At 59.1% G+C, this 56061-nt stretch carries 57 protein-coding genes and 1 riboswitch (2 of these 58 running past the window's edge); of the genes, 32 read left to right on the top strand and 25 right to left on the bottom strand.

What is annotated here, in order from left to right; genetic code table 11:
- Positions 1–90, top strand: partial view of a murein transglycosylase A gene (mltA, locus tag TU76_RS21970; protein ID WP_048352503.1) — the end only. The gene continues 1053 nt to the left of window position 1, outside the view; the window shows 90 of its 1143 coding nt (coding positions 1054–1143); its start codon lies off the left edge, out of view; the stop codon is at positions 88–90.
- Positions 91–227: 137 nt separating this feature from the next.
- On the opposite strand, the gene TU76_RS21965 is transcribed toward mltA, so the two are convergent.
- Together TU76_RS21965 and TU76_RS21960 are read right to left on the bottom strand one after the other, a co-directional pair.
- Positions 228–614, bottom strand: coding sequence for an MAPEG family protein (locus TU76_RS21965; RefSeq protein WP_019827989.1), 387 nt, complete (start codon positions 612–614; stop codon positions 228–230).
- Between the two features lie 13 nt (positions 615–627).
- Positions 628–1461: a DMT family transporter gene (locus TU76_RS21960; protein WP_019827992.1), complete on the bottom strand. Its 834-nt coding sequence runs from the start codon at positions 1459–1461 to the stop codon at positions 628–630.
- A 186-nt stretch (positions 1462–1647) separates the two neighbouring features.
- Between TU76_RS21960 and TU76_RS21955 the strand changes: the two genes are divergently transcribed.
- The 3 genes from TU76_RS21955 (at position 1648) to TU76_RS21945 (ending at position 5545) form a co-directional block, all read left to right on the top strand.
- Entirely contained in the window at positions 1648–2913 is a 1266-nt protein-coding gene (locus tag TU76_RS21955; RefSeq protein ID WP_048352502.1) for a cation:proton antiporter, read from the top strand.
- Positions 2914–3182: 269 nt separating this feature from the next.
- Positions 3183–3557, top strand: a complete 375-nt coding sequence (locus TU76_RS21950) for a hypothetical protein (RefSeq protein WP_019827994.1) — start codon at positions 3183–3185, stop codon at positions 3555–3557.
- A complete protein-coding gene (locus TU76_RS21945) occupies positions 3554–5545 on the top strand; it encodes a pyrroloquinoline quinone-dependent dehydrogenase (RefSeq protein WP_019827995.1) in 1992 nt (663 codons plus the stop codon). Before TU76_RS21950 ends, TU76_RS21945 begins: the two co-directional genes overlap by 4 nt.
- An 81-nt stretch (positions 5546–5626) precedes the next feature.
- Here TU76_RS21945 and TU76_RS21940 read toward each other — a convergent pair whose 3' ends face one another.
- On the bottom strand, positions 5627–6538 hold the full coding sequence (locus TU76_RS21940) for a LysR family transcriptional regulator (RefSeq protein WP_046809472.1): 912 nt from the start codon (positions 6536–6538) through the stop codon (positions 5627–5629).
- A gap of 109 nt (positions 6539–6647) precedes the next feature.
- Between TU76_RS21940 and TU76_RS21935 the strand changes: the two genes are divergently transcribed.
- From TU76_RS21935 to TU76_RS21925, 3 genes are read left to right on the top strand one after another with little or no spacing between them, the layout of a single operon-like run.
- The gene (locus tag TU76_RS21935; protein ID WP_019827997.1) at positions 6648–7880 is read left to right on the top strand and encodes a D-amino acid dehydrogenase; all 1233 of its coding nucleotides are present in this window, start codon (positions 6648–6650) and stop codon (positions 7878–7880) included.
- Between the two features lie 30 nt (positions 7881–7910).
- Positions 7911–8261, top strand: a complete 351-nt coding sequence (locus TU76_RS21930) for a RidA family protein (RefSeq protein ID WP_019827999.1) — start codon at positions 7911–7913, stop codon at positions 8259–8261.
- A gap of 24 nt (positions 8262–8285) precedes the next feature.
- Positions 8286–9188: a transporter substrate-binding domain-containing protein gene (locus TU76_RS21925; protein WP_019828001.1), complete on the top strand. Its 903-nt coding sequence runs from the start codon at positions 8286–8288 to the stop codon at positions 9186–9188.
- Positions 9189–9400: 212 nt separating this feature from the next.
- Here TU76_RS21925 and TU76_RS21920 read toward each other — a convergent pair whose 3' ends face one another.
- Positions 9401–10120 (bottom strand): 16S rRNA (uracil(1498)-N(3))-methyltransferase, encoded by a 720-nt coding sequence (locus tag TU76_RS21920; protein ID WP_048352501.1) that lies wholly within the window; start codon positions 10118–10120, stop codon positions 9401–9403.
- 79 nt (positions 10121–10199) lie between these two features.
- Positions 10200–11606 carry an adenosylmethionine--8-amino-7-oxononanoate transaminase gene (locus tag TU76_RS21915; protein WP_019828004.1) on the bottom strand — a complete coding sequence of 469 codons (1407 nt, stop codon included), beginning with the start codon at positions 11604–11606 and terminating at the stop codon, positions 10200–10202.
- Between the two features lie 273 nt (positions 11607–11879).
- Between TU76_RS21915 and TU76_RS21910 the strand changes: the two genes are divergently transcribed.
- Both TU76_RS21910 and TU76_RS21905 read left to right on the top strand, forming a co-directional pair.
- Complete coding sequence (locus TU76_RS21910) at positions 11880–12431, top strand: cytochrome b (protein WP_019828006.1); 552 nt, start codon at positions 11880–11882, stop codon at positions 12429–12431.
- Between the two features lie 32 nt (positions 12432–12463).
- Entirely contained in the window at positions 12464–13039 is a 576-nt protein-coding gene (locus tag TU76_RS21905; RefSeq protein WP_019828007.1) for a YceI family protein, read from the top strand.
- 162 nt (positions 13040–13201) lie between these two features.
- Here the strand turns inward: TU76_RS21905 and TU76_RS21900 are convergent, their stop codons facing one another.
- The 3 genes from TU76_RS21900 to ahcY form a co-directional block, all read right to left on the bottom strand.
- Positions 13202–15055: an RNA helicase RhlE2 gene (locus TU76_RS21900; protein ID WP_019828008.1), complete on the bottom strand. Its 1854-nt coding sequence runs from the start codon at positions 15053–15055 to the stop codon at positions 13202–13204.
- 359 nt (positions 15056–15414) lie between these two features.
- Positions 15415–16260, bottom strand: coding sequence for a methylenetetrahydrofolate reductase [NAD(P)H] (gene metF / locus TU76_RS21890; RefSeq protein ID WP_046809475.1), 846 nt, complete (start codon positions 16258–16260; stop codon positions 15415–15417).
- 103 nt (positions 16261–16363) lie between these two features.
- Positions 16364–17773: an adenosylhomocysteinase gene (gene ahcY / locus TU76_RS21885; protein WP_019828011.1), complete on the bottom strand. Its 1410-nt coding sequence runs from the start codon at positions 17771–17773 to the stop codon at positions 16364–16366.
- A 22-nt stretch (positions 17774–17795) separates the two neighbouring features.
- Positions 17796–17902, bottom strand: a riboswitch (S-adenosyl-L-homocysteine riboswitch).
- Between the two features lie 183 nt (positions 17903–18085).
- On the opposite strand from ahcY, the gene TU76_RS21880 reads away from it, so the two are divergent.
- Together TU76_RS21880 and TU76_RS21875 are read left to right on the top strand one after the other, a co-directional pair.
- Positions 18086–18487, top strand: a complete 402-nt coding sequence (locus TU76_RS21880; RefSeq protein ID WP_019828012.1) for an acyl-CoA thioesterase — start codon at positions 18086–18088, stop codon at positions 18485–18487.
- 169 nt (positions 18488–18656) lie between these two features.
- Complete coding sequence (locus TU76_RS21875; RefSeq protein ID WP_037032665.1) at positions 18657–19514, top strand: formate/nitrite transporter family protein; 858 nt, start codon at positions 18657–18659, stop codon at positions 19512–19514.
- Between the two features lies 1 nt (position 19515).
- Here TU76_RS21875 and trhA read toward each other — a convergent pair whose 3' ends face one another.
- The 7 genes from trhA to pilG form a co-directional block, all read right to left on the bottom strand.
- Positions 19516–20133: a PAQR family membrane homeostasis protein TrhA gene (trhA, locus tag TU76_RS21870; RefSeq protein ID WP_019828014.1), complete on the bottom strand. Its 618-nt coding sequence runs from the start codon at positions 20131–20133 to the stop codon at positions 19516–19518.
- 430 nt (positions 20134–20563) lie between these two features.
- Positions 20564–21010, bottom strand: a complete 447-nt coding sequence (locus tag TU76_RS21865; RefSeq protein WP_048352500.1) for a chemotaxis protein CheW — start codon at positions 21008–21010, stop codon at positions 20564–20566.
- Entirely contained in the window at positions 21003–26894 is a 5892-nt protein-coding gene (locus tag TU76_RS21860) for an Hpt domain-containing protein (protein ID WP_048352499.1), read from the bottom strand. The genes TU76_RS21865 and TU76_RS21860 overlap by 8 nt, the downstream gene beginning before the upstream one ends.
- Positions 26895–26921: 27 nt before the next feature.
- Positions 26922–28979 (bottom strand): methyl-accepting chemotaxis protein, encoded by a 2058-nt coding sequence (locus TU76_RS21855; protein WP_019828020.1) that lies wholly within the window; start codon positions 28977–28979, stop codon positions 26922–26924.
- Between the two features lie 41 nt (positions 28980–29020).
- Complete coding sequence (locus tag TU76_RS21850; protein ID WP_048352498.1) at positions 29021–29560, bottom strand: chemotaxis protein CheW; 540 nt, start codon at positions 29558–29560, stop codon at positions 29021–29023.
- A gap of 10 nt (positions 29561–29570) precedes the next feature.
- Positions 29571–29948: a twitching motility response regulator PilH gene (gene pilH / locus TU76_RS21845; protein ID WP_019828023.1), complete on the bottom strand. Its 378-nt coding sequence runs from the start codon at positions 29946–29948 to the stop codon at positions 29571–29573.
- Positions 29949–29990: 42 nt separating this feature from the next.
- The gene (gene pilG, locus TU76_RS21840; RefSeq protein ID WP_019828024.1) at positions 29991–30398 is read right to left on the bottom strand and encodes a twitching motility response regulator PilG; all 408 of its coding nucleotides are present in this window, start codon (positions 30396–30398) and stop codon (positions 29991–29993) included.
- 247 nt (positions 30399–30645) lie between these two features.
- Between pilG and gshB the strand changes: the two genes are divergently transcribed.
- From gshB to TU76_RS21805, 7 genes are all read left to right on the top strand, one after another.
- Complete coding sequence (gene gshB / locus TU76_RS21835) at positions 30646–31599, top strand: glutathione synthase (protein WP_046810386.1); 954 nt, start codon at positions 30646–30648, stop codon at positions 31597–31599.
- A 77-nt stretch (positions 31600–31676) separates the two neighbouring features.
- A complete protein-coding gene (locus tag TU76_RS21830) occupies positions 31677–32576 on the top strand; it encodes an energy transducer TonB (RefSeq protein WP_048352497.1) in 900 nt (299 codons plus the stop codon).
- 162 nt (positions 32577–32738) lie between these two features.
- Complete coding sequence (locus TU76_RS21825) at positions 32739–33311, top strand: YqgE/AlgH family protein (protein ID WP_019828028.1); 573 nt, start codon at positions 32739–32741, stop codon at positions 33309–33311.
- Complete coding sequence (gene ruvX / locus TU76_RS21820; protein ID WP_019828031.1) at positions 33311–33751, top strand: Holliday junction resolvase RuvX; 441 nt, start codon at positions 33311–33313, stop codon at positions 33749–33751. Before TU76_RS21825 ends, ruvX begins: the two co-directional genes overlap by 1 nt.
- An 84-nt stretch (positions 33752–33835) precedes the next feature.
- On the top strand, positions 33836–34342 hold the full coding sequence (gene pyrR, locus TU76_RS21815) for a bifunctional pyr operon transcriptional regulator/uracil phosphoribosyltransferase PyrR (protein WP_019828032.1): 507 nt from the start codon (positions 33836–33838) through the stop codon (positions 34340–34342).
- A 12-nt stretch (positions 34343–34354) separates the two neighbouring features.
- On the top strand, positions 34355–35359 hold the full coding sequence (locus tag TU76_RS21810) for an aspartate carbamoyltransferase catalytic subunit (protein WP_019828034.1): 1005 nt from the start codon (positions 34355–34357) through the stop codon (positions 35357–35359).
- The gene (locus TU76_RS21805) at positions 35356–36627 is read left to right on the top strand and encodes a dihydroorotase (protein WP_019828035.1); all 1272 of its coding nucleotides are present in this window, start codon (positions 35356–35358) and stop codon (positions 36625–36627) included. Before TU76_RS21810 ends, TU76_RS21805 begins: the two co-directional genes overlap by 4 nt.
- Positions 36628–36719: 92 nt before the next feature.
- Here TU76_RS21805 and TU76_RS21800 read toward each other — a convergent pair whose 3' ends face one another.
- On the bottom strand, positions 36720–37136 hold the full coding sequence (locus TU76_RS21800; protein ID WP_019828036.1) for an NINE protein: 417 nt from the start codon (positions 37134–37136) through the stop codon (positions 36720–36722).
- Between the two features lie 252 nt (positions 37137–37388).
- On the opposite strand from TU76_RS21800, the gene TU76_RS21790 reads away from it, so the two are divergent.
- Positions 37389–38036 (top strand): C40 family peptidase, encoded by a 648-nt coding sequence (locus TU76_RS21790; protein WP_046810383.1) that lies wholly within the window; start codon positions 37389–37391, stop codon positions 38034–38036.
- A gap of 110 nt (positions 38037–38146) precedes the next feature.
- Here TU76_RS21790 and TU76_RS21785 read toward each other — a convergent pair whose 3' ends face one another.
- Complete coding sequence (locus TU76_RS21785) at positions 38147–39139, bottom strand: type IV pilus twitching motility protein PilT (protein ID WP_048352496.1); 993 nt, start codon at positions 39137–39139, stop codon at positions 38147–38149.
- A gap of 57 nt (positions 39140–39196) precedes the next feature.
- On the opposite strand from TU76_RS21785, the gene TU76_RS21780 reads away from it, so the two are divergent.
- The 10 genes from TU76_RS21780 (at position 39197) to TU76_RS21735 (ending at position 46213) form a co-directional block, all read left to right on the top strand.
- Positions 39197–39883 (top strand): YggS family pyridoxal phosphate-dependent enzyme, encoded by a 687-nt coding sequence (locus TU76_RS21780; RefSeq protein ID WP_019828040.1) that lies wholly within the window; start codon positions 39197–39199, stop codon positions 39881–39883.
- Positions 39884–39916: 33 nt separating this feature from the next.
- Positions 39917–40735, top strand: coding sequence for a pyrroline-5-carboxylate reductase (gene proC / locus TU76_RS21775; RefSeq protein ID WP_019828041.1), 819 nt, complete (start codon positions 39917–39919; stop codon positions 40733–40735).
- A gap of 10 nt (positions 40736–40745) precedes the next feature.
- Positions 40746–41333 (top strand): YggT family protein, encoded by a 588-nt coding sequence (locus TU76_RS21770; protein WP_019828042.1) that lies wholly within the window; start codon positions 40746–40748, stop codon positions 41331–41333.
- Positions 41333–41632: a DUF167 domain-containing protein gene (locus TU76_RS21765; protein WP_048352495.1), complete on the top strand. Its 300-nt coding sequence runs from the start codon at positions 41333–41335 to the stop codon at positions 41630–41632. The genes TU76_RS21770 and TU76_RS21765 overlap by 1 nt, the downstream gene beginning before the upstream one ends.
- A gap of 213 nt (positions 41633–41845) precedes the next feature.
- Complete coding sequence (gene metX / locus TU76_RS21760) at positions 41846–42985, top strand: homoserine O-succinyltransferase MetX (RefSeq protein ID WP_046810381.1); 1140 nt, start codon at positions 41846–41848, stop codon at positions 42983–42985.
- Positions 42986–42992: 7 nt separating this feature from the next.
- On the top strand, positions 42993–43613 hold the full coding sequence (gene metW, locus TU76_RS21755; RefSeq protein WP_019828045.1) for a methionine biosynthesis protein MetW: 621 nt from the start codon (positions 42993–42995) through the stop codon (positions 43611–43613).
- A gap of 25 nt (positions 43614–43638) precedes the next feature.
- Positions 43639–44076, top strand: a complete 438-nt coding sequence (locus TU76_RS21750; RefSeq protein WP_019828046.1) for a DUF4426 domain-containing protein — start codon at positions 43639–43641, stop codon at positions 44074–44076.
- A complete protein-coding gene (gene rdgB, locus TU76_RS21745; RefSeq protein ID WP_048352494.1) occupies positions 44073–44669 on the top strand; it encodes an RdgB/HAM1 family non-canonical purine NTP pyrophosphatase in 597 nt (198 codons plus the stop codon). The genes TU76_RS21750 and rdgB overlap by 4 nt, the downstream gene beginning before the upstream one ends.
- On the top strand, positions 44666–45880 hold the full coding sequence (hemW, locus tag TU76_RS21740; RefSeq protein ID WP_046810380.1) for a radical SAM family heme chaperone HemW: 1215 nt from the start codon (positions 44666–44668) through the stop codon (positions 45878–45880). The genes rdgB and hemW overlap by 4 nt, the downstream gene beginning before the upstream one ends.
- Before the next feature lie 9 nt (positions 45881–45889).
- Positions 45890–46213 (top strand): DUF3392 domain-containing protein, encoded by a 324-nt coding sequence (locus tag TU76_RS21735; protein ID WP_019828049.1) that lies wholly within the window; start codon positions 45890–45892, stop codon positions 46211–46213.
- 147 nt (positions 46214–46360) lie between these two features.
- Here TU76_RS21735 and trmB read toward each other — a convergent pair whose 3' ends face one another.
- From trmB to TU76_RS21715, 4 genes are all read right to left on the bottom strand, one after another.
- Complete coding sequence (trmB, locus tag TU76_RS21730; RefSeq protein WP_019828051.1) at positions 46361–47083, bottom strand: tRNA (guanosine(46)-N7)-methyltransferase TrmB; 723 nt, start codon at positions 47081–47083, stop codon at positions 46361–46363.
- 9 nt (positions 47084–47092) lie between these two features.
- A complete protein-coding gene (locus TU76_RS21725) occupies positions 47093–47887 on the bottom strand; it encodes a thiazole synthase (RefSeq protein WP_019828053.1) in 795 nt (264 codons plus the stop codon).
- A gap of 58 nt (positions 47888–47945) precedes the next feature.
- Positions 47946–48146, bottom strand: a complete 201-nt coding sequence (gene thiS, locus TU76_RS21720; protein WP_019828055.1) for a sulfur carrier protein ThiS — start codon at positions 48144–48146, stop codon at positions 47946–47948.
- Positions 48147–48226: 80 nt separating this feature from the next.
- The gene (locus TU76_RS21715; RefSeq protein ID WP_019828056.1) at positions 48227–48598 is read right to left on the bottom strand and encodes a DUF423 domain-containing protein; all 372 of its coding nucleotides are present in this window, start codon (positions 48596–48598) and stop codon (positions 48227–48229) included.
- A gap of 45 nt (positions 48599–48643) precedes the next feature.
- Here TU76_RS21715 and mtgA point away from each other — a divergent pair, with 45 nt between their 5' ends.
- On the top strand, positions 48644–49399 hold the full coding sequence (gene mtgA, locus TU76_RS21710) for a monofunctional biosynthetic peptidoglycan transglycosylase (RefSeq protein WP_048352493.1): 756 nt from the start codon (positions 48644–48646) through the stop codon (positions 49397–49399).
- A gap of 111 nt (positions 49400–49510) precedes the next feature.
- Here mtgA and rpoH read toward each other — a convergent pair whose 3' ends face one another.
- The 4 genes from rpoH to ftsY all read right to left on the bottom strand — a co-directional run bounded on the left by rpoH (position 49511) and on the right by ftsY (position 53674).
- Positions 49511–50365 carry an RNA polymerase sigma factor RpoH gene (gene rpoH, locus TU76_RS21705; RefSeq protein WP_004419731.1) on the bottom strand — a complete coding sequence of 285 codons (855 nt, stop codon included), beginning with the start codon at positions 50363–50365 and terminating at the stop codon, positions 49511–49513.
- 113 nt (positions 50366–50478) lie between these two features.
- Entirely contained in the window at positions 50479–51501 is a 1023-nt protein-coding gene (ftsX, locus tag TU76_RS21700; protein WP_019828059.1) for a permease-like cell division protein FtsX, read from the bottom strand.
- Positions 51498–52169, bottom strand: coding sequence for a cell division ATP-binding protein FtsE (gene ftsE / locus TU76_RS21695; protein ID WP_019828060.1), 672 nt, complete (start codon positions 52167–52169; stop codon positions 51498–51500). Before ftsE ends, ftsX begins: the two co-directional genes overlap by 4 nt.
- Positions 52166–53674 (bottom strand): signal recognition particle-docking protein FtsY, encoded by a 1509-nt coding sequence (gene ftsY / locus TU76_RS21690; RefSeq protein WP_048352492.1) that lies wholly within the window; start codon positions 53672–53674, stop codon positions 52166–52168. The genes ftsE and ftsY overlap by 4 nt, the downstream gene beginning before the upstream one ends.
- A 356-nt stretch (positions 53675–54030) precedes the next feature.
- Between ftsY and TU76_RS21685 the strand changes: the two genes are divergently transcribed.
- Together TU76_RS21685 and TU76_RS21680 are read left to right on the top strand one after the other, a co-directional pair.
- Positions 54031–55383 (top strand): M16 family metallopeptidase, encoded by a 1353-nt coding sequence (locus tag TU76_RS21685; RefSeq protein ID WP_019828062.1) that lies wholly within the window; start codon positions 54031–54033, stop codon positions 55381–55383.
- Positions 55376–56061: the beginning of a M16 family metallopeptidase gene (locus TU76_RS21680; RefSeq protein WP_019828063.1), read on the top strand. 805 nt of this gene lie beyond the right edge of the window; the window shows 686 of its 1491 coding nt (coding positions 1–686); the start codon lies at positions 55376–55378; the stop codon falls past the right edge of the window. The genes TU76_RS21685 and TU76_RS21680 overlap by 8 nt, the downstream gene beginning before the upstream one ends.

The following is a 56061-nucleotide window of genomic DNA, read 5'->3' as shown; positions in this document are numbered from 1 at the left end:
GGCCCTGAAGCCGGGCTGATTGCGGGCGACATGAAGCAGAAGGGCAATATCTGGCTGCTGTGGCCTAAAGGCGCGGCATTGCCGCAGTAAAACCACCTGCATGCAATGAAACCAAACCTTTGTGGGAGCGGGCTTGCTCGCGATGGCATCACCGCAGTGCATCAGGCAAACCGGATCGCCTGCATCGCGAGCAAGCCCGCTCCCACACATTCGTTATTGGCTTGCGTTTACATCGACACAAAAAAGAAGCTGACCACCAGTCCCATGCCGATGAACCACACGATGGAGCGCAGGATCGCCCAGTCGGCCAGGTAGCAAATGATGTACAGCAGGCGGCTGGTGATAAACAGCACCGCCAGCACATCAATGGTCACGGGCTGGGCGTTACCTACGATGTCGGCAATGATCACCGCGGCAGCAAAAGCCGGGGTCACTTCGAAGCTGTTTAGCTGGGCACTGTGGGCACGCTTGGCAAAACCTTGAAGATTGTCGAGATACGTACGTGGATCATGGTTTTGCTTGGGGCCGAACTTGCCATCACTGAACTTGGCAAAAGCGGTACACACATACGTCAAACAGAAGGCAATAAGCACACACCAGAAAGCAACCGTCATTGGAATTTCCTTTTTAGAGTTTCATCACGAGCATGCCGATCAGCACCAACCCACAGGCTAAGAGCCTGGGTCCGCCAAAAGGTTCTTTGAGGTAACGCATGCCAAACAACACCACCAGAATCACACTGACTTCGCGCAACGCCGCCGCCTCGGCAATAGAACCCAACTGCATGGCCCACAGCACCAGCGCATAGCTGGCCAGCACGCAAACCCCCACCGCTACCCCCAACCGCCACTGAGTACGCCAGAACAGCGTAAACGCGGCACGCTTGCGGGTCATCGCCAGCAGCGGAAACGGCCAGGCACTGAGCAGCGTGACCCACACCAGATAATCCAGAGGATGGGGCCAACGCCGGATCGCCTGACCGTCCAGAAAGGTATAGCTGCCGATACACAGACCGATCAGTGCCACCACCGGTAGCATCGACCATGGCAGACGATCACCGCCGCCACCCTGCCACAGCAGGCAGGCCATGCCGCACGGAATCAGTAAAATGCCGATAATTTGCTGACCCGTAAGCACTTCCCCTGCAAAGGTCAGGGTCAACGCCAGCACCACCAATGGCGAGAGCCCGCGCATCAGCGGATACACCAACCCCAGATCTCCCACCCGATAGGCGCGAATCAGCAGCACCCGATAAACCAGTTCGAATAACACCGAGGCCAAAATCCACGGCCAGATTTCCTGCGGTGGCCATGACGCAAAGCCCACCAGTGCTGCCACGACCACTAACGCAACTGTGTCCATACAGGCGATGACCAGCAAACGCTCACCGCTGAACTTGATCAGGGTATTCCAGATCGCGTGCAACACCGCCGCGACCAACACCAACACCGTTGCCAGCACCGCAGACTCCTTGTTGTGAGTGGCCCGAGCGCACATGCAACCTCAGTGCAACTGCGTGGTCAATGACCTCGCACGTCGCGCCCATTTGCCACACCCCGGGGATGTGCCCCTGACGCCCGCGCCTGCATCCAAACATAGCCCGAACTGATCGGGTTTCCATTCACTCTCGCCACCACAGGATCCCGGATGCTTGAGCTTGTTGCTGCGTTTATCTGCCTGACCTCACTACTGACTTACGTGAACTTCCGCTTTATCGGCCTGCCGCCGACGATTGGCGTGATGGTCACCGCCCTTATGTTTTCGTTGCTACTGCAAGGCTTGAGCTTTATCGGCTACCCGGGCCTCGAAGAACGCGTGCAGGAGCTCATCGGCCAGATCGACTTTGGCGATCTGCTGATGAACTGGATGCTGTCGTTCCTGCTGTTTGCAGGCGCCCTGCACGTCAATATCAATGATGTGCGCAGCTATCGCTGGCCGATTGGCCTGCTGGCGACCGTCGGTGTCCTGATCGCTACCACCGTGATCGGTAGCCTGGCGTACTGGATTTTCGCCCTGTTCGGCTGGCATATCAGCTTCTTGTACTGCCTGTTGTTCGGCGCACTCATCTCCCCCACCGATCCGATTGCCGTGCTGGGTGTACTGCGTACCGCCAACGCCTCCAAGCCGCTGAAAACCACCATTGTGGGCGAGTCGCTGTTCAATGACGGCACCGCTGTTGTGGTATTCACCGTGTTGCTCGGCATCGTGCAACTGGGTGAAACCCCGAGCCTGAGTGCCACGGCCATGCTGTTTGTTCACGAAGCCATCGGTGGCGTGGTGTTCGGTGGTTTGATCGGTTATCTGGTGTACCGGATGATCAAGAGCATCGAGCAATATCAGATCGAAGTGATGCTGACTCTGGCACTGGTGATAGGTGGCTCGGCCATGGCCAGTGAGCTGCATGTGTCGGCGCCGATCGCGATGGTGGTCGCCGGTCTGATCATCGGTAATCTGGGCCGCAACAAGGCCATGAACGAGATGACCCGTCGCTATATGGACGGTTTTTGGGAGTTGCTGGATGACATGCTTAATGCGCTGCTGTTCGCGCTGATAGGCATGGAACTGTTGCTTCTGCCCTTCTCGTGGCTGCATTTGCTGGCGGCCAGCGTTCTGGCCGTAGCCATTTTGCTTTCACGCCTTTTGACCGTGGCCCCGGCCATTGTCCTGCTGCGCCGCTGGCGCACCGTGCCACGCGGCACCATCCGCATCCTGACATGGGGCGGCCTGCGCGGCGGTGTTTCGGTGGCGCTGGCCCTGGCATTACCGCTGGGCCCGGAGCGTGATCTGATCCTGAGTATCACCTACATCGTGGTGCTCTCCTCGATCCTGTTCCAGGGCTTGACCATTGGCAAACTGGTCCGCCGTGTGACCAAGGATGCCCCGGTGGAGGCTGAAGGCAGCCAAGCCCATTAAAACTGTTAGCCCCAACGAAGCCGTTTGGGGCGTACAGACTCCGTAGCAGCTGCCGTAGGCTGCGTCCGGCGACGAAGTCGTCGCAAGCTCAGGTTGCACGGTCTTTCAGGTAAACCGGGCGCTCAGGTTTTACGACTGCTTCGCACTCGAACGCAGCCTTCGGCAGCTGCTACGGATCAGTGCTTAACGCAGCATCCCGGTGTTTTTCCACGCCTTGGCTACACTCACGTTCCTGAGGCCTTAAGGCATGACACGAAAAGGAGAACGGGATGAGCACTTCTGCTGCCTACGCACCACCCAGGCGCCATCTAGGCGCCAACATCATGATCATCACGGCATTGATTGCCCTGGCCATTACGGCCTGGCGATTCTTCACCCCCTTGTCCGGCGTGACCGATTCCGGGGGCGCAATGACAGCGATGCTTGCCGAGTTTGTACTGTTTATTCTGGGGGTGGTGCTGGCTCAAGCCAAGGCTGGAGGCCTGCGTAACTTCGTCCTCTTTTTAGCGTGGGTGGGTGTCATCGGGACAATTTTTGCCGCGTGCCTTCTGCACGGTTGGTGGACAGCAGCCGTTCTGGCGATCTACGCCGTGGGTGTTGTCATTGAAACCTTTGCCGGCAAGCCAACAAGGAGCGCGATATGAGCGGGATCAAAAGACAGTTTTTGACAGCACCGGCGTTGTGCTTGCTGGCGGGTGTTTCCAGCGTTCACGCGCAAGACACCTACACCGTTCCACCGCCTTTGCTGGCGCCGTCCAACATCTCTGCCGAGGACGCAAAAATTCCGATCCCGAGCGGCAAGGAATGGGACAGCTTCCACGGGCAACTGAGTTCGCAAAAATACTCGCCGCTGACTCAAATCAACAAGGACAACGTCGGCAAGCTCACCAAAGTCTGGGAGTACTTCACGGGTGACATGTCTACCGGGACGGGCAAAATCCCGCCATCGGTATGGTCTGCCACACCTATTTTTGCCAATGACACGCTGTACGTCGGCACGCCTTTTTACCGGATCATCGCCCTTGAGCCCGAGACCGGCAAAGAGAAGTGGACCTATGACACCAAGTCGCAACTGGTCGCCGAAACCCAGCCTGCACTGAAATCACGAGGCGTGGCCTACTGGCAAGAAAAAGCCCCGCAACAGGGTGTGGCCTGCCAAAAAATGGTGTACCTGGGCAACATGACTGCCCAGCTCTATGCGGTGGATGCCGACACCGGCAAGCCGTGCGAAGGCTTCGGCAAAAACGGTGTGGTGGACGTCAACCAATGGAACACCATGAATGCGAAATGGCCGCTGTCGCAGCTGCAGCCACCCACTGTCATCGGTGACAAGCTGATCGTGGGCTGGGCCGGTAAAGACTGGGAATATGAGGTCGAGTCCCCAGGCTCGCTGTTTGCCCTCAATGCCCGCACGGGCGAACTGGAGTGGGAATTCAAGCCAATTCCGGAAGAAGAAGCAGGCAAAACCGGTACCGCCAACATCTGGACCGCAATGTCTTATGACCCGGCGCTGGGCTTGCTCTACATCCCCGTGTCCTCGCCTTCACCCAACTACTGGGGCGGTAACCGGACTAAACCGATTCCGCTGGGCACTTCCACCACCGCACTGGATATCAATACCGGCAAGGTCGTGTGGTCTCGTCAATGGGTTCACCACGACATATGGGACTACGACATCAACTCAGCTCCGACGCTGATGGACATCACTGTCGATGGCAAGCCTGTTGCGGCCTTGGTGCAAGCGACCAAGATGGGCTTTTTGTTCACCGTTGACCGCCGCACAGGCGAGGACGTATGGCCGATTGAAGAGCGCCCGGTACCTCAGGGTGATGCCGCCGGGGAGGTCTACTCGCCCACCCAACCGTTCCCCACCAAGCCTGCCCCGTTGATGGATCAATCCAAAAAACCGGCGATCTGGAAAATCGCCGACATTGTCGGTTTTGGTCAGTGCACGAAAATGTGGGACGGCCTGGAATACAACGGCATGTACTCGCCACCCAGCACCAAAGGCAACGGCGTACTGGCCTATCCGGACAGTGCCGGTGGCGTGCAATGGGGCGGTGTAGCGTTTGACCCGGTGAGCCAGGTCGCCATTGTGAACACCTCGCACATCGTGCAGATGATCAAGCTGTGGGACCGCGCTTCATACGATAAACAGCCCAAAACTGCAGGCAACGAAAACGGCTTCTACCCACAGATCGGCGCACCTTATGGCATGAGCCTGCTCAACGCGCAGAACTGGGCAGGCATGCCGTGCTGGGCACCGCCTTTCGGTGAAATCGTGGCAATCGACATGCGCACCGGTGACGTGAAATGGCGTCGTCCGATGGGCGCCGTCCAGCAGTGGGGTTGGTACATGCCTGAAGACATGGGCTCACCGACCATTGGTGGCCCGGCAGTGACCGCAGGTGGCGTGGTGTTTATTGGCGCCTCGATGGATGCCAAGGTTCGTGCCTATGCGCTGGAGGACGGCAAGGAACTGTGGTCGGACATTGTCATGGCACCCGCAGTCGCCAACCCCGCCGTGTATGAATACAAAGGCCGGCAATATGTGGCGTTTGTGGCGGGCGGCAACTCGATCATGAAAGATCAGGTGGGGGATCAGGTGGTGGTGTACGCACTGCCCAAATAAAGCATGACTTTAACCGTGGGAGCGAGCCTGCTCGCGAATGATCTTCGCGAGCAGGCTCGCTCCCACAATTTTTAAATGCCGTTAGCCACCCGCCAACCGCTGCAACTGCTCGCTGGCACGCTCAGCGAACAGTTGCAGCAACCCTTCCAGCGTATGCGCCGGGGCTTCGTCCGCTCGGGTCAACGCGTACAGCGTTATCGGCAGCGCCGGGCTCAATGGCCGGACCAAGGTGCTCGCCCGCGAAGCGCCCAACGCCGTAAACGGATCAATCACCGCCAACCCCGCACCCGACTCCACCATCGCCCGCGCCAGCGAATAGGTCTGTACCGCGATGCTGATGCGTGGCGGCGGCTCTACGGCTTGCAGGTAGCTGTCCAGACGTGCAAACAGCGGATCGGCACTGCTCAGCCCGATCAGCGGCGCATCCGCCAACTCATCCAGCGCCAACGGTACGCCTTCGCTTTCATCCGCCCAGTAACCTCGCGGGGCCAGCGCTACCAGCACACCGTGGGCCAACGCCCGAGCCTTGAGCCCCGGATGGTCGGGGAGCTTGAAAGTCAGGGCCACGTCCAGTTCGCGCATCAACAGGTTTTGCACCAGCTCACGGCTATGGGCGCTGGCCAGCTCACAGTTGATGTCGGGATAACGACGGGTCCACTCGCTGATCACTGGCGGCAACAGCGACAACGCCAACGCCGGCGTGCTGCCGATACGCAAACGATGCCCCGGCTCCCGGCGCAGGCTTTCAGCCAGACGCTGCACGCCTTGCAGGCTCTCGGTCACCTTGTCGACTTCGCGCTCCAGCAACAGCGCCTCGGGGGTGGGCTGCAATTTGCCGCGCACCCGTAAAAACAGCGGGAACCCCAACCGCTGTTCAGCGTGTTGCAGCACCTTGCTCACCGCAGGCTGCGAGACATGCAGCAGTTGCGCCGCGGCACTCACAGATCCGGTTTGACGAATCGCCTGAAACACTTCGATATGACGCAAGCGCATGGCAGCAGTCCATAACCTTTGTTTATGGGAGGACCATCTTTATTCATTGTTCGCCACCTGTCACCTGCCCCTAACCTGAAGCCTGTTCAACAGCGGGCTAAGGACTGACATGGCAAAGCGAGTTTGCATCATCGGCGGGGGCGTTATCGGGCTGGCAACGGCGTATGCATTGGTGCGCGACGGCTTTGAAGTCAGCGTGATCGAGGCCCAGCCAACCCTGGGCAGCCAGACCAGCTTTGCCAATGGCGGCCAGCTTTCCTATCGCTATGTCGCACCGCTGGCCGACGCCGGGGTGCCCTTGCAAGCGGTAGGGTGGATGCTGCGCGGTGACTCGCCACTCAAGCTGCGCCCACGCATGGACCCGGCCCAATGGCGCTGGCTGGCATCGTTTATTGCGGCGTGCCGGGGTTCGGTGAACCAGCGCAATGGCGCGCATTTATTGCGCCTGGCATTGCTTAGCCAGGCCACTTTGCAGCAATGGCGCGAAGAGGATCAGCTGGACGGTTTCGCCTGGCAGCGCAACGGCAAACTGGTAGCGTTTCGTGAGCGCGCCAATTTCGACAAAGCCCGCAAAAAAGTTATCCACAGTTCATTTCAACACGCGCTGTCAGCCAGCGAATGCGCCAGCCTGGAGCCCGGCCTGCAGGGCTCGGCATTTGTGGGTGGAATCTACACCCCGAGCGAAGAGGTCGGTGACTGCCACGCGTTCTGCCAACAACTGGTCGCCCGCTTAAAAGCCAGTGGCCGCTGCACATTCATGCTGGGTAAAACCGTCACCCGTCTTCGTCACGCCAACGGTGAAGTAAAGGCGGTGGAAATGGGCGACGAGGTGCTGGAAGTGGATCAGCTTGTGCTCGCAGCGGGGCACAACAGCCCGGCCCTGCGCCTGCCGGGGCTGAGCCTGCCGCTGTACCCTCTCAAGGGCTACAGCCTCACGCTGGCACTGGCTGACCCGCAAAAAGCACCGCACGTAAGCATCACCGATTACGACCGCAAAATTGTTTATGCCCGCATCGGCGAACAACTGCGCATTGCCGCGATGGTCGACATTGTCGGTTTCGACCCCTCGCCGGACCCGCAACGCCTGGCGCAAATGCGCCAGCTGGCAAGCAGTACTTTCCCGGAGGCGGGAAACTATGCCGACGCGATCGAGTGGGCCGGCATGCGTCCTGCAACCCCCAGTGGCGTGCCCATCCTGGGCGCCAGCGGCTATCGCAACCTGTGGCTCAACCTGGGCCACGGCGCACTGGGCTTCACCCTGGCCTGTGGCAGCGGGCGTTTGCTGAGCGAGCTGATTGCACAACGCAAGACGTCCATTGACCTGCAAGGCCTGGCTGCCTGAGTGCGGCACCCCAACCAGAAGGAAAGCCTGATGACGATCCACCGCATCAACAGCAATGACCGTTTGAGCGCCGCCGCGACGTTCGAGGCACTGGTATTTCTGTCCGGACAAGTGCCCACGCAAAGCGAGGACATCACGGCGCAGACTCAAGAGGTTTTGAGCAAAATCGACGCTTTGCTGGCCGAAACCGGCAGCGACAAGGATCACATCCTTAACGCGACTATTTACCTGCAAAACATTCAGCGCGACTTTGCCGCCATGAATGCTGTGTGGTCAGCCTGGCTATCGGCAGGCAAGGCGCCCACCCGCACCACCTTGCAAGCCGAACTGGCGCGACCTCAGGTGTTGGTGGAAATAAGCGTGATTGCTGTTCGTCATTAATCTGTTTTAAGGGAAAACAACAACATGAAAAAACTTACCTTGATCAGTTGCACGCTGGGCCTGTTGATAAGCCATACCGTGCAAGCCAATGAGACGCCCTTGCAGGGCACCCTAAAGAAAATCGCCGACTCCGGCAGTATTACCCTGGGTTATCGCGATGCGTCGGTACCGTTTTCTTATGTCGGGGATAACAGCGGCAAACCGATGGGCTATTCGGTGGAGTTGGCGAACAAAATCGTCGAACGTATCCAGCAACAAGTGGGCGATAAACCGCTGAAGGTCAAATACAACCTGGTGACCTCGCAAACCCGAATCCCGCTGGTGCAGAACGGCACCGTGGACCTGGAATGCGGCTCAACCGGTGTGACCGCCGAGCGACAAAAGCAGGTAGCGTTTTCGTATGGGTTTATCTACGTCAAAGGCCAGTTGCTGACCGCTAAAGACAGCGGCATCAAAGGCTTCGATGACTTGCGCGACAAGAACGTCGTGACCACGGCGGGCACCACCAACGAGCGCTTTATCAAAAGCTACAGCGCCGACCACAAGATGGGCATGAACGTAATCAGCGCAAAAGACCACGGTGAAGCCTTCAAGATGCTTGAAACCGGCCGTGCCGTAGCGTTTTACATGGACGACGCGCTGCTTTACGGCGAACGCGCCAAGGCCCGTGATCCGCACAAATGGGTGGTTGTAGGGGATGAGCAATCCCGGGAAATCTACAGCTGCATGGTGCGCAAGGACGATCCGCAGTTGCTGGCGGTGGTGAACAAGACACTGGCTGACTTGTATCAGTCCGGTGAGATCACCAGCATTTACCAGCGCTGGTTCGAACAACCAATCCCGCCCAACGGCCTGAACCTTGAGTTCCCGATGACCGCCGAGCTGAAACAAATCATCGCCAAGCCTGTAAGTGATCCGGTGGAGTAAGGGCGTCAAAAAAAGTCTTCCGTTACACCCTCACCTTCAAACCAGCTGTCCCAAGACGCGCCTGCTGCACTCAGGCGCGTGCTGCTTTAACACACCCCTCTGTGGGAGCGGGCTTGCTCTCGATGCAGGCGCCGCGGTTTATCTGGATAACCGCGTCGATCCAATCGCGAGCAAGCCCGCTCCCACAAAAGCAAAAAAGGGCTGAGGCTGACTTAGAAATCACCCCACAACTGCTGCGCCACAGCGAGGGCTACAACCGGGGCGGTTTCGGTGCGCAGTACTCGTGGGCCAAGGCGTGCAGGCTGGTAGCCGGCGGCTTGGGCCAGGTCGATTTCGTTGTCGGTCAGGCCGCCTTCCGGGCCGATCAAGAACGCCAGGCGCGTAGGTTTCTCGTGGCTGGCCAAGGGTTCTGACACCGGGTGCAATACCAGCTTCAAATCCGCTTCGGTGGTTTTGATCCAGTCGCCGAGCATCATCGGCGGATGAATCACCGGTACCCGTGAACGACCGCATTGCTCACAAGCACTGATCGCCACTTGCCGCCAGTGGGCCAGGCGCTTGTCGGCGCGCTCGTCCTTGAGCCGCACTTCGCAGCGCTCGCTCATGATCGGCGTGATTTCAGTCACCCCCAGCTCGGTGGCCTTTTGAATCGCCCAGTCCATGCGCTCGCCACGGGACAAGCCCTGGCCGAGATGGATGGCCAAGGGTGATTCGACTTGCCCCGCAAAGGTTTCGTCCAGCAGCACGCGCACGCGTTTTTTGCCGACTTCCAGCAAGCGCCCTGAAAACTCCTGGCCCGAGCCGTCGAACACTTGCAGGGCATCGCCCTCGGCCATGCGCAGCACGCGGCCAATGTAATGCGCCTGGGCCTCAGGCAACTCATGCTCACCAAGGCTCAAGGGAGCGTCGATAAAGAAGCGGGACAATCTCATGTAAATTCTCTGAAAGTTCAACTACTGACTGTGGGAGCGAGCAGGCTCGCTCCCACAGTAGATATAAGTACGGCCCGGTTTAGCCCGGGTCGCGGAAGTCCGGATGAAAGTTCGACGGCACGGCCACACTGATATCGTTGCGGGTCGCAATATCGATGCCTTCGCTGGCCACTTCGGCCAAAAAGTCGATCTGCTCCGGGGTGATGACGTAAGGCGGCAAGAAATACACCACGCTGCCCAGTGGACGCAACAGCGCGCCACGCTCCAGTGCGTGCTGAAAGACTTTCAGGCCTCGACGTTCCTGCCACGGGTAAGCCGCTTTGCTGGCTTTGTCCTGGACCATTTCAATGGCCAGCACCATACCGGTCTGACGTACTTCCGAGACATGGGGATGGTCAACCAGATGCGCCGTCGCGCTGGCCATGCGTTGAGCCAGGGCTTTGTTGTTCTCGATCACGTTGTCTTCTTCGAAGATATCCAACGTCGCCAAAGCCGCTGCGCAGGCCAGTGGATTGCCCGTGTAGCTGTGGGAATGCAGAAAGGCACGCAAGGTCGGGTAGTCGTCATAGAACGCGCTGTACACCTCGTCCGTGGTGACGCAGGCAGCCAACGGCAAATAGCCACCGGTTAGTGCCTTGGACAAGCACAGAAAGTCCGGAGTGATACCTGCCTGCTCACACGCAAACATCGTCCCGGTGCGACCAAAGCCCACGGCGATCTCATCGAGGATCAGGTGTACACCGTAGCGGTCACAGGCCTCGCGCAGCAGCGTGAGGTATACCGGGTGGTACATGCGCATACCGCCCGCGCCCTGAATCAGTGGCTCAACGATCACCGCCGCAACCGTGTCGTGGTGCTCGGCCAGCGTCTGCTCCATGGCCAGAAACATCGTGCGCGAATGTTCTTCCCAGCTCACGCCCTCAGGGCGCAGGTAGCAATCGGGGCTAGGCACCTTGATGGTGTCCAGCAGCAATGCCTTATAGGTTTCGGTGAACAACGGCACGTCACCCACCGACATCGCCGCCATGGTTTCGCCGTGGTAGCTGTTGGTCAGGGTCACGAAACGTTTTTTGTTCGGCTGTTCGCGATTGAGCCAGTAGTGAAAGCTCATCTTCAGCGCAACTTCGATACACGACGAACCGTTGTCGGCGTAGAAACAACGGGTCAGCCCTTCTGGCGTCATTTTCACCAGGCGTTCGGACAGCTCTATCACTGGCTGATGGCTGAAACCGGCAAGGATCACGTGCTCCAGCTGGTCGACCTGATCCTTGATGCGCTGGTTGATACGCGGATTGCAGTGGCCAAACACGTTGACCCACCAGGAACTCACCGCATCCAGGTAACGCTTGCCTTCGAAATCTTCGAGCCACACGCCTTCGCCGCGCTTGATCGGGATCAACGGCAGTTGCTCGTGATCCTTCATTTGGGTGCAGGGATGCCATAACACGGCAAGGTCGCGCTGCATCCACTGATTATTCAGGCCCATTTCCACTCTCCTGGCGCTGGTTCCCGACATGTGCGGGTAAACAATCGCGCAAGCCTATGCAATCCGCAGGCGCGTCACAACCTATTACAAATTCATGCAACGCTAAGACGCTTGCAGACACACAAGAACAACACTAAATATTGTTAACGTTTGCTTAACTATTGCCCCACAGGCTACACATCGTATTTATCGATACCTTGCAGCTAAAAAATGCGCTTTCAATCGATAGGTAAACCATTAGTCTTAGATCCAAGTTCCTACAGGATGTTGGCAATGCAGCTACGTAACTCTTCTTCCCGATATGGTGCGGTGAGCATTTTCATGCACTGGTCTGTTGCGTTGGTGGTGTTCGGACTGTTCGCCCTGGGTTTATGGATGGTCGGTCTGGATTACTACAGCCCATGGCGTAAAGAGGCACCCGACCTGCATAAAAGCATTGGTCTGACACTTCTCGCCGTGATGGTGCTGCGTGTCCTATGGATCTGGATCAGCCCGGCCCCACCGGCACTGGCCAGTTACAGTCGGGCAACGCGTATCGGCGCTAAGCTCGGTCACGGGTTTTTGTACGTGAGCCTGTTTGCCGTGATGATCGCGGGCTATCTGATTTCTACCTCAGAAGGCGTGGGCATCCCGGTCTTCGGGCTGTTTGAAGTACCTGCACTGATTTCCAACCTGCCCGACCAGGCCGATGTGGCGGGTGTCGTGCATTTATACCTGGCGTGGACCGTGGTGATTTTTGCAGGTCTTCATGGTCTAGTAGCCTTGAAACACCATTTTATTGATCGTGATGCGACCCTGACTCGTATGCTGGGACGCAAAGCCTGATGCTCGACCTCAACTCAAAAGGAAAAGAAAGCATGTTGAAAAAGACCCTCGCTGCGCTCGCTCTCGGTACTGCACTGCTGACCGCAGGTCAGGCCATGGCTGCTGACTACACCATCGACAAGGAAGGCCAGCACGCCTTTATCGACTGGAAAGTCAGCCACCTGGGCTTCAGCTTCATTCACGGTACTTTCAAGGACTGGAGCGGTACGTTCTCGTGGGATGCAGCCAAGCCTGCCGACAGCAAAATTGATGTCACCCTGAAAACCGCCAGCCTATTCTCCAACCACGCAGAACGTGACAAGCACATCGCCAGCAAAGACTTCCTGGACGTGAGCAAGTACCCGGAAGCGACATTCAAGTCGACCAAAGTTGTCCCGACTGGCGACAAGACAGCTGACGTGACGGGCGACCTGACCCTGCACGGCGTGACCAAGCCAGTAACGTTCAAGGCAACGTTCAACGGCGAAGGCAAGGATCCATGGGGTGGCGAACGCGCTGGCTTTAACGCGACCACCACTGTGAACCTGAACGACTTCGGCATTAAATCTCCAGGCAAGGATCAGACGCTGACCCTGGACATCTCGCTGGAAGGCGTGAAGGCTAAGTAATAGCGCTTTTACACGGCTAAAAAAAACGCCCCGGCTTGCGAAAGCCGGGGCGTTTTTTTGCGCTTCTTATCTGTGGAAGCTGGCTCGCCAGCGAGACTGGTAACGCGTTCTAACCAATAGACCGCGTTGCTGCCATCGCGAGCAATCCCGCTCTCACAGTGTTTAGCGGTTGCGAGTCAGCAGTGCCGGCTTCTCGCCACGAGGGCGGTTCGGCAGTTGATCGAGCTGCTCAGGCGTCGGGAAGCGATCGCTTTTCGACTCTTTGTGCATGATCTTCGGCTGATTCTCCCGTGGACCTTTAACCGCTGGCTCTTGGCGGGCATCGTCACGGGCCGGACGGTTTTCGCGACGGGCCTGACCGTCACGTGGAGCGCCGCTGCGTGGGCCGCTGCGCTTGGCTGGCGGGGTGCCAGTGCTCGCGCCGGTGCCGGTACGCGGGGCGTTTTGACGGCCACCGGTACGCGCGGCAGGTGCTGCACCCGAACCAGTGCCCGCTGCAGGAGCGCCCGGACGGCGACCACGGCTCTGGTTGTTTTTGTTCTGGTACGGGCTGACGTAATCAGCGCGGTTACCAAAGTTATCCACATCGTCATCACGGAACTCGTCCGGCGCACGATTGGCGTCTGAACGAGGGGCTGGCTGACGCTGTTCACGGGCAGGCTGAGCTTCGCGTGGCTTTTGCTCACGAGCTGGGCGTTCGCCACGAGCAGCAGCCGGCTTCTCTTTGCTCTTTTCCTTGCCTTTGTCTTTACGACCGCCGCCACCGCCCGGGTTACCCGGACCGTCGCCACGTGGACCGCGCGGCGTGTTGCGCGGGTTACGTACATCCGGACGCTCGCGGACTTCAGGCTTTTCGGCCTCGACGCTGCTGGAGTCAAACCCCATCAGATCGCCATCAGCGATTTTCTGGCGGGTCATGCGCTCGATGCTTTTCAGCAGTTTTTCTTCGTCCGGAGCAACCAGCGAGATCGCTTCACCCGAACGACCGGCACGGCCAGTACGGCCGATACGGTGAACGTAATCTTCATCGACGTTTGGCAGTTCGAAGTTGACCACGTGTGGCAACTGATCGATATCCAGGCCGCGAGCGGCGATATCGGTCGCTACCAGAATACGAACGGCACCGGCTTTGAAGTCGGCCAGGGCTTTGGTTCGTGCGTTTTGGCTCTTGTTACCGTGGATGGCCACAGCGCTGAGGCCGTGCTTGTCCAGGTACTCGGCCAAACGGTTTGCACCGTGCTTGGTACGGGTAAAGACCAGAACCTGTTCCCAGGCGCCTGCAGTGATCAAGTGCGCCAGCAAGGCACGCTTGTGGGTGGCAGGCAGACGGAAAACGCGCTGTTCGATACGCTCAACCGTGGTGTTGGGTGGCGTAACTTCGATACGTTCCGGGTTACGCAGCAGCTTGCCGGCCAGATCGGTGATGTCCTTGGAGAACGTCGCCGAAAACAGCAGGTTTTGACGCTTGGACGGCAGACGCGCGAGGACTTTTTTCACGTCATGGACGAAGCCCATGTCGAGCATGCGGTCGGCTTCGTCGAGCACTAGTATTTCAACGTGGGACAGGTCAACACTGCCTTGACCGGCCAGGTCGAGCAACCGACCCGGGCAAGCAACCAGTACGTCAACACCGCGGGCCAGAGCCTGGACCTGAGGGTTGGTACCCACACCGCCGAACACGCAAGCACTGACGAACTTCAGGTCGCGGGCATAGAGCTTGAAGCTCTCGTGCACCTGGGCGGCGAGTTCGCGGGTAGGAGTCAGGACCAGCACGCGTGGTTGGCGTGGGCCGTGGCGCTGGGATTTGTCCGGGTGGCCATTGGGAAACAGCTTTTCCAGGATCGGAAGAGCGAAGCCGCCGGTTTTACCAGTACCTGTCTGAGCCGCAACCATCAGGTCGCGACCTTGCAACACGGCGGGGATGGCCCGCTGTTGCACCGGAGTAGGCTCGGTATAGCCCGCAGCTTCAATGGCGCGGACTAAAGCCTCGGAGAGACCGAGGGAAGCAAAGGACATGAGAAATCCTGTTCTAGTTAGGGCTTGGCCCAAAGGGATAGTCTTGCCTGGCGTGAATGGCGTTTAAGATGACGCAATCCCGTCCGGTCCTGCTCCAGTCCACAAGGCTCATGCGCACCGCTCGCGCGGGCAAGAGCTGCGCAGTAGCGGGGTTGAGTGGCTTGTACAAGGACGAGCGGCCGGGCGTAAGCCTGGCGGAAAGCCCGGAGTATAACAGAGCAATCACGGCGCGCCGATTTCATGCTGCTGAACGGTTTTAAACCCGCGTGGGGGCGGGCTTGCTCGCGATGGTATCGCTGCGGTCTTTCAAGGGATCGCGTCGTATGCATCGCGAGCAAGCCCGCTCCCACAATGGTGGATCAGCGCGGCAGCTTCAGGTTGTTCCAGATCGCCAGGCTAGGATCAGCCTGGTTCAGGGTATAGAAGTGCAACCCCGGGGCGCCGCCATCCAGCAGGCGCTCGCACATTTCGCTGATCACCTGCTCGCCAAACGCCTGGATGCTCTGCGTGTCGTCGCCGTAGGCTTCAAGTTGCTTGCGAATCCAGCGTGGGATTTCTGCGCCACAAGCGTCAGAGAATCGAGCCAGCTTGCTGTAGTTGGTGATCGGCATAATGCCCGGCACAACAGGGATCATCACGCCTGCAGCTTCAACACGCTCGACAAAGCGGAAGTAGCTGTCGGCATTGAAGAAGTACTGGGTGATCGCACTGTCAGCACCCGCATGGGCCTTGCGCACGAAATTGTTGATATCGTCTTCGAAGTTGCGCGCTTGTGGGTGCATTTCCGGGTACGCGGCCACTTCGATGTGGAAGTGATCACCGGTTTCTTCACGAATGAAGCTCACCAGGTCATTGGCGTAACGCAGTTCACCACTGGCCATCCCCATACCCGAAGGCAGGTCGCCACGCAGTGCAACAATGCGTTTGATACCTGCAGCCTTGTACTGGGCCAACAGGCCGCGCAAATCGGCCTTGCTGTCACCCACGCACGACAGGTGCGGTGCAGCAGGCACTTTTACTTCGCTCTCCAGCTGCAGCACGGTATTGATCGTGCGGTCGCGGGTCGAGCCACCGGCACCGTAGGTGCAGGAGAAAAAATCCGGGTTATAGGTCGCCAGTTGGCGAGCCGTATTCATCAGCTTTTCATGTCCAGCATCGGTCTTGGTCGGGAAGAACTCGAAGCTGAAACGACGGTCTTGAGACATGGGAATACCCTTGCGTACGCGAAGGGGGGTTTATAACGCCCCCTGACGCTGAACTTTCACACAAAAAAAAGGCGGTCAGTGCAAGCCTGACCGCCTTTTTTAATCAGTAGCGGTAAGCGTCTGGCTTGAACGGGCCTTCGACGGTCACGCCGATGTAGTCGGCCTGAGTCTTGGTCAGTTGCGTTACAACGCCACCGAAGCCGCGAACCATTTCCAGGGCCACTTCTTCGTCCAGCTTCTTCGGCAGAACTTCTACAGTCAGACGCTCGGCTTGCAGCTCGGCAGGCAGGTCAGCGTACTTCTGGGCGAACAGGAAGATCTGGGCCAGAACCTGGTTGGCGAACGAGCCGTCCATGATGCGGCTTGGGTGACCTGTGGCGTTGCCCAGGTTAACCAGACGACCTTCGGCCAGCAGGATCAGGTAGTCATCATTCTGTGGGTCGAATTCGCCCAGGCCAGTACGGTGAACCTTGTGAACCTGTGGCTTCACTTCTTCCCATGCCCAGTTCTTGCGCATGAAAGCAGTGTCGATTTCGTTGTCGAAGTGACCAATGTTGCACACTACGGCGCGTTTTTTCAGCGCAGCCAGCATGTTTTTGTCGCACACGTTGACGTTACCGGTGGTGGTCACGATCAGGTCGATCTTGCCCAGCAGTGCCGCGTCGATGCTGGCAGCAGTACCATCGTTCTGGCCGTTGATGAACGGCGAAACCACTTCGTAGCCGTCCATGCACGCTTGCATGGCGCAGATCGGGTCGATTTCCGACACTTTTACGATCATGCCTTCCTGACGCAGGGACTGGGCCGAACCCTTGCCCACGTCACCGTAGCCGATGACCAGCGCTTGCTTGCCGGACAGCAGGTGGTCAGTACCACGCTTGATGGCATCGTTCAGGCTGTGACGGCAGCCGTACTTGTTGTCGTTTTTGCTTTTGGTGACCGAGTCGTTCACGTTGATCGCAGGGATCATCAGCTCGCCTTTGGCCAGCATGTCCAGCAGACGGTGTACACCGGTAGTGGTTTCTTCAGTCACGCCGTGGATCTTTTTCAGCATGGCCGGGTATTTCTTGTGCAGCAGCTCGGTCAGGTCGCCGCCGTCGTCGAGGATCATGTTGGCATCCCAAGGCTCGCCATCTTTGAGGATGGTTTGCTCAAGGCACCACTCGTACTCTTCTTCAGTCTCGCCTTTCCAGGCAAACACTGGGATACCGGCAGCAGCGATAGCGGCGGCAGCCTGATCCTGAGTCGAGAAGATGTTGCACGAGGACCAACGAACTTCGGCACCCAAGGCAACCAGGGTTTCGATCAGTACGGCAGTCTGGATAGTCATGTGAATGCAGCCCAGAATCTTCGCGCCCTTGAGCGGTTGTTCTGCTGCATAACGGCGGCGCAGACCCATCAGGGCTGGCATTTCGGACTCGGCGATGAACGTTTCGCGACGGCCCCATTGGGCAAGGGACATATCAGCGACTTTATAGTCGGTAAAACCTGCAGGCGTGTTTACAGCGCTCATCAAGAGCCTCCATTCGTTTAATCGCGAATGGGCGCCGTTGTGCGTTTAGTGCCTGAACAGGGGACCCTGAACAAACAACGCCCCATCCGAGCCTGACAGGTTGAACCTGCTGCAGCGCCCCTCGGACAGGTGGCGGGAACGGTACTGGGTAGAAATGACCGTTTTGAAGCGGGGGCTATTATAGCCATCCGGGCAAGTGATCCCAAGGCTTTTTCTTTGACCCTATCGAGACCATAGTCCAAGGTTAATAGAGCTAAGTGCCGTGGTCTGACATCATGGCCGGCATCTAAGGCAAGACGGTCAGGAGCGAATATGAATTTTCACACCCGTAAATGGGTTAAACCCGAAGACCTCAATCCCAACGGCACCCTGTTCGGTGGCAGCCTGCTGCGCTGGATCGACGAAGAAGCCGCGATTTACGCCATCGTCCAACTGGGCAACCAGCGCGTGGTCACCAAATACATCTCCGAAATCAACTTTGTCAGTGCCTCACGCCAGGGCGACATCATCGAGCTGGGCATCACCGCCACTGAATTCGGACGTACCTCCATCACCCTGACTTGCGAAGTGCGTAACAAGATCACTCGCAAAAGCATCCTGACGGTCGACAAGATGGTCTTCGTCAACCTGGGCGAGGACGGCCTGCCGGCACCCCACGGACGCACCGAGATCCGATACGTCAAAGACCAGTTTCAGGATGACGAGCAGGCGTGATGCCTGACCTGTGTAGTCGCTGCCGCAGGCTGCGAAGGGTTGCGCAGCAACCCGTTTAATTGGAGGCCCATCGGCCCCATCGCAGCCTTCGGCAGCGACTACAGGTTTTGAGTGAACAGCTACAGTCCATGCGTGTCGTATCTTTAAACACGCAACGGTCATGAAGCTCATGGACACGAAAAAATCCGGCAAGACCCCCAACCTGTCGGCTGAAGAAGAGCACGACGTCACCAAAAACCAGCCACCACGCGCTGCCGTTTTGCACGAAATCATTCGTTTGCAGGGCGATCAGGAACTGGAGCGCAGCATCGCTGCATTGTTTTGGTCGGCCCTGGCTGCCGGGCTCACCATGGGCCTGTCGCTTATGGCCATGGGTTTGCTCAACTCTCGACTGCCCAGCGGCGAAGCCTTCAAGGTCATCGCCAGTTTCGGCTACTGCGCAGGTTTTTTAGCGGTCATCCTCTCCCGCCAGCAACTATTCACCGAAAACACCCTCACCGCCGTACTGCCGATCATGAGCAAACCCACCCTGAACAATTTCGGCCGCCTGTTGCGATTGTGGTCAGTGGTACTGGTCGGCAATCTGATAGGCACTCTGCTGGTGGCCTACGTCATGTTGCACCTGCCGATTTTCGACACCCAGACCGACAAGGCCTTTCTTGAAATTGGCCGCAAGGTCATGGAGAACGACGCGAGTCAGATGTTTGCCAAGGGCATCATTTCGGGCTGGATGATCGCCACCATGGTCTGGATGATCCCGTCCATGGAAAGCGCAAAGATGTGGATCATCATCCTCATCACGTACCTGATGGCCCTGGGCGATTTCACCCACATTGTGGTTGGTACGGCTGAAGTGTCGTATCTGGTGTTCGCCGGCGAACTGCCCTGGAAGGACTTCTGGGTGATCTTCGCCGGCCCGACCCTGGCCGGCAATATCATCGGAGGCAGCTTTATCTTTGCCCTGATCAGTCATGCGCAGGTGCGCAGCGACACCAAAAAACCCACGCCAGACGCTCAGCGGCCCTGAGTCAGATGACGTAATGCGCGATGGCCACAAAATGCAGCAGGCTGCCGGCAATCACGAACAGGTGCCAAATGCCGTGGGCATGGCGCAGACGATGATCCAGGGCAAAAAAGATAATCCCCACGGTGTACATCACTCCGCCCGTGGCCAGCCAAATAAAGCCCGCGGTGCCCAGCGCCGCGAGTAACGGCTTGACGGCCACCAGCACAATCCAGCCCATCACCGCGTAAATCACGATAGACAGGATGCGCGCCTCGGAGCGTGGCTTGATCTCCTGCAACATGCCGATCACCGCCATGCTCCACACAATCCCGAACAGCGACCAGCCCCACGGCCCGTGCAGCGTGACCAGGCAAAACGGCGTGTAACTGCCCGCGATCAACAGGTAAATGGAGAGGTGATCGAACTTCTGCATGATCACCTTTGAGCGCCCGCGCACGCTGTGGTACACGGTGGATACGCTGTACAACAACACCAGCGTGACACCATAAATCGCCACACTCACAATCTTCTGCGGGCTGCCATCGAGGCACGCCATTACCAACAACCAGATACTGCCCACTGCTGCCGCAACCGCACCCACCAGATGGGTCCAGGCGTTGAGCTTTTCACCGTGATACATGTGCAACATCCTCAAGAACTGACAGTGCGACTGTGTCACCCGGTTACTAGATAAGGGTCAAGGTTGCGAAGTTAAAGGGCAATGCGGCGATCGTCGAAAACCAGCCTTGCTCAGCCTCTGTGGGAGCGAGCCTGCTCGCGATGGCCTCACTGCGCTTTGAATGGCAGACCGCAGTGTTTGAATCACGGGCAAATGTGCCCCATAAAAGCGGATTTTATAAGAGCGATCCCTTTCCCTTGCCCGACGTTTCCGAGACTGGGCCTTGCCCCAGCGTACGGCCCTCGCTGCGCTCGGCCTCCCGAAGGGCAGGCAGATCAAAAACCATTGCAAAAACAAGATCAACGGCCCGCCGAGGCGGCCTACAGGCCGACCTGTTTAGCGAAGCACATTTCTCTAAACAGGCCGGTTGGCAACAGAGTATCTACAGGCGTTATCCCCCGCGCACCAATTTCTCCAGCGCCAGCAAGTCCGGGATTTTCGCCACATGGTCCCCCACTTGCACCGCCGCACGCTCCAGCGGGCTGAGAGGTACGTCGACAAAGCTCAGTTGGCTGTCGAGGCGATAAGAGCGCGGAATGCCTTGCACCACCATGGCGATGAATTTCAGATGAGGGTCGCCGCCCAGCGTGTTGAGGACGACGATACGAGCTCGATCACCAATCACAATGGGATTGCCGCAGGCGGCTTCAAAGCTGATCAAGGGCAATTCGTGGTCGCGCCAGGTGATCTGGCGCAGGTGCCAGGGTGGTGAGTCGCTGCTGGGGTCGCCGCGCTGCCAGCCAATCAGCTCGGCAATGGCGATGTTGGGCAACAGCAGGTAGCGGTCGGCCAGCGGCAGCAGCAAGCCGGTCAGGCTACCCACTCGATGATCAAGCATGAAACTTGCTCCAGTAGGTGATGCGTTCCAGCAACACCGACTCTTGATACGGTTTGCCCAGGTAGTCGTTGACGCCAATAGCCATCGCACGGTTCTGGTGTTTTTGCCCGGTGCGCGAGGTGATCATGATGATCGGCAGGTCCTTGAGGCGCGGGTCGTTGCGCACGCGGGTGGCAACTTCAAAGCCGTCCATGCGCGGCATCTCGATGTCCAGCAGCATCAGGTCGGGGATGTGCTCTTCAAGTACGCTCATGGCATCGACCCCATCCTTGGCGGTGATAACGTTCATGCCGTTGCGCTCCAGCAGCCGACTGGTGACTTTGCGCACGGTGACCGAATCGTCCACCACCAGCACCAGCGTCGGACGCACGGCGGGGGTGAATTCCAGCGCGCCGACCGCTTCGTGATGCGCCCGCTGCAACGGCTGACGCGCCTGGTGGGCGCGAATATAGGCCAGCAGATCGAGGATCAGCACTACCCGGCCATCTCCCAGAATGGTCGCACCCGACAACCCCTGCACCCCGGTAAATTGCGGGCCGAGGCTTTTGACCACGATTTCTCGTGAGCCATCCAGCGCGTCGACCTGCAACGCCACGCGCTGATCCTGGCAATGCACCAGCAGCACCGGCAACGAATGGCTTTCGCCCACAAGCTTGGGCTTGCCCACGGTTTGCAGCAGCTCGCCCAGGTAACGCAACTCGTAGGTTTGCCCACCGTAGTGGTACAGCGGCGGGTTGAGCTGGTAATACCCCTCCAGCTCATTGGGCATGACCCGCACGATGCCTTCGACAGTGTCGAGCGCAATGGCGTACTGCTCGTCGGCGCATTGCACCATCAGCGCCCGGTTGAGCGAGACACTGAAGGGCAGGCGGATCTGAAAGTGCACGCCCTGCCCGGCGACCGAGTCGATGGTCATGCTGCCGCCCAACTGGCGCACTTCTTCGTGGACCACGTCCATACCGACGCCGCGCCCGGAGATCTGAGTGATTTTTTCTGCGGTGGAGAAACCCGGCTGCAGGATGAACTGCAACACCTCGCGGTCGCTGATCGTCACCTGCGGGTCCAGCAGGCCCCGCAAAATGGCTTTACGGCGCACGGCTTCAAGCGGTACACCGGCACCATCGTCATGCATGTCGAACACCACGTCGCCACCTTCGTACGACAGTTCCAGACTGATCAACCCCTGCTCCGGCTTGCCGCTGGCGTGACGGATGTCTGCAGGTTCAAGGCCATGGTCCACCGCGTTGCGCAACATGTGCTCCAACGGCGCAACCATGCGCTCAAGCACGTTGCGGTCAATTTCGGCTTCAGCGTTGATCACACTGAATTCGACCTGCTTGCCCAGCTCACTGGCCACCTGACGCACGACCCGCTTAAGGCGTGGCAATACGCGCTCGAACGGCACCATACGGGTGCCCATCAGACCTTCCTGTAATTGGGTGTTTACCCGCGCCTGTTTTTGCAACAAGCCGTGGGCGTCCTGATAACGTGCCGCCAGGGTGGCCTTGAGGTCGAGCAAGTCCGAGGCCGATTCAAACAACGCGCGGGACAGTTGCTGCAGCAGGGAATGGCGGTCCATCTCCAGCGGGTCAAATTCGTCGTAAGCCACGCCATCGGCTTCGGTGTGCGAGCGACTGTGCAGACGGCCCTGGGTTTCGCTGTCGAGACGACGCAGTTGGTCCTGCATCCGCTCAAGGGTGGTCTGCATTTCGTTGAGGGCGATCTGGCCATCGTTGACCTGCTGCTCAACGCGCCCGCGAATGGTCGAGGCTTCGCCCGCCAGGTTGACCAGGTCTTCCAGCAGCTCTGCTGGCACCTTGAGGGTGTCCAGCCCCGTGCGCTCACCTTCGGGCAATGGCGGCGCCACAGGCTCCGGTTTGGTCGCTGCGGAGGCTTCCTGCCGGGTGTTGCGTTCAATCCTGCGGATTTTCTCCATCAGGGCCTGGGCCGAAGGCAGCGGCTGGCCACTGCGCAACGCATCAAACATTTGCGCCAACTGGTCATGGCAACGCTCAAGCAATACAAACAACTCGGCATTGGGTGCCAGCAAGCCCACTGAAATATCTTCGAAGAGAGTCTCAAGTTCGTGGGCAAAGTCGCCAATGGCAGCGACCTCAACCATCCGCGCGCCGCCCTTGAGGGTGTGCAGGTCACGCAGCAGGTTTTCGACTTCAAGGTGGTTCTGGGGGTCGGCTTGCCATCGCGACAACGCCGTGCCCGAGCTTTCAAGGATGTCGAAAGCTTCATCGAGGAAAATATCCTGCAACTCAGGGTCGCCCGTGTTCAGTGCGACATTGGGCTCGGCTTCGGTGTTGTTCGGCTCCACAGGCGAATGTCTGTAAAGACGAAATCCGCGAATAGCTTCGATCAGTTCATAAGACTCGCTCAACGGCTGCTTGTGCTTGAGCTGCTCAAGCAGCTGCGCCAGTTGTTCATGACTGCGCTCAAGCAAGCGGCGCAACGCCGGGCTTTCACTCAGGCGCCGGTCCAGCAGGCCTTCGTACAAGTGCTCCAGCTCATGGGCCAGATCGGCAATGGGCTCGATCCCGGCCATGCGCGCCCCGCCCTTGAGGGTGTGCAAGTCGCGCTGCAAGGACGTCAGGGACGCCAGGCTGTCGGGGGCGCTCAGCCAGCGCTGCAAGGCCTGCCCGACACTGTCGAGAATATCCACCGCCTCTTCGAGAAAGATTTCGACAATTTCCTCGTCGACATCATCGTCCTGCCCCGCGCCCAACTGCTCGGTGGCGGCACCCAGCTCGGTGATGTCCAGCGTCTGGCCGCCATCACGGCGTATCAGCCCCGTGGCATCAGGCGCCAACCCTTCGTGCAGCAGCGCATGCAAGGTCTGGATCAGCTCCGGTTGCGGGATGATTTCCTGCCCCGCCGCCAGTTGATCAAGCATGTTGATCAGCCCTTCCTGAGCATCATCGGCCGCCTCGAAGAACCGTTCACTGGCCGCCAGGCTGCTTTCTTCAACAGCCCCATACAGGTCGAGCAAGGCTTCGCACAATGCATCAATGGGCTGCAGGTCAAGCACGTGTGCGGCCTGGGCCAGGCCCGTCAGTTGGTCCAACAGGGTATCGAGCCCCTCGCGCTGCTGGGGGTTCTGATGCCAGTTTTTAAGCAGGTCTTCGGCATCAAACAGAATGTCCATGCTCTCGCCCAGAAACTCGGTAATCCGTTGCGGGTCGCGCTGGGTCACCCAACTGCTGGTGGGCGTATTGAGCAGGGTCTCAAGGCGGGTGGCTATCAGGCGCTCGGTGCGCTCGATCAGTGAGCGGGCGCCCTTGATGTCGGCCAGCGGGTCGCTATCAAGCTGCTTGAGGCCGCGATGCATCAAGACGTCGGCCTCCCTCAACAGCTCGATTTCATCCTGCCCAAGGGCAAGATGATGGGCCTTGTATTCACGGACCAGATGATCGAGTGGTGCAGCCAGTTCGGCCATGTGCACCACGCCCGCCATGTGCGCGCTGCCTTTAAGGGTGTGCATGGCCAGTTGTAAATCGTCGCTGGCATACAGCGGCATTTGCTCTTGGGCCCGATCCAGAAAACGATCAAGACGCTCAAGGTGGGTTTGCGCTTCCTGTCGGAAGATGTCCAGCAGCTGCGGGTCGAAATGGCTGGTGTCCTGCGCGATCAATAGCGGCTGCGGCCCACCTTTGGCCAGGCGCTGTGCCCGAACGGCCAGTTGGTCGACATCTTCACGCTGACGCTGGCTTTGCTCGGCAAACGCCTGGATCAACTCGGGCAGCATCACCAGCACGTCTTCGAGCAGTTGATAGATCTCCTGGGACGGTGCCACGCTGCGCTCAATGACCCGATTGAGCAGGTTTTCGACCGCCCACGCCAACTCCGCCAGCACCAGCGCACGCACCATACGCCCGCTGCCCTTGAGGGTGTGAAAGCCGCGCCGCAGTTCAGCCAGTGCGGCGCTGTCCGCCGGATTGGCGACCCATTGCGGCAAACAATCGTGCAGGGTGATCAGTACTTCGTCGGTCTCTTCCAGAAAGACTTCCAGCAATTCTTCATCCAGCGGTTCTTCATCAACCGGCGGTGGCAGCAAACTGGCGGGCATGTGCCGGGCAGGCGGATTGAGCGCAGACAGCGGACTCGCCAGCACGTCGGCCAGGCTTTGTGCCTGCAGATCCGGCATCTGCTGTTGTTCTGCCGGGCCGGGCACGTCATCGAGCGAGGTAGCGGGGGATACAGCCGGGACATAACCCAGCCTGGCCAGGCTGCTTTGGGCCCAATCCAGCACCCGTTCACCCGCTGCACCCGGGTCTTGGGCCAGACGTTCGAGGTAATACTCGATGCTGGTCAGTGCTTCTGCCAGATGATCCAGTTGCTGCTCGGTGGGCGTGTCCGGGCCCTGCAGCAGGCGCTCGCACAGATAGTCATGGCAGGCTTGCAGCAGGCTGGCTGCGCGGCTCAGAGGGATCATCGCCAGCGCGCCACGAATTTGTGTCAGCAATGCGGGCAGTGGCTCCAGGTGCACGCGGTCGTGGCCTGCCGTCAGGTAGTCAGTGATCAGGTCCTTGACGTCCTCAAGGCCGATGCGCGCCTCCTTGATCACCAACTGATGGATCTGCATCAAGTCGGTCGTGGGCAAACGGCTTTCTTCGCGCTGCGAAGGCTCAACGCTGCCGACCATGCCAGCCAAGGTGGCTTCGACGTAAAGCAGGGCCGACGCGACATCCATCAACACCGCATCGGTAGGCTCGCGCTGGCCCTGGGCCAGGCTCTGCATCACCGCCAGTTGGTCGATGATGACTTTTCGCGGCTGACCAAACCCCAGCACCGCCAGGGTATCGGCGATCTGACGCAACGGTGCCATCAGGCTGCTCAGCTCCGAGACGTGCAAGCGGTCGCTGCGCACAAACAGATCGAGGCGTTCCTTGACCCGCACCAGCTCTTCGCACAAGGCCGCGACCACAGAGCGCATCGCGTCGCGGTCAGGGCCCGCCAATCGCGCGCGCTCCTCATCGACCATCGCCGCATCGGGCATGGCCTGGTCCAGTTCGTAATGGTTCTTCAAGGCGAGCATTTTCGAAGTCGGGTGCTCGGCCTTGGCGATGTAAAACAGCAGGCTGGTGAGCAGTTCTTCGGGCGCAGGCTGGTTAATGGCCTCGATGCCCTGCTCCAGCAGGCGCTTGAGCTCCTTGTCAGACTTTTTAAGCAGGCTGCGCAGAGCCGGGCTGTTGGGCACGCGGCCTTTAAGCATGCCGTCGACCAGGGCTGCGGCTATTTTCCACAATGCGTTGAGAGGCGACCCCAGGCACAGGCTTTGAAGCCGCGCGAACACGCCAGCCATTATTTCCAGATTGGCCTGCACGGCCTCCCCACGGCGCAAACCCAGAAACGCGGTCTGCAGGGTATGCCGCAGAATCCGCAGCTCACGGGGCAAGTCAGCCGGGAGCAAACGGGCCAGGGCGGTCTGGTCCAGTGGGGGCAATACCTGCAAGGGCGGGCTGAACAGGCTGGTTTCCGAGAGCAGGGCTTCGCCACGGGCGCTGCGCAAGTCATTGAGCAATGGCAACACCACCAATGGCCAATCGCGTCGGGCGCTGTGCACACGGTCCAGGTACAACGGCAATTGGCTGAACGCTTGCTGCAGTAACCGCAGGGCTTCCTCAAGCTGGCTGACGCGGCCCTCTCGCAAGGCAACAACCAGTTGCTCCATCTCTTCAGCCAGCAAGGCTGCGCCGTAGAATTCGACCATCAGCAAGCTGCCATGCACCTGATGGATACAGGCCAGACACTGCTCCAGCGTGTGGGCGGCAGGCTGTTGCGCGTAGGCATCCAGTGCCACTCGGGCCTGTTTCAGTGTGTGAGCAATTTCGCCTTTGACCCACTCAAGAGCCACATAGTCGTGCCGGTCAACCATAACGACTCCATTCAGAATTGCAGCGCATTACTGTGGCCCAAGGTCTTTTGGCGGTGCGGGCAATGTGAAGCCGGATACCGAGCGCCGCAGTTGACTGGCCATTTTGGCCAGATTACCGATGCTGTCGGCGGTCGCAGTGGACCCAGACGAAGTCTGGTTGGTGATTTGCTGAATGACGTTCATGGTCAGGGAAATCTGCGCTGCCGACGTGGTCTGCTGCTGTGCGGCGTTGGAAATGCTTTGAATCAGGTCCGCCAGGTTTTGCGACACGCCTTCGATCTCCTCCAGCGCCACACCGGCGTCGTGGGCCAGACGGGCACCCCGCACCACCTCGGTGGTGGTTTGCTCCATGGAAATCACCGCCTCATTGGTGTCGGCCTGAATGGCCCGCACCAGGGTTTCGATTTGCCGTGTAGCCGCCGAGGAACGTTCGGCCAGACGCTGTACTTCGTCGGCGACCACGGCAAACCCGCGACCGGCGTCACCCGCCATCGAGGCCTGAATGGCCGCGTTCAACGCCAGAATATTGGTTTGATCGGCAATGTCATCAATCAGGCTGACAATGTCGCCGATTTCCTGGGAAGACTCGCCCAAGCGCTTGATCCGCTTGGCAGTGTCCTGAATCTGATCGCGAATGTTGTCCATGCCATGAATGGTGTTGTGCACCACTTCATTGCCCTTGTTGGCAATCGCCACGGAGCGCTCCGCCACCGCAGAAGACTCCGACGCGTTGGCCGACACCTGATCGATGGAGTGGGCCATTTGCTGGATGGCTCCCGAAGCCTCGGCAATTTGCTGGGCCTGATGCTCAGAGGCCTCGGCCAGCTGCATGGCTGTGGCCTGGGTTTCCTGCACGGCGGCCGCGACCTGGCCTGCTGTGTGGTTGATCGTGGCCACCAGTTCGCGCAGTTGGTCGATCGAGTAGTTGATGGAGTCGGCGATGGCCCCCGTAAAATCTTCGGTGACAGAGGCCGTCACCGTCAGATCACCGTCGGCCAAGTCGGCAATTTCGTCCAGCAAGCGCATGATCGCGTTCTGGTTTCGCTCGTTCTTTTCAGCCGTTTCACGCAGTTGGCGATTGGTTTCGCGCACCATCACCAACCCGATCAGGATGATAGATGCCAGTGCCAGCAAGCCCAGTACGTAACCGCCAATGATGTCGAGAGAGCGCCCGGTGGCAAGATTTTCAAAGCCGTTGGCCAGGGTCGACGCTTCATCGAGCAGGGTTTGTGACAGGCTGAAAATGGTGTTTGCGGCTTCCCGTACGTGGAACAGCTGCGGCGAGGTTTCAATGATTTCATCCACTGAACCGGACACAAACTGGAACAGCTCGGAAATTTCCTGCAAGCGGGCGCGGGCATCCTTGTCTTCGACCTGGGTAATCCTCATCCCGTCATTGCCTTCCAGCATGCCGTTCAGCACTTGCCCGAAGCGGTTGGCATCACGCCCAAAAGCACCGGCGGCCTGATCTGCATTTTCATCGCCGGCCAACACCGTATTCACTGCACCCAGAATCCGCTCGGCGAGTAATGACTGACGCTGCGCCAGCGCCACCTGGCTGGCCGGCGCGCCACGCTGCAAGAGGATTTCGACGACTTTTTCGTATTCGACCTGCAGCTGCGGCACGGTTTCGGCCAGTGTCGCGGCCACTTGATGCAGCGACAGTACGGTTTGCTCGCTGGCTAAAATGGCGTTGACGTTGCTCAGCAACAGCTCCCAGTCACGCTGTACCGCCTGCATTTCCTTGTGCACGGCTGGCGGTGCGGGAGGTAGACCCGTCACCGCATCACCTTTTTTCAGATAGCCCCAACGCTGGCTGAAATCGTTTCGCGCATCGATCAGCAACTTGAACGCGGCAGCTTTACCGGCTGCGGCCTCGGTGGCGTTTTTGGCGATACGCTGGGACAGGACCCGCAACTCACCTGCGTGGCTGATGTATTGCTTGTCGTAATTGGATTGGGTGTTGAGGTAAGCAAAGTTGGCGAACAACAGCATGATGAACACAATCAGGGCGATAAAAAGCACGATGATCTGCGAACGACTGCGCGACCCTTCCATTGGTTTAGCGGTATTGGCTGTGGTCATCAATCAGGTCCTGAGATCCCGTTTTAAAGCGTGAGGTCTGTTCACACGGCCACCGCCCAGAATTGCGGCGCCTGAGCCAGGGCAAAAGGGCTAAAAACCCACCAAGGGTGTTCACCCGCAAAATGCCCCTGCACATAAGGCGCGAACATCGGATGAGGCAACGCGTGCGTATCGGCATTGAGGTCGGCATGGGCAAAGTGTTGCATGCCCTGCACCTCATCCACCTGCAACCCGACAAACACGTCTTTATATTCCAGCACCAGCACCCGGCGCTGTTTGCGCAAGGGCGACAGCTCAACCCCGAAAAAGCCGCACAAATCCATGATCGGCAGCAATTGACCGCGCAGATTGGCCACGCCCTTGACCCAGGGCTTTACACCGGGCAACAAGGTGAATCGCGGCTCATGGAGGATTTCGGCAATTTCGCCCATCGGCGCCACAAAACAATGCTCGCCGATTCGAAAACCAATGCCGCTCCAGGTATCGAGCTGCGCTTGCGCAGGCACCAGGCCCGCCGCCAGCTGGCGACAGCGCTGGTCAATTTCAAGCAGCAGTTCGAAGGCAGTCAGTGAGCCAGGCATAAGGCGGCCGTCATTTAGGAGGGTTTTCTTCCAGGACTTTTTTGACCTTGAGGATCAGTTGCTCTTCATCGACCGGCTTGGTGAGGTAGCCCTTGGCCCCTTGTCGTTGTGCCCAGACCATGTCGGTTTCCTGATCCTTGGTCGTCACAACGATAACCGGAATGTGGCTGGTTTCCGGGTCCTTGGTCAGCTGGCGTGTGGCCTGAAAGCCATTGAGGCCCGGCATCACGATGTCCATCAACACGACATCGGGCTTTTCCTGACGTGCCAAGGCAACGCCGTCGGCGCCGTTTTCAGCCTTGAGCACTACGTGGCCGTGCTTTTCGAGCATGCCGGTCAATTTGTACATTTCAGTCGGCGAGTCATCGACGATCAGAATGCGAGCCATGGTGTTCCCCATTTATAAGGTGGTTGGCCGGCTGGCCGGGCTTCATTGAGCACTTTGTACGATGTTGAAGGCTGGCACATGGGCCTTGATTGCGCTCAGCAATTCATCGCGGCTAAAAGGCTTGGTCAAAAATTGATCAGAACCAACAATCCGGCCCTTGGCCTTGTCGAACAGGCCGTCCTTGGATGACAGCATGATCACGGGGGTCGACTTGAACGCCCGGTTGCTCTTGATCAGCGCGCAGGTCTGATAGCCATCCAGGCGCGGCATCATGATGTCGACAAAGATGATGTGCGGATGATGGTCAACAATTTTGGCCAGCGCGTCGAAACCGTCGATGGCGGTAATGACCTCGCAGCCCACGTTTTTCAGCAGCGTTTCGGCGGTGCGGCGAATGGTTTTCGAATCGTCGATCACCATCACCTTCAAGGCGCTGGAATGCTTTTCCATATGTGCTCTACCATCGCCACGGCGACCCATTTTGTTACAACTGTGCGACTTAAAACCCCAACTCCTTGATGGACAAGGGCTGAAAGCACTGTGCGAGCCTTTTTAGCACAGTCACGACCGTCAATCTATCGAACGGCCCAAGGCAGGCTGGAGCAGGTGGTTTTTCCTTGACCGGGGCCACACTGAGCGCCACTCTGGCGCCACTTTTCAGAGCCTTTGCGACCACTATTCATTTGAGGAATTTGCCATGAGCGTTCGAGTCGGGATTGTCATGGACCCCATTGCGGGCATCTCCTATAAAAAGGACAGCTCGCTGGCCATGTTGCTGGCCGCCCAGGAGCGCGGCTGGACCCTGTTCTACATGGAACAGCAAGACCTTTACCTGAATGAAGGCAAAGCGCGCGCCCGGATGAAGCCGCTGAAGGTGTTCGCCAACCCTGAAAAATGGTTTGAGCTGGACGCCGAGACCGACACGGCCCTGAGCGATCTGGACGTGATCCTGATGCGCAAGGACCCGCCCTTCGACATGGAGTTCGTGTACTCCACCTACCTGCTGGAGCAAGCCGAGCGTGATGGCGTACTGATCGTCAACAAGCCGCAAAGCCTGCGCGACTGCAACGAAAAACTGTTCGCCACCCAATTCACCCAGTGCACGCCGCCCACCGTGGTCAGCCGCCGCGCCGATGTGTTGCGTGAGTTCGCCGCCCTGCACGGTGACGTGATTCTCAAACCGCTGGATGGCATGGGCGGGACGTCGATTTTCCGTCACCGCGTGGGCGATCCTAACCTGTCGGTGATTCTCGAAACCCTGACCGCCAACGGCACCCAGCAAATCATGGCGCAGGGCTATTTGCCGGCGATCAAGGACGGCGACAAACGCATCCTGATGATCGACGGCGAGCCTGTCCCGTATTGCCTGGCGCGTATCCCGGCGGCTGGCGAAACCCGTGGCAACCTGGCTGCTGGCGGTCGTGGCGAAGCCCGCCCGCTAAGCGACAAGGACCGCTGGATTGCGGCTCAGGTAGGCCCGACGCTGCGTGAAAAAGGCCTGCTGTTTGTCGGTCTGGACGTCATCGGTGAGCACCTGACCGAAATTAACGTGACCAGCCCGACCTGCATCCGCGAGATCGACAACGCATTCGGCACCCATATCGGCGCCCTGCTGATGGATGCGATTGAGCGCAAGCTCGCCGCGCGCTGATCTGCAACACCCAGTAATAGGCCAACATTGCGGTATCATGCCCCCCCTGTGAAACCCGCGATGTTGGTCTTTTTGCCATGACACTCCCCAGCGACCTCCCCCCCGAACTCAGCCATAAAGGCGTGCGGGCGGCCGATCGCCTTGGATTTACCCTGTTTGTGGCGGCGCTGATTCATATCGTAGTGATTGTGGGCGTGGGGTTCAGCATGACCGAACCCAAACAGATCAGTAAAACCCTGGAGATCACGCTCTCCACATTCAAAAGCGAAAAAGCCCCGGAGAAAGCGGACTTTTTAGCGCAGGACAATCAGCAAGGCAGCGGCACACTGGATAAAAAAGCCGTGCCCAAGACCACTGAAATCGCCCCTTTCCAGGACAACACTGTCAAAAAGGTCACCCCGCCGCCCGCCGCCAAGCCCGAGCAAACCCAGGCCGCGCCCAAGGCAGCCGTGACCACCGTGGCGCCAACGCCCAAAAAAGCCCCGAGCCAGCCGCAGAAGGTCAAAACCGAAGCGGCGCCCAAGGCCAGCCTTCCAACGTTCGACAGCTCACAGCTGTCCAGCGAGATATCCAGCCTGGAGGCCGAACTGGCCAACGAGCAACAGCTGTATGCCAAGCGCCCGAAGATCTACCGCATGAGCGCGGCCTCGACCATGCGCGACAAAGGCGCCTGGTACAAAGAGGACTGGCGCAAGAAGATCGAGCGCATCGGCAACTTGAACTACCCCGAACAGGCTCGGCGCGAAAAAATCTACGGCAAGCTGCGGCTGCTGGTGTCGATCAATCGGGACGGTTCGCTGCATGAAGTGCTGGTACTTGAGTCCTCGGGCCAGCCGCTACTGGATCAGGCGGCACAACGCATCGTGCGCCTGGCCGCCCCCTTTGCACCGTTCACGGGCGACCTGGCGGACATCGACCGGCTCGAAATCATCCGCACCTGGAAGTTTGCCCAGGGCGACCGGCTTTCGAGCAACTGATACACAGGGCAGCTGTGGAAGCGGGCTTGCTCGCGATTGGAGCGCTGCGTTTTACCGTTAAACCGCGCCGCCTGTATCGCGAGCAAGCCCGCTCCCACAAAGACCCAGTAATCTTAAGCTTCAAACTTGTCAGTTCACGTTGCCAGCGCCACACTAAGACTCATGAAAAACCACGCACCGACTTACCTCAAGCATCAATTCCTGATCGCCATGCCGCACATGGCCGACCCGAACTTTGCCCACACCTTGACCTACATCGTCGAGCACACGGCCAGTGGCGCAATGGGCCTGGTGATCAATCGCCCGCTGGAGCTCAGCCTGGCGGATATTCTTGAGCAGTTGCGCCCTGAAAAACCCTCCTCGCCCCTGTGCCAGCACGTTCCGATCTACGGCGGTGGGCCGGTGATGATTGATCGGGGATTTGTCCTGCACCCCACAGGGATGAGCTTTGACGCCACAGTCGAGCTGGACGACGGACTGGCCCTCAGCACGTCAGCCGATGTGCTGTTCAGCATTGCTGACGGTCGCGGCCCCAATCGCAGCCTGATTTGCCTGGGCTATGCCGGTTGGGAAGCGGGTCAGCTGGAAGCCGAACTGGTCGACAACGCGTGGCTCACCTGTCCGTATGCCGCTGACATCCTGTTTGAAACCCCTAGCGAGCTGCGCCTCGACGCGGCCGCCAAACACCTCGGAGTTAACCTCAATTTGTTAAGCACTCAAGCAGGCCATTCCTGATGGCCGGCCTTCGTTTACTGCTGGGCTTTGATTACGGCACCCGCTCCATCGGCGTCGCTGTCGGCCAGATGATTACCGGCCAGGCCCGTGAGCTGTGCAACTTGAAAGCTGAAAATGGTATTCCCAAATGGGAAGAAATTGAAAAGCTGATCAAGGAATGGCAGCCAGACGCAATGGTGGTCGGCATGCCGTTGAACATGGACGGCACCCCAAGCGACTTCTGCGCCCGTGCGCAAAAATTTGCCAACCGTCTGAATGGCCGCTTCAATCTGCCCGTCTATACCCATGATGAACGCCTGACCACCTTCGAGGCCAAGGGCGAACGCCGGGCCCAGGGCGGTCAGCGCGGCAGTTACCGCGACAACCCCGTTGATGCCATCGCCGCCAAACTGGTGCTGCAAGGCTGGCTCGACGAAAACCCGGCTCAATCCCAAGACTGACCCGGCGCTTGAATCACTCGACCTGCCCCATTGTTTGCGCCCGCCGCTGCACGCTTTGCTGCGCGGGCCTTTAAAGGAGCCACCATGATCCTGCCTGTTCCCGCTGAACTGATCTCTCAGATGGCCCTTGATCTCAAGGCTCATCTGGCCCGTCGCGGCATCACCGAACCGCGTTTTATCGGTATCCGCACTGGCGGCATCTGGGTTGCCCAGGCGCTGCTGCGAGCACTCAACAGCGATGCTCCACTGGGTACGCTGGACGTCTCGTTCTACCGCGATGACTTCAGCCAGAACGGCCTGCACCCGCAAGTGCGCCCCTCTGAACTGCCGTTTGAAATCGAAGGCCAGCATCTGGTGCTGATCGACGACGTGCTGATGAGCGGTCGTACCATCCGCGCGGCACTGAACGAGTTGTTCGACTATGGTCGTCCGGCCAGCGTGACGCTGGTCAGCCTGCTGGACCTGGACGCGGCGGAGCTGCCGATCCGGCCTGACGTGGTGGGGGCGACCTTGTGCCTCAAGCCGAGCGAGCGAGTAAAATTGTCCGGCCCGGCCCCCCTGACACTCGAACTTCAAGACCTAGCCCTCTAAGAGACCATTGCGATGACGCCTACAGACGCCAAGCGCCCGCTGCAGCTCAATGATCAGGGCCAGCTGCGCCACTTTCTGTCGCTCGACGGTTTACGCCGTGAGCTGCTGACTGAAATCCTCGACACCGCTGACTCGTTCCTCGAAGTCGGCGCCCGAGCGGTGAAAAAAGTCCCGTTGCTGCGCGGCAAGACCGTGTGCAACGTGTTCTTCGAAAACTCCACTCGCACCCGCACCACCTTTGAAATGGCCGCCCAGCGTCTGTCTGCTGACGTGATCACGCTCAACGTGTCGACTTCGTCGGCGAGCAAGGGCGAAACCCTGCTCGACACCCTGCGCAACCTTGAAGCCATGGCCGCGGACATGTTCGTGGTGCGCCACGGCGACTCCGGCGCTGCCCACTTCATCGCTGAGCATGTGTGCCCGCAAGTAGCGATCATCAACGGCGGCGATGGCCGTCACGCGCACCCGACCCAGGGCATGCTCGACATGCTGACCATTCGTCGGCACAAGGGTGGCTTTGAAAACCTCTCGGTGGCCATCGTCGGCGACATCCTGCACTCACGGGTGGCGCGTTCAAACATGATCGCCCTCAAGACCCTCGGTTGCCCTGACATCCGCGTGATTGCGCCCAAGACCCTGCTGCCGATCGGCATCGAGCAATACGGCGTGAAGGTCTACACCGACATGACCGAAGGCCTGAAAGACGTCGACGTGGTGATCATGCTGCGCCTGCAGCGCGAGCGCATGTCCGGCGGCCTGCTGCCGAGCGAAGGCGAGTTCTACCGCCTGTTCGGCCTGACCACTGCGCGCCTGGCCGGCGCCAAGCCCGATTGCATCGTGATGCACCCGGGCCCGATCAACCGCGGCGTCGAGATCGAATCCGCCGTGGCCGATGGCCCGCACTCGGTGATTCTCAATCAAGTGACCTACGGCATTGCCGTACGCATGGCGGTGTTGTCCATGACCATGAGCGGGCAAACCGCCCAGCGCCAATTCGAACAGGAGAACGCCCAGTGAAGCTCAGCATTCTCGGCGCCCGTGTAATTGATCCGGCCACCCGGCTGGATCAAGTGACTGACCTGCACCTGGAAGCCGGCAAGATCGTTGCCATTGGCGCAGCGCCAACCGGTTTCGCCCCGACAAAGACCATTGAGGCCAAAGGCCTGGTGGCCGCGCCGGGGCTGGTTGACCTGAACGTTGCCCTGCGCGAGCCGGGTTACAGCCGCAAAGGCACCATTGCCAGCGAAACCCGCGCGGCAGCAGCCGGTGGCGTTACCAGCCTGTGCTGCCCGCCACACACCAAACCGGTCCTGGATACCTCAGCGGTAGCCGAGCTGATCCTTGACCGCGCCCGCGAAGCCGGCAACTGCAAAGTGTTCCCCATTGGTGCACTGAGCAAAGGCCTGGAGGGCGAGCAGCTTGCAGAGTTGATCGCCTTGCGCGACGCGGGCTGTGTGGCGTTTGGCAATGGCCTTAACAGCTTCACCAATACCCGCACCCTGTGCCGGGCACTGGAATACGCAGCCACTTTCGACCTGACCGTGATTTTCCACTCCCAGGACCGTGATCTGGCCGAAGGCGGTATTGCCCACGACGGCGCGATGGCCGCGTTCCGTGGCTTGCCGGGCATTCCGGAAACCGCCGAAACCGTGGCGCTGGCCCGCGATCTGCTGCTGGTTGAACAAAGCGGCGTGCGCGCCCACTTCAGCCAACTGACCAGCGCACGGGGCGTAGCCCTGATCGCCCAGGCTCAGGCACGCGGCCTCAAGGTCACCGCCGATGTGGCGCTGTATCAGCTTATTTTGACGGATGAGGCCCTGGAGGATTTCTCCAGCGTTTACCACGTGCAACCGCCGTTGCGCACCCGTGCCGACCGCGAGGGCCTGCGCGAGGCAGTGAAGTCGGGTGTGGTGCAAGCCATCTCCAGCCATCACCAGCCCCACGAGCGTGACGCTAAACTGGCACCGTTCGGCGCAACCGAGCCGGGCATGAGCAGTGTTGAAGTCTTGCTGCCGCTGGCGATGACACTGGTAGAAGACGGCCTGCTGGACTTGCCGACACTGCTTTCTCGCCTCAGCGCAGGCCCGGCTCAGGCCCTGCGCCTGCCGGCCGGCAAACTGGCGGTGGGTTCGGCTGCAGATCTGGTGCTGTTTGACCCGGCGGCCTCGACCCTGGTCGGTGAAAAATGGCTTTCCAAAGGCGACAACTGCCCGTTCCTCGGCCATTGCCTGCCGAGTGCCGTGCGGTACACGTTGGTGGATGGCCGGATCAGTTACGAAGGCTAACGCGCTGCACATAATCTGTCGCCGTGGGAGCGAGCCTGCTCGCGAAGATCATTCGCGAGCAGGCTCGCTCCCACAGGGGCAGGGCTTGTGAGTTAACGACGCTCTGCGTTCTTGATCGAGATCTGGGTATTCAAGGTCCAGAAGTCATACAGGATACCGATCAGAAACAAACCGCCGGTAAACAGGTAGATGATCCCTGTGATCCATTTGCCCATGTACATGCGGTGTACGCCGAACAACCCCAGAAACGTCAGCAGAATCCAGGCCACGCTATAGTCGGTGTCGCCTGAGGTGAATCGCAAGTCAGCTTCACGGTCCATGCTCGGGATCAGGAACAAGTCGATCAACCAGCCAATTCCCAATAAGCCCAAGGTGAAAAACCAGATCGTCCCGGTCACCGGCTTGCCGTAATAGAAGCGATGCGCTCCCAGAAAACCAAAAATCCACAGCAGGTAGCCCAGCACTTTGCTGTGAGTATCGCGCTGTATATCGTCTCGATAGCCGCTCATAAATGCCCTCTGTGCTGCTGATAGAAAAATATTGTGAAGTTTTTTGTGACTTTTTTACTGTCGTGCAAAAGGTAAAAGTGTCTTACAAGAAATGGCGCAAAGCCTTGTAGGACCTGACCTGTACCCTTCTCATGTGACAATTTGCCACCACGTTTGCGGAATTTGACCCCATAGTCCAACTGACAAATGGCCTGAGAAAGGACAAAAAAGCTGTTATAAAGTTTCGCGTTTACAACCATTGAGCCCTGCCGAATGCGTCCTATATTCAAGACATGGCTAACCATTTGCCTATTATTGCCACTGGCCGCCCACGCCACCAATCGTGAGCAACATCTTCCTTCAGGCTTCACTGGCTACACCGCAAAATCATCTGCGGGCGCCACTTACGTTGCCTCTAACAGCAAGACCGTAGCACGTCCTGCAACCAGTAAAGCCCACCGCAAAGCCCCAGGCAAAATTGCGACCGCTTCCCTGGCAGCCGCCAACAAGCAAAGCAGCACGGTCCTGAGCCGCGCTGTAAACGTGTTGGGTACCCCTTATCGTTGGGGCGGCAGCAGCCCAAGCAAAGGGTTTGACTGCAGCGGCCTGGTCAAATACGCCTTTAATGACGTTGCGGCAGTCGATTTGCCTCGCACCTCCAGCGAAATGGCCAGCGGTCATGGTCAAAAGGTCGAACGCAAGGACTTGAAGCCTGGCGACCTGCTGTTTTTCAACATCAAGAGCCGCAAGGTCAACCACGTTGCCATTTACCTGGGCAACGACCGGTTTATCCACGCCCCGCGTCGCGGCAAGTCGGTGACTATCGACACGCTGAAAAAGCCTTACTGGCAGAGCCACTACGTGGTCGCCAAGCGCGTATTACCTAAAGAGAAAACCCCGCTGCAGGTTGTGCAACGCTAAAGCTGTGGGAGCGGGCTTGCTCGCGATGGGAGCGATGTGGTTCACCCGCTGAACCGCGCCGCCTGGATCGCGAGCAAGCCCGCTCCCACAGAAACAACACCCCCACCCCGTTATTGCGTCTGCCCCTGCTCTCTCAGCCGGTTCAGACCCATCTCCAGCGTCTGCATGCCCACCGCTGCGCCGGTCTGGATTGCTGAAACCATCTGCGCCACCTTGTTCTCCCGAATCAGATGTCGAATCGCAGGCGTCGCCAACATGATTTCGTGAGCCGCCACACGCCCCCCGCCTATTTTTTTCACCAGCGTCTGGGAAACCACGGCCTGCAGTGACTCTGAAAGCATGGCCCGCACCATCGCCTTTTCGTCGCCTGGAAACACATCCACCATACGGTCGACGGTCTTGGCCGCCGACGATGTGTGCAATGTGGCTAACACCAGATGCCCGGTTTCGGCCGCGGTCAGCGCCAGCCTTATGGTGTCCAGGTCACGCATCTCGCCCAGCATGATCACATCCGGGTCTTCACGCATGGCCGAACGCAAGGCAGCTGCAAAACTGTGGGTATGGCGATACACCTCACGCTGGCTGATCAGGGATTGACGCGGCTCGTGGATAAATTCGATGGGGTCTTCAAGGGTGAGGATGTGCCGTTGGCAGGTGCGATTGAGGTGATCAATCATTGCCGCCAGGGTGGTGGTTTTGCCCGAACCCGTCGCCCCCGTGACCAGGACCAGCCCGTGAGGGGCATGACAGAGCTGACTGAATACGTCACCCAGACCCAACGATTCAAGGCTGGGCACCTCTTGGCCGATGCGCCGAAACACCGCCCCGGGGCCACGCTGCTGCTCGAAAGCATTGACCCTAAAGCGGCCCAGCTCCGGCAAGGCGTACGCAAAATCGGCTTCGAGGTGCGCCTCGAACCCGCGGCGCTGTGCTTCACTCATGATGCCGTGAACAAGCCCTCGCACCTGATCTGCCCCCAGCACCGGAAAATCGCAGCGCTGCATGTCACCGTCTATGCGCAGCATCGGCACCACGCCAGCTGACAGGTGCAAGTCCGAAGCCCCGTGATTGACGCTGAACGCCAACAGGTCGGCGATATCCATCCCCCCTCCCAATTCCAGTAGAATGCCGCAGACTTTCACAACGGCGGGCTTAAACGAATGTCCACGATAGCAGGCAACATTGCGCAGGTTGAGGCACGCATTCGTGCAGCTGCCCTGGCTGTGCAACGTGATGTAACGAGCATTCACCTGCTCGCTGTCAGCAAGACCAAACCTGCCGCCGCACTGCGTGAAGCCTATGCCGCAGGGGTTCGCGACTTTGGCGAAAACTACCTGCAGGAAGCCCGCGCCAAACAGGTTGAATTAGCCGACCTGCCCTTGTGTTGGCACTTCATCGGCCCCATTCAATCGAACAAGACGCGCGACATCGCCGAGCATTTTGCGTGGGTGCATTCCGTGGACCGGCTCAAGATTGCCCAGCGTTTGTCTGACCAACGCCCGGCAGACTTGCCGCCGCTCAATATCTGCATTCAAGTCAATGTCAGTGGCGAGGCCAGTAAGTCGGGCTGTAACCCGGCAGACTTGCCTGCGCTGGCGGCCGCTATCAGCGGGCTGCCACGCTTGAAACTGCGCGGCTTGATGGCGATTCCGGAACCCACTGAAGACCGCGCCGAGCAGGACGCCGCCTTTGCGACGGTCCGCACGCTGCAAGAGAGCCTGAACATGGGGCTCGACACGCTTTCGATGGGCATGAGCCACGACCTAGAGTCAGCTATTGCCCAAGGCGCCACCTGGGTGCGTATTGGCACCGCATTGTTTGGTGCCCGCGACTACGGCCAGGCCTGAAAGGGCCTCTCTCATTTATTAAAAGGATCGGTTATGAGCAAAACGCGTATTGCCTTTATCGGCGCCGGCAACATGGCTTCCAGCCTGATCGGCGGCCTGCTGGCCAAGGGTCTGGATGCAGCACAGATCCGCGCCAGCGATCCCGGTGCCGAGACCCGGGCCAAAGTAGCCGCCGAGCACGGTATCGAACTGTTTGCCGATAACGACCAAGCCATTCAAGACGCCGATGTGATTGTGATCGCGGTCAAGCCACAGGCCATGAAAGCCGTGTGCCAGGCCTTGCGCCCGCACCTTCTGCCGCACCAGTTGCTGGTATCGATTGCCGCCGGTATTACCTGCGCCAGCATGCTCAACTGGCTGGGCAGTCAACCGCTGGTGCGCTGCATGCCCAACACCCCCGCGCTGCTGGGCAAAGGCGTGAGCGGATTGTACGCCACGACCGACGTCAGCACCGAGCAACGCCAACTGGCCGAGCAACTGTTGAGCGCTGTGGGCATTGCGCTGTGGGTTGATACCGAAGCACAGATCGATGCTGTGACCGCAGTGTCCGGCAGCGGCCCGGCGTATTTCTTCTTGCTGATCGAAGCGATGACTGATGCTGGCGTCAAGCTCGGCCTGCCCCGCGAAGTCGCCAAGCAGCTTGCCGAGCAGACTGCTCTGGGCGCCGCGCACATGGCCGTGGGCAGCGACGTCGACGCCGCTGAGCTGCGCCGCCGCGTCACCTCGCCAGCCGGGACCACCGAAGCTGCAATCAAATCATTCCAGGCCGACGGCTTCGCAGCCTCAGTCGAAAAAGCATTGAGTGCCGCCGCGCACCGCTCGGCCGAAATGGCCGAACAACTGGGTCAATAAGGAGCACATGATGTCAGGACTAAATGGCGCAGCCATTTTCGTAATTCAAACCCTGGGTAGCCTCTACCTGCTGATCGTACTGCTGCGATTCATCCTGCAGCTGGTGCGCGCCAACTTCTACAACCCGCTGTGCCAGTTCACGGTCAAGGCCACCCAGCCTCTGCTCAAGCCTCTGCGCCGGGTGATTCCAAGCCTGTTCGGCCTGGACATGTCCTCGCTGGTGCTGGCTATCGTCGTGCAGATGGTGATTTTCGCCGTGGTACTGACGCTCAGCTACATGTCGTTCAACATACTGGGCTTGCTGCTCTGGGCCATCATTGGCGTGACGGCCCTGTTTTTGAAGGTGTTCTTCTTCGCCATGATCATCAGCGTGATCCTGTCGTGGGTTGCGCCGGGCAGCACCAGCCCGGGCGCTGAACTGGTCAACCAGATCACCGAGCCTGCCCTGGCACCGTTCCGCCGCTTTCTGCCGAGCATGGGCGGCCTGGATATTTCGCCGATCCTGGCATTTATGGTGATTCAATTGATCCAGAGCTACGTGATCCCGCCGTTGGCGATGTACGTCGGGATGCCGGTCGTGTTGTTCGGCCTGATCTGATGAGCTACTTCCGTTGGGACGGCGAGGACTTGATTCTCGACTGTCACCTGCAACCCAAGGCCAGCAGCGATGAATTTGCCGGCCTGCACGGTGACCGTCTGAAAATCCGCCTCACCGCCCCTCCGGTTGAAGGCAAGGCCAATGCCCACCTGATGGCTTTTCTGGCCAAGGCGTTTGGCATCTCCAAAAGCCAGGTAAGCCTGATCAGCGGCGAACTGAACCGTCAGAAACGGGTGCGCTTGCACGGCCCGAAAAAACTGCCGGACCTGCCGGGGCTGGCCAGGCCCACACTTTCGTAGCATCTGGCGAAGGAACGAGGCTGCGTTCGATTGCGAAGCGATCGTAAAACCAGCATGTCCTCTTTAACTGACACACCGCATTACCTGAAATTACGACGGCTTCGCCGCCGAACGCAGCCTCGTTCCTTCGCCAGCGGCTACGGAATTTCTTGTCCTTGCTGCTGGGTCCCCCGCTCATTAGACTTACGCCTCATTTAAATGAGAGCAGGGTCGATGCCAGCTGCCTTTCCCCCCGATTCCGTTGGTCTGGTTGTGCCGCAAACGGCGCACTTCAACGAGCCCCTGGCGTTAGCCTGCGGCCGCTCGCTGCCTGCCTACGACCTGATTTACGAAACCTACGGCCAGCTCAATGCCACCGCCAGTAATGCGGTACTGATCTGTCATGCGCTGTCAGGGCACCATCATGCGGCGGGCTATCACAGCGCCGATGATCGCAAGCCCGGCTGGTGGGACAGTTGCATCGGTCCCGGCAAGCCTATCGACACCAACAAGTTCTTCGTCGTCAGCCTGAACAACCTGGGCGGCTGCAACGGCTCTACCGGCCCCAGCAGCATCAACCCCGAGACCGGTCGCCCGTTTGGCGCCGAGTTCCCGGTATTGACCGTCGAGGACTGGGTCCACAGCCAGGCTCGTCTGGCCGAACGGCTGGGGATCTACCAGTGGGCTGCCGTAATCGGTGGCAGCCTGGGCGGCATGCAGGCACTGCAGTGGAGCATCAGTTACCCGGATCGCCTGCGCCATTGCCTGGCGATTGCCTCAGCACCCAAGTTGTCTGCGCAAAATATTGCGTTCAACGAAGTCGCCCGTCAGGCCATCCTCACTGACCCTGAGTTCCACGGCGGTTCGTTCCAGGAAAAAGGCGTGATCCCCAAGCGCGGCCTGATGCTGGCACGCATGGTAGGGCACATCACTTATCTGTCCGATGACTCGATGGGTGAAAAATTTGGCCGAGGCCTGAAAAACGAAAACCTCAACTACGACTTCCACAGCGTCGAGTTCCAGGTCGAGAGCTACCTGCGTTATCAGGGCGAAGAGTTCTCCGGGCGTTTCGACGCCAATACCTACCTGCTGATGACCAAGGCGCTGGACTACTTCGACCCGGCGGCCAATTTCGATGACGACCTGGCTAAAACCTTTGCCGGGGCCAAGGCGCGCTTTTGCGTGATGTCGTTCACCACCGACTGGCGCTTTTCGCCGGCCCGTTCGCGGGAGCTGGTGGATGCACTGATGGCCGCGAAAAAAGACGTGTGCTACCTCGAAATCGACGCTCCGCAGGGCCATGACGCCTTCCTGATCCCGATCCCGCGCTACCTGCAAGCCTTCAGCAATTACATGAACCGAATAGAACTGTGAGAACGCCATGAGAGCCGACCTGGAAATCATCCAAGACTGGATCCCCGCCGGCAGCCGCGTGCTCGACCTCGGTTGTGGTGATGGTGAACTGCTGAGCTGGCTGCGCGACAACAAGCAAGTCACCGGCTACGGCCTGGAAAACGACCCGGACAACATCGCCGAGTGCGTCGCCAAGGGCATCAACGTTATCGAGCAAGACCTCGACAAAGGCCTGGGCAACTTCGCCAGCAACAGTTTCGACATCGTGGTCATGACTCAGGCGCTTCAAGCCGTGCATTACCCCGACCGGATTCTCGACGAGATGCTGCGCGTCGGTCGTCAGTGCATCATTACCTTCCCCAACTTCGGTCACTGGCGCTGCCGTTGGTACCTGGCCAGCAAGGGACGGATGCCGGTTTCCGACTTTCTGCCCTACACCTGGTACAACACGCCAAACATCCACTTCTGCACCTTCGAAGACTTCGAAGCGCTATGCCGTGGTCGTGAAGCCCAAGTGATCAACCGCCTCGCAGTCGACCAGCAACACCGGCACGGGTGGGCAAGCAAGATATGGCCTAACCTGTTGGGCGAGATTGGCATTTATCGTGTCAGCAGCCCTGGCCTTCAGGATCATCAGGTCGCGGTTTAAACCAGCAAGTTCAAGGAGAGTGAAAATGGGTCGTATTGGATTACTACTGCTTTCAATGTGTTTTGGCATGCAGGCTTTGGCCAGTGATGGTGCATCTGCCCAGCGTCAGCAGACGTTTGGCGACACAACGGTGTACTACAACGCGTTCCCGTCAACTTTCCTGACGCCGCAAATTGCCAATGAAGTTCAAGTCACCCGCAGCAAAACCAATGCGGTACTGAACATAACCCTGAACAAGGGCGGCAAAAACATTGCAGCCAACGTTCAGGGCACGGTCCAGAGTGGCGATGGTAAACCGACACCGCTGACGTTCCGGCAGGTGGGCAAGAACGGCGAAATCAACTATCTGGCCCAGTTCCCGGTGGCCGGCCCGCAAACCTTCTCCTTCAAGGTGGATGTGAAGGCGGGCGGCGCAACCTCTGAAACCATCCAATTTTCTCAAATGGTCGCTCCAATCGAATGATGAACCTCACGCAACTGGTACTGGCTAGCCACAACGCCGGCAAACTCAAAGAACTTCAGGCCATGCTCGGCGAGTCGGTGCAGTTGCGCTCGATTGGAGAGTTCAGCAACGTCGAACCGGATGAAACCGGTTTGTCGTTTGTTGAAAACGCGATTCTCAAAGCCCGCAATGCGGCGCGCATCTCGGGTTTGCCGGCACTGGCCGACGATTCGGGGCTGGCGGTGGACTTTCTGGGCGGTGCACCGGGCATCTACTCGGCGCGTTTTGCCGATGGCAAAGGTGACGCGGCGAATAACGCCAAGCTGCTTGAAGCCCTCAAGGACGTGCCTGAAGCCGAGCGCGGCGCGCAGTTTGTCTGCGTGCTGGCGCTGGTGCGTCATGCCGATGATCCGCTACCGATTATCTGCGAAGGCTTGTGGCACGGGCGCATCCTGCCTGCCGCCAGCGGCGAACACGGTTTTGGCTATGACCCGCTGTTCTGGGTACCGGAGCGCAACTGCTCCAGCGCCGAACTCAGCCCGAGCGAGAAAAACCAGCTGAGCCATCGTGCCCGGGCCATGGTTCTTCTGCGTCAGCGTTTGGGCCTGAAATGACCCACGACACACCTCCACAGCCGCTCTACCTGGGCGCGGCTGGCTTTACCCAGCAGGCGCCACGCGCACCGCTGAGCCAATTGCCACCCCTGTCGCTGTATATCCATATTCCGTGGTGCGTGCGCAAATGCCCGTATTGCGACTTCAACTCCCACACCGCCAGCCCCGTGCTGCCCGAAGACGAATACGTCGACGCGCTGCTGGCCGATCTCGATCAGGACTTGCAGGCCGTTTATGGCCGAGAGCTGAGCTCGATTTTCTTTGGCGGCGGCACACCGAGCCTGTTCAGCGCGCAATCGCTAGGGCGCCTGCTCAAAGGCGTTGAAGCGCGCATCCCGTTTGCCAGCGACATTGAAATCACCCTGGAAGCCAACCCCGGTACATTCGAGCAGGACAAGTTCGTGGCGTACCGCCAGCTGGGGATCAATCGCCTGTCGATTGGCATCCAGAGCTTCCAGCAGGAAAAACTGCAGGCACTGGGCCGCATCCACAACGGTGACGAGGCCGTGCGTGCAGCCGGGATGGCGCGCCAGGCGGGCTTTGATAACTTCAACCTGGACTTGATGCACGGCTTACCCGATCAGTCGCTGGAGGACGCCCTGAGCGACCTGCGCCAGGCTATCGCACTCAAGCCGACGCACCTGTCGTGGTATCAGCTAACACTGGAGCCCAACACAGTGTTCTGGAACCAGCCTCCGGTCCTGCCTGAAGACGACACTTTGTGGGATATCCAGGAAGCCGGTCAGGCGCTGCTCGCCGAACACGGCTACGCCCAGTACGAAGTTTCGGCTTATGCCCAGCCCGGTCGGCCGGCGCGGCACAACCTCAACTACTGGAGCTTCGGCGACTTTATCGGCATCGGCGCCGGCGCCCACGGCAAGTTGAGCCATCCCGATGGCCGTATCGTGCGTACCTGGAAAACCCGTCTACCGAAGGATTACCTGAATCCAGCTAAAAACTTTCAAGCAGGCGAGAAAACCCTTACAGCCGAAGAGCTACCCTTCGAGTTTCTAATGAACGCCTTGCGTCTGACTGATGGCGTTGACTCGGCGCTCTACCCTCAGCGCACCGGACTACCCCTCGACAGCCTGAACATTGGACGCAAAGAAGCAGAACAAAGTGGCTTATTGCAGGTCGAACCGTCACGACTGGCGGCTACCGCCCGAGGCCAGCTGTTTCTCAACGACTTGCTGCAGCACTTTTTGACTTAAGGAACTCGAATGGACTTGGTACTTGACCTGCTTGCCACCGTGTCGCGCTGGAGCCGCAGTCACCTTTCAGAAATCGCTCTGGCCCTGATCGGCTGCGTGCTGGTGCTGTTTGGCGCCGACTTCAAGGGCTGGGTCGAACAGCGTCTGGGCAGTATCGCGGGCGCCTTGCGCGTACCGCTGATGGCCTTGCTTTGCCTGATCGGCAGCGGCGCTGCCTTGATCTACGCTACACCGTGGGTCGAGCGCGGTCTGAGTCAATTTAATAACTACAGTCTGGCGCCGGTGTTGTTGGTAGTGCTGGTGTTGATCGGGGTTGTGGCGGATCGGCGCTGAGACCACATAACTGCTGTGGGAGCGGGCTTGCTCGCGATAGTATCGCCGGGGTCTGCAGGTAGACCGCGCCGTCTGCATCGCGAGCAAGCCCGCTCCCACATCTTGACCGGCCCCAAAGCAGGGTGAGGCCGGTATCAGAAAAACCGCTTACGCCAGCTTTTCGAACTTCAAGTCCCACACGCCATGACCCAGACGTTCGCCGCGGCGTTCGAACTTGGTCACCGGACGCTCTGCTGGACGCGGCACACACAGACCGTCCTCGGCCAGGTTGCGGTAGCCCGGCGCGACGTTCATCACTTCCAGCATATATTCCGCATACGGTTCCCAATCGGTAGCCATGTGCAGCACGCCACCGACCTTGAGCTTGGAGCGCACCAGTTCAGCGAAGGACGCCTGCACGATCCGGCGCTTGTGGTGACGGCTCTTGTGCCAAGGGTCCGGGAAGAACAGCAGCAGACGGTCAAGGCTGTTGTCAGCCACGCAACGGGTCAGCACTTCGATTGCATCGCAATCGTAAACCCGCAGGTTGGTCAGGCCTTGCGTCAGTACGCCATTAAGCAGCGCGCCGACACCCGGGCGGTGAACCTCTACCCCGATGAAGTCCTGCTCAGGCGAGGCAGCAGCCATTTCCAGCAGGGAGTGACCCATGCCAAAGCCGATTTCGAGAGTACGCGGCGCGGAGCGACCGAAAACCTGATCAAAATCGACCGGCGCGTCAGCCAGCGGCAGTACATAAAGCGGCGTGCCTTGATCGAGGCCGCGTTGCTGGCCTTCGGTCATGCGCCCGGCGCGCATCACAAAACTCTTGATGCGACGGTGTTGGCGATCTTCGCCTTCTTCCGGGATTGGGGTGTCTAGTGATTCAGTCATCAGTGGCTCTTACTTGATCAGACCATCCAGCGGCGAAGAGGCGCTGGCATAGAGTTTTTTCGGCATGCGCCCGGCCAGATACGCCAGACGGCCCGCCACAATGGCGTGCTTCATGGCTTCGGCCATGATGATAGGGTGCTGGGCGTTGGCGATGGCCGAGTTCATCAGCACCGCCTCACAACCCATTTCCATGGCAATGGTCGCGTCGGAGGCAGTACCCACACCCGCATCGACCAGCACCGGAATTTTTGCTTCCTCAAGAATGATGCGCAGGTTGTAGGGGTTGCAGATCCCCAGGCCTGTACCGATCAGGCCAGCCAGCGGCATCACGGCAATACAGCCCATGGCTTCAAGCTCACGGGCAATGATCGGGTCATCACTGGTGTACACCATGACGTCAAAACCATCCTTGACCAGAATCTCGGCGGCCTTGAGGGTTTCGATGACGTTGGGGAACAGGGTCTTCTGATCAGCCAGCACTTCGAGCTTGACCAGCTTGTGGCCGTCGAGCAGCTCACGGGCCAGGCGACAGGTGCGCACAGCTTCTACCGCGTCATAGCAACCGGCGGTGTTCGGCAGGATGGTGTAGCGGTCCGGCGGCAGCACGTCGAGCAGGTTCGGCTCGCCCGGGTTCTGACCGATGTTGGTACGGCGCACAGCAACGGTAACGATCTCTGCACCCGAGGCTTCGATGGCCAGGCGGGTTTCTTCAAGGTCACGGTACTTGCCCGTGCCCACCAGCAGACGCGACTGATAAGTACGGCCTGCCAGGGTAAAAGGCTTGTCGCTACGAACGTTGCTCATCGGGAATCCTCTTTAATTGTGTGCACTGTGGAGCGAGCGTGAAGGGCGGGGCAGAAAACTAGCCGCCACCGATGGCGTGCACCACTTCAACCTGATCGCCTGCTTTGAGTACCGTCTCGGCGTGCTGGCTGCGCGGGACAATGTCCAGATTAAGCTCGACAGCAACGCGACGGCCGGTCAGCTCCTGAAGTGCCAGCAGGTCCGCAACGGTCTGACCGTCCGGTAGTTCAAAGGATTCACCGTTCAACTGAATGAGCATGCGCGACGCTGCCTTCATTTTAAGGGGCCAGCATTCTAGCCCGATCAGTCAGGCCGACCCAAGCCATTCATCTTGTGGGCTCAGCTCAGGCGCCAGGCGGCCAGCCCCAAACACAGCCAACCGGCCAAAAATGCCAGTCCACCGAAGGGCGTAATGATCCCCAGCTTGCTGATGCCGGTCATGGTCAACAGGTACAGGCTGCCGGAGAACAGCACGATCCCGAGGGCAAAACAGAGACCGGCCCAGGTCACCAGGCGTCCGGGAAGGTGGGTGGCAAGCAGTGCTACGCCGAAAAGGGCCAGGGTGTGGACCAGTTGATAGGTCACGCCTGTATGAAAAATAGCCAGATACTGCTCTGTCAAGCGACCTTTCAGGCCGTGGGCGGCAAACGCGCCCAGCGCAACACCGGTAAAGCCGAAGAAAGCGGCAAGCATCAAAAACGTGCGCAGCATGGGGTCACTCCAGTCAGGATCATCGAATGGCGCAGGGTCTGTATAATGGCCCGCTCAACGGGTTCGGCCAAGCCATCTATGCTGCGTTTTCTTGTTCATCGCTTTCTTAAAGCCCTGCTCTGGTTCGCAGTGGGCAGCGCATTACTGGTGCTGGTGTTTCGCTGGGTGCCACCCCCCGGCACTGCACTGATGGTGGAGCGCAAGGTCGAGTCGTGGTTCGATGCAGAGCCCATCGACCTGCAGCGCAGCTGGCGTCCCTGGGATGAAATCTCCAATGACCTCAAAGTTGCGGTCATGGCGGGCGAGGACCAAAAATTCCCCGAGCACTGGGGTTTCGACTTCGGTGCAATCCGGGCAGCCCTGGTCCACAACGAGCAAGGCGGCACATTGCGCGGCGCCAGCACACTGAGCCAGCAAGTGTCGAAGAACCTGTTTTTATGGTCGGGTCGCAGCTGGCTACGCAAGGGGCTGGAAGCCTGGTTTACCGGGCTGATTGAAATACTCTGGCCCAAGCAGCGGATTCTTGAGGTGTACCTCAACAGTGCAGAGTGGGATGAAGGCGTGTTCGGCGCAGAAGCGGCAGCCCGCCATCACTTTGGCGTGAGTGCCAAGAACCTTTCAGCCCAGCAGGCCAGCTACCTGGCGGCAGTGCTGCCCAGCCCGCTGAACTGGAGCGCCAGCCACCCCAGCACCTACGTGAGCCGCCGTGCAGGCTGGATTCGCCAGCAAATGCGACAGTTAGGCGGGGACAGCTACCTCGACACCCTGAACAACTCGCGCAAGGCGCCGTGGGCTGACTGAAGCTGCACATGAGTTTGTGGGAGCGGGCTGTGCCGTAGAATGAACGCAACTGCAACACACACAAAAACGCCCCGGCTCTTGCGAACCGGGGCGTTTTTTTGTCGGGCCGGGTTAAGCGGCAATCGACAGTTTGAGCTTGTTCATCGCGCTTTTTTCAAGCTGACGGATCCGCTCGGCTGACACGTTGTACTTCTGTGCCAGGTCGTGCAGCGTGGCTTTCTCTTCAGCCAGCCAGCGCTGATACAGAATGTCACGACTGCGGTCATCCAGCACTTCCAGCGCTTCATGCAGGTTGCTGGTGGAGTTATCAGTCCAGTCAGCATCTTCCAGTTGGCGCGCCGGGTCGTACCGGTGATCTTCCAGGTAGTTGGCTGGCGACTGGAATGCACTGTCGTCGTCAGCTTCAGCTGCCGGGTCGAAGGCCATGTCATGACCGGTCAGGCGGCTTTCCATCTCCCGCACTTCACGAGGTTCTACGCCGAGGCTTTCAGCCACACGATGAACTTCGTCGTTGTTCAGCCAGGCCAAACGTTTTTTCTGGCTGCGCAGGTTGAAGAACAGTTTGCGCTGAGCCTTGGTGGTCGCGACTTTCACGATCCGCCAGTTACGCAAAATGAACTCGTGGATCTCTGCCTTGATCCAGTGCACGGCGAACGACACCAGACGCACGCCCATTTCAGGGTTAAAGCGTTTGACCGCCTTCATCAGGCCGACGTTACCTTCCTGGATCAGGTCAGCCTGAGCCAGGCCATAGCCCGAATAACTACGGGCAATGTGTACAACAAAACGCAGGTGGGCGAGCACCATCTGCCGAGCCGCCCCCAAATCCTGCTCATAGTAGAGACTCTCGGCCAGTTCACGCTCCTGCTCCGGTGTCAGCAGTGGAATGCTGTTCACCGTGTTTACATAGGCCTCAAGGTTCGCACCAGGGACCAACGCATACGCAGGTTGCAAAGAAGTGGTCATACGAAAAAACCTCCGTCTCACATAACTCGTGCAGTTCAGCACTGCGAAAGTTGACCGGAAACCTGGAAAAAAGTTCCCAAAAAAAGCTGAAAAGGTCAACAGGTGTAAAGACACTACTTGGGCGAAAGCTCACGTAAGTGACGCGCTACTGCAATCCATGCACCGATATACCCTAACAACACCGCGCCAAGCAATAGAGACAGACCATCGGCTACCGGCACACCCGCCAAAGCAAAATTGCTGCCGTACAAGCCGGCCAATCCCACCACCGCGTCGTTAAGCCAGTTCAAACCGAATGCCAAAACGCCCCAGGACAGCACTCCCGCACCGAAACCGTAAAGCGCACCCATGTAAAGAAATGGCCTGCGCACATAGCTGTCAGTACCACCGACCAGCTTGATCACCTCGATTTCGATGCGACGGTTCTCAATATGCAAACGAATCGTATTACCGATAACCAGCAGCAAAGCCGACACCAGCAATACCGTCAAGCCAAACACAAAACGATCACCCAATTTCAGGATGGCCGCCAACCGCTCGACCCAGACTAGATCAAGTTGCGCCTGTTGCACCTTCGGCAGCTGCGCAAGACGTTCGCGAAGGGCTTCAAGAGTGGCCTTATCGACCTCTGCCGGGGTCACCAGCACCACGCCCGGCAACGGATTATCGGGCAGTTCTTTAAGCGCTTCGCCCAGCCCTGATTGCTGCTGGAACTCTTCAAGGGCCTTTTCGCGACTGATAAATTCTGCGTCAGCCACCCCAGCCATACCTTTTATCTGATCGCTGAGTTTTTCACCCTGTTCGCTGCTGGCATCCATCTGCAGGTACAGAGAGATTTGCGCCGCACGCTGCCACGAACCCCCTAGACGCTCGACGTTGTTAAGCAACAACGACAGGCCCATGGGCAAGCTCAGGGCAACTGCCATCACCAGACAGGTAAAAAAGCTGCCAATGGGCTGCTTGCCCAGACGCTTGAGGCTATCGAGCAAACTTGCGCGATGGGCCTCAACCCAGGCGTGAAACAACATGGCGAAGGTCGGACCATCGTCATCATCGTGTTTTTTCTTCGGCGGCTGCGGGTCGGCAGCCTTGGGCGCTACGCGCTCTGACACTTTGGAGCTGCGTGTCGCACTCATACGGCGGCCTCCCCGTCGCCAATCAATCGCCCGCGCTGCAACGTCAGCATGCGGTGGCGCATACGTGCGATCAGTGCCAGGTCATGGCTGGCGATCAGTACGCTGGTGCCCAAACGGTTGATGTCTTCAAATACACCCATGATTTCCGCCGCCAGACGCGGATCGAGGTTACCCGTGGGCTCATCGGCCAGCAGCAAAGCCGGACGATGAACGATGGCGCGGGCAATGCCGACGCGTTGTTGCTGGCCGGTGGACAAATCACCCGGGTACAGGTCGGTCTTGTCCGACAGCGCAACACGCTCCAGCGCTGAGTCGACCCGCTTGGCGATTTCAGGCTTGGACAACCCGAGGATCTGCAACGGCAAGGCGACGTTATTGAACACCGTACGATCAAACAACAGCTGATGGTTCTGGAACACCACGCCGATCTGGCGACGCAAGAAAGGAATCTGCGCGTTGCTGATCTGCCCCAGGTCCTGCCCGGCCAGCAGCAACTTGCCCGTGGTCGGACGTTCCATCGCCAGCAGCAGGCGCAGCAGCGTGCTTTTACCTGCGCCGGAGTGGCCGGTCACAAAGAGGAATTCCCCTCGACGGACCCGAAAGCTCAGCTCGTGCAGGCCCACGTGTCCATTTGGATAGCGCTTACCGACCTGCTCGAAACGAATCATGGACGCTCCCGCTCCGCAAATAGAGCCTGGACAAAGGGTTCGGACTCAAAATCACGTAAATCATCAATGCCTTCACCCACACCGATAAAACGAATCGGAATGTTGAATTGCTTGGCCAAGGCGAAAATCACCCCGCCCTTGGCCGTGCCATCCAGCTTGGTCAGCGCCAGGCCTGTGAGCGCAACGGTCTGATCAAACTGCTTGGTCTGGCTGATAGCGTTCTGCCCTGTACCGGCATCGAGCACCAACAGCACTTCGTGCGGGGCGTCTGCGTCGAGCTTGCCGATAACCCGGCGAACTTTCTTGAGTTCTTCCATCAGGTTGTCTTTGGTGTGCAGGCGACCGGCGGTGTCAGCGATCAATACGTCGATGCCTCGGGCCTTGGCTGCCTGCACGGCGTCAAAAATCACCGAGGCCGAATCAGCACCAGTGTGCTGGGCAATCACCGGAATACTGTTGCGCTCGCCCCACACCTGCAACTGCTCGACGGCGGCGGCGCGAAAGGTATCGCCAGCAGCCAGCATGACTTTCTTGCCTTCAAGCTGAAGCTTTTTGGCCAGCTTGCCGATGGTGGTGGTTTTACCCGCGCCGTTGACGCCCACTACCAGAATCACAAAAGGCTTGTTTTGCGATTCGATTTTCAGCGGTTGCTCAACCGGTTTGAGCATGGCCGCCAGCTCGTCCTGCAACGACTTGTACAGTGCGTCGGCATCGGTCAGTTGCTTGCGGGCAACCTTCTGCGTCAGATTTTTGATAATCACCGACGTTGCTTCAACGCCCACATCGGCGGTCAGCAATCGGGTTTCGATCTCTTCGAGCAAATCGTCATCAATGGCTTTTTTACCCAGAAACAGGCTGGCCATGCCTTCGCCAATGCTGGCGCTGGTCTTGGACAAACCTTGTTTAAGGCGGGCGAAGAAGCCGGTTTTTGGCTCAGCTGCAACAGCTATCGCTGGAACAGGTGCTTCAATGACAGGCTGCGGCGTTGTCACCGGAGCAGAAACAGCAACCGCCGGAGCGGACACGATGACCGGCTCAACAACTGGCTCTGGTTTTGGCTCAGGCTCTGGTTGCGGTTCTGGCTCTGGCTCTGGCTCTGGCTCTGGCTCAACGATGGGTTCAACCACCTCGGGCTCTTCGACCACAGGTTCAGGGGCAATCACCGGCTCGGGAACAACGACCTCAGGCTCCGGGATCGGCGGCACGACATGCGGTGCCTGCACGTCTGCAACCAGTGCAACCGGCTCTTCAGGAACAGGCAGCGGCGGCCATGGCGTCGGCGCAGGGGCCGGTTCAACCGCTGGAGTTGCAGCCACCACAACCACTTCAGGCGTTGCCTCGACGACCACAGGAGCGGCCTCAATCAACGGCTCAGGGGTTATTTCAGGAGCAGGCGCGGGCTGTTCCACGACGGGTTCCTGCGGCTTTCTGCGCAGCCATCCGAACAGGCCTTTTTTCTCGCCAGCCGCAGCTGGGTTCTTCTTGTCGTCGTTGGAACCAAACATGGAGGACGGCTATCTCATCGTAGCGACGCGCCACTGTGGCGCCCCGGCAAATAATATTCGGTGTGAAACAGACTGTAATTTTGTCAGCTTGTTCGCACGCAACTTTGTTTAGAGGGTAAAGCACACCTCACACACTTCGTATTAACTCGGGTCTGGAACGGGAAAGTCGGCAAAAAAGCGAAATTTACCGGGATCCATCCACACTTCCAAGCGGGCTCCTATACTGCCCGATCAACCTTAGTCTGATCGTCAATGGCCTGATAGGCGTGGCCGCCAGTAAAACGGATCAGTATCCTAGCACCTCCTCACCTGCAGACGCTAAGGCCGAGCAGGTAGCCCAACAGGTTAAAAAACGAATGAATCTAGCCCGCCGCGCTGCTGGCCTGTTGCTCAGCACAGTTTTACTTCCGCTTTCGGCCCTGGCGGCCGAACCGCAACCTACCCACGAATTCCGCCTGGACAATGGCCTTAAAGTCATCGTGCGCGAAGACCATCGTGCGCCCGTCGTGGTTTCCCAGGTTTGGTACAAAGTGGGTTCCAGTTACGAGACACCCGGCAAGACCGGTCTGTCCCATGCCCTTGAGCACATGATGTTCAAGGGCAGTAATAAGGTCGGCCCCGGTGAAGCCTCGTTGATCCTGCGCGACCTAGGCGCCCAGGAAAACGCCTTCACCAGTGACGACTACACCGCGTATTACCAGGTACTGGCCCGTGACCGCCTGGGCGTGGCCTTTGAACTTGAGGCCGATCGTATGGCCAGCCTTCGCCTGCCGCCTGAAGAGTTCAAGCGCGAGATCGAGGTCATCAAGGAAGAGCGCCGCCTGCGCACCGACGACCAGCCCATGAGCAAAGCCTATGAGCTGTTCAGCGCCATGGCCTTCCCGTCCAGCGGTTACCACACACCGACCATCGGCTGGATGGTGGACCTTGAGCGTATGAGCGTTGGCGAGCTGCGTGCATGGTATGAAGAGTGGTATGCGCCCAACAACGCCACCTTGGTGGTGGTCGGCGACGTGACTCCGGATGAAGTCAAAGCCCTGGCCCAGCGCTACTTCGGCCCTGTTCCAAAACGCGAGATCCCTGTGGCCAAGATCCCGCTGGAGCTGCCAACCCCCGGGGAGCGCCTGCTCAAGATCCACGTACAGACCCAACTGCCAAGCTTGATGCTGGGTTTTAACGTACCAAGCATTGCGACAGCCAAAGACCCGATCACCGCCAACGCGCTGCGCCTGATTTCAGCGCTGCTGGACGGTGGCTACAGCGCACGCATGCCGACTCAACTGGAGCGCGGTGAAGAACTGGTCTCCGGCGCATCGTCCAGCTACAACGCCTTCACCCGTGGCGACAGCCTGTTCATGCTTTCGGCAATGCCCAACAGCCAGAAAAAAGTCACCATGGCCCAGGCCGAGGCGGGCTTGTGGCGCTTGCTGGACGACCTGAAAAAGACCCCGCCGACTACTGAAGAGCTTGAGCGCGTGCGTGCCCAGGTGATTGCCGGCCTGGTCTACGAGCGCGACTCGATCACCAGTCAGGCCACCTCGATTGGCCAACTTGAAACCGTCGGCCTGTCCTGGAAGCTGATGGACTCGGAGCTGGCTGATCTGCAAAAGGTCACTCCGGCTGATATCCAGCAGGCGGCCCGCACCTATTTCACTCGCGAGCGCCTCAGCGTTGCGCATGTACTGCCCGAGGAGAAAACCCATGAGTGAGCGTAAAGGTCCCCGCTACGCACTGCTCGGTCTGAGCGCCGCCGTACTGGTCGGCGCACTCGGCTACTTTTTCGCCAATCCCGATCAATCGGTTGCCAGCCAGGCGCTGGACAAGGCCAAGACTGAGCAAAAGCTCCAGTCATTGGCCGAACTCGACGGCAAGGCGCCCAGCCACCGAGCACTGAACGTGCAAACCTGGAAAACCGCCGAAGGCTCCAAAGTGCTGTTCGTCGAAGCCCGGGAACTGCCGATGTTCGACCTGCGCCTGACGTTCGCCGCCGGCAGCAGCCAGGACGACAACACCCCCGGTTTGGCCCTGCTGACCAACGCCATGCTCAACGAAGGCGTGGCCGGCAAAGATGTCGGCGCCATCGCTCAAGGTTTTGAAGGCCTGGGGGCCGACTTCGGCAATGGCGCTTATCGCGACATGGCCGTTGCCTCCCTGCGCAGCCTGAGCGATGTGGACAAGCGCACTCCAGCGCTCAATTTGTTCGCCGAGGTGGTGGGCAAGCCTACATTCCCGGCTGACTCCCTGGCGCGGATCAAAAACCAGTTGCTCGCCAGTTTTGAATTCCAGAAGCAAAATCCCGGCAAACTGGCCAGCGATGAGCTGTTCAAGCGCCTGTACGGCGATCACCCGTATGCACACGCCAGTGATGGCAACGCCCAGAGCATCAC

It is taken from the genome of Pseudomonas psychrophila, assembly GCF_001043005.1.
GTDB classification, from domain to species: Bacteria; Pseudomonadota; Gammaproteobacteria; order Pseudomonadales; family Pseudomonadaceae; genus Aquipseudomonas; species Aquipseudomonas psychrophila.
This window is presented reverse-complemented; position numbering and strand designations above follow the sequence as displayed.

Excerpts from the sequence above, each read along its gene's own strand:
- TU76_RS21735 (WP_019828049.1), top strand. The coding sequence starts at position 45,890 with ATGGACTTGGTACTTGACCTGCTTGCCACCGTGTCGCGCTGGAGCCGC.
- TU76_RS21750 (WP_019828046.1), top strand. The coding sequence starts at position 43,639 with ATGGGTCGTATTGGATTACTACTGCTTTCAATGTGTTTTGGCATGCAG.
- TU76_RS21810 (WP_019828034.1), top strand. The coding sequence starts at position 34,355 with ATGACGCCTACAGACGCCAAGCGCCCGCTGCAGCTCAATGATCAGGGC.
- TU76_RS21830 (WP_048352497.1), top strand. The coding sequence starts at position 31,677 with ATGACACTCCCCAGCGACCTCCCCCCCGAACTCAGCCATAAAGGCGTG.
- trmB (WP_019828051.1), bottom strand. The coding sequence starts at position 47,083 with ATGACTGAATCACTAGACACCCCAATCCCGGAAGAAGGCGAAGATCGC.
- TU76_RS21905 (WP_019828007.1), top strand. The coding sequence starts at position 12,464 with ATGTTGAAAAAGACCCTCGCTGCGCTCGCTCTCGGTACTGCACTGCTG.
- ruvX (WP_019828031.1), top strand. The coding sequence starts at position 33,311 with ATGGCCGGCCTTCGTTTACTGCTGGGCTTTGATTACGGCACCCGCTCC.
- TU76_RS21930 (WP_019827999.1), top strand. The coding sequence starts at position 7,911 with ATGACGATCCACCGCATCAACAGCAATGACCGTTTGAGCGCCGCCGCG.
- TU76_RS21855 (WP_019828020.1), bottom strand. The coding sequence starts at position 28,979 with ATGACCACAGCCAATACCGCTAAACCAATGGAAGGGTCGCGCAGTCGT.
- pilG (WP_019828024.1), bottom strand. The coding sequence starts at position 30,398 with ATGGAAAAGCATTCCAGCGCCTTGAAGGTGATGGTGATCGACGATTCG.
- TU76_RS21785 (WP_048352496.1), bottom strand. The coding sequence starts at position 39,139 with ATGGATATCGCCGACCTGTTGGCGTTCAGCGTCAATCACGGGGCTTCG.
- trhA (WP_019828014.1), bottom strand. The coding sequence starts at position 20,133 with ATGTATCACGGTGAAAAGCTCAACGCCTGGACCCATCTGGTGGGTGCG.
- TU76_RS21935 (WP_019827997.1), top strand. The coding sequence starts at position 6,648 with ATGGCAAAGCGAGTTTGCATCATCGGCGGGGGCGTTATCGGGCTGGCA.
- TU76_RS21725 (WP_019828053.1), bottom strand. The coding sequence starts at position 47,887 with ATGAGCAACGTTCGTAGCGACAAGCCTTTTACCCTGGCAGGCCGTACT.
- gshB (WP_046810386.1), top strand. The coding sequence starts at position 30,646 with ATGAGCGTTCGAGTCGGGATTGTCATGGACCCCATTGCGGGCATCTCC.
- TU76_RS21955 (WP_048352502.1), top strand. The coding sequence starts at position 1,648 with ATGCTTGAGCTTGTTGCTGCGTTTATCTGCCTGACCTCACTACTGACT.
- TU76_RS21910 (WP_019828006.1), top strand. The coding sequence starts at position 11,880 with ATGCAGCTACGTAACTCTTCTTCCCGATATGGTGCGGTGAGCATTTTC.
- TU76_RS21825 (WP_019828028.1), top strand. The coding sequence starts at position 32,739 with ATGAAAAACCACGCACCGACTTACCTCAAGCATCAATTCCTGATCGCC.
- hemW (WP_046810380.1), top strand. The coding sequence starts at position 44,666 with ATGACCCACGACACACCTCCACAGCCGCTCTACCTGGGCGCGGCTGGC.
- pyrR (WP_019828032.1), top strand. The coding sequence starts at position 33,836 with ATGATCCTGCCTGTTCCCGCTGAACTGATCTCTCAGATGGCCCTTGAT.
- ftsY (WP_048352492.1), bottom strand. The coding sequence starts at position 53,674 with ATGTTTGGTTCCAACGACGACAAGAAGAACCCAGCTGCGGCTGGCGAG.
- metW (WP_019828045.1), top strand. The coding sequence starts at position 42,993 with ATGAGAGCCGACCTGGAAATCATCCAAGACTGGATCCCCGCCGGCAGC.
- rpoH (WP_004419731.1), bottom strand. The coding sequence starts at position 50,365 with ATGACCACTTCTTTGCAACCTGCGTATGCGTTGGTCCCTGGTGCGAAC.
- thiS (WP_019828055.1), bottom strand. The coding sequence starts at position 48,146 with ATGCTCATTCAGTTGAACGGTGAATCCTTTGAACTACCGGACGGTCAG.
- TU76_RS21860 (WP_048352499.1), bottom strand. The coding sequence starts at position 26,894 with ATGGTTGACCGGCACGACTATGTGGCTCTTGAGTGGGTCAAAGGCGAA.
- TU76_RS21850 (WP_048352498.1), bottom strand. The coding sequence starts at position 29,560 with ATGCCTGGCTCACTGACTGCCTTCGAACTGCTGCTTGAAATTGACCAG.
- TU76_RS21915 (WP_019828004.1), bottom strand. The coding sequence starts at position 11,606 with ATGGGCCTGAATAATCAGTGGATGCAGCGCGACCTTGCCGTGTTATGG.
- TU76_RS21925 (WP_019828001.1), top strand. The coding sequence starts at position 8,286 with ATGAAAAAACTTACCTTGATCAGTTGCACGCTGGGCCTGTTGATAAGC.
- proC (WP_019828041.1), top strand. The coding sequence starts at position 39,917 with ATGAGCAAAACGCGTATTGCCTTTATCGGCGCCGGCAACATGGCTTCC.
- TU76_RS21940 (WP_046809472.1), bottom strand. The coding sequence starts at position 6,538 with ATGCGCTTGCGTCATATCGAAGTGTTTCAGGCGATTCGTCAAACCGGA.
- ftsE (WP_019828060.1), bottom strand. The coding sequence starts at position 52,169 with ATGATTCGTTTCGAGCAGGTCGGTAAGCGCTATCCAAATGGACACGTG.
- TU76_RS21770 (WP_019828042.1), top strand. The coding sequence starts at position 40,746 with ATGTCAGGACTAAATGGCGCAGCCATTTTCGTAATTCAAACCCTGGGT.
- TU76_RS21950 (WP_019827994.1), top strand. The coding sequence starts at position 3,183 with ATGAGCACTTCTGCTGCCTACGCACCACCCAGGCGCCATCTAGGCGCC.
- TU76_RS21965 (WP_019827989.1), bottom strand. The coding sequence starts at position 614 with ATGACGGTTGCTTTCTGGTGTGTGCTTATTGCCTTCTGTTTGACGTAT.
- TU76_RS21900 (WP_019828008.1), bottom strand. The coding sequence starts at position 15,055 with ATGTCCTTTGCTTCCCTCGGTCTCTCCGAGGCTTTAGTCCGCGCCATT.
- TU76_RS21765 (WP_048352495.1), top strand. The coding sequence starts at position 41,333 with ATGAGCTACTTCCGTTGGGACGGCGAGGACTTGATTCTCGACTGTCAC.
- TU76_RS21880 (WP_019828012.1), top strand. The coding sequence starts at position 18,086 with ATGAATTTTCACACCCGTAAATGGGTTAAACCCGAAGACCTCAATCCC.
- pilH (WP_019828023.1), bottom strand. The coding sequence starts at position 29,948 with ATGGCTCGCATTCTGATCGTCGATGACTCGCCGACTGAAATGTACAAA.
- TU76_RS21685 (WP_019828062.1), top strand. The coding sequence starts at position 54,031 with ATGAATCTAGCCCGCCGCGCTGCTGGCCTGTTGCTCAGCACAGTTTTA.
- TU76_RS21790 (WP_046810383.1), top strand. The coding sequence starts at position 37,389 with ATGCGTCCTATATTCAAGACATGGCTAACCATTTGCCTATTATTGCCA.
- TU76_RS21945 (WP_019827995.1), top strand. The coding sequence starts at position 3,554 with ATGAGCGGGATCAAAAGACAGTTTTTGACAGCACCGGCGTTGTGCTTG.
- ftsX (WP_019828059.1), bottom strand. The coding sequence starts at position 51,501 with ATGAGTGCGACACGCAGCTCCAAAGTGTCAGAGCGCGTAGCGCCCAAG.
- TU76_RS21875 (WP_037032665.1), top strand. The coding sequence starts at position 18,657 with ATGGACACGAAAAAATCCGGCAAGACCCCCAACCTGTCGGCTGAAGAA.
- mtgA (WP_048352493.1), top strand. The coding sequence starts at position 48,644 with ATGGCCCGCTCAACGGGTTCGGCCAAGCCATCTATGCTGCGTTTTCTT.
- ahcY (WP_019828011.1), bottom strand. The coding sequence starts at position 17,773 with ATGAGCGCTGTAAACACGCCTGCAGGTTTTACCGACTATAAAGTCGCT.
- metF (WP_046809475.1), bottom strand. The coding sequence starts at position 16,260 with ATGTCTCAAGACCGTCGTTTCAGCTTCGAGTTCTTCCCGACCAAGACC.
- TU76_RS21920 (WP_048352501.1), bottom strand. The coding sequence starts at position 10,120 with ATGAGATTGTCCCGCTTCTTTATCGACGCTCCCTTGAGCCTTGGTGAG.
- TU76_RS21780 (WP_019828040.1), top strand. The coding sequence starts at position 39,197 with ATGTCCACGATAGCAGGCAACATTGCGCAGGTTGAGGCACGCATTCGT.
- rdgB (WP_048352494.1), top strand. The coding sequence starts at position 44,073 with ATGATGAACCTCACGCAACTGGTACTGGCTAGCCACAACGCCGGCAAA.
- TU76_RS21800 (WP_019828036.1), bottom strand. The coding sequence starts at position 37,136 with ATGAGCGGCTATCGAGACGATATACAGCGCGATACTCACAGCAAAGTG.
- TU76_RS21715 (WP_019828056.1), bottom strand. The coding sequence starts at position 48,598 with ATGCTGCGCACGTTTTTGATGCTTGCCGCTTTCTTCGGCTTTACCGGT.
- metX (WP_046810381.1), top strand. The coding sequence starts at position 41,846 with ATGCCAGCTGCCTTTCCCCCCGATTCCGTTGGTCTGGTTGTGCCGCAA.
- TU76_RS21865 (WP_048352500.1), bottom strand. The coding sequence starts at position 21,010 with ATGCTTGATCATCGAGTGGGTAGCCTGACCGGCTTGCTGCTGCCGCTG.